At 33.5% G+C, this 57,671-nt stretch carries 61 protein-coding genes (2 of these 61 running past the window's edge); 44 read left to right on the forward strand and 17 right to left on the reverse strand.

Annotated elements, in window-relative coordinates; genetic code table 11:
- The 11 genes from DM447_RS09195 to DM447_RS09245 all read left to right on the forward strand — a co-directional run.
- On the forward strand, window positions 1–425 hold the 3' portion of the coding sequence (locus tag DM447_RS09195; protein WP_112180940.1) for a squalene/phytoene synthase family protein. The gene continues 394 nt to the left of window position 1, outside the view; 425 of the gene's 819 nt are visible here — the last part of the coding sequence; its start codon lies off the left edge, out of view; its stop codon occupies window positions 423–425.
- Between the two features lie 111 nt (window positions 426–536).
- Window positions 537–1,097 (forward strand): NADPH-dependent FMN reductase, encoded by a 561-nt coding sequence (locus tag DM447_RS09200; protein ID WP_112180941.1) that lies wholly within the window; start codon window positions 537–539, stop codon window positions 1,095–1,097.
- 142 nt (window positions 1,098–1,239) lie between these two features.
- The gene (gene coaA, locus DM447_RS09205) at window positions 1,240–2,184 is read left to right on the forward strand and encodes a type I pantothenate kinase (RefSeq protein ID WP_112180942.1); all 945 of its coding nucleotides are present in this window, start codon (window positions 1,240–1,242) and stop codon (window positions 2,182–2,184) included.
- 285 nt (window positions 2,185–2,469) lie between these two features.
- Window positions 2,470–4,083 carry a DUF6583 family protein gene (locus DM447_RS09210; protein WP_162632616.1) on the forward strand — a complete coding sequence of 538 codons (1,614 nt, stop codon included), beginning with the start codon at window positions 2,470–2,472 and terminating at the stop codon, window positions 4,081–4,083.
- Window positions 4,084–4,101: 18 nt separating this feature from the next.
- On the forward strand, window positions 4,102–5,325 hold the full coding sequence (locus tag DM447_RS09215; protein WP_112180944.1) for an ABC transporter permease: 1,224 nt from the start codon (window positions 4,102–4,104) through the stop codon (window positions 5,323–5,325).
- The gene (locus tag DM447_RS09220; RefSeq protein ID WP_112180945.1) at window positions 5,322–6,458 is read left to right on the forward strand and encodes an ABC transporter permease; all 1,137 of its coding nucleotides are present in this window, start codon (window positions 5,322–5,324) and stop codon (window positions 6,456–6,458) included. Before DM447_RS09215 ends, DM447_RS09220 begins: the two co-directional genes overlap by 4 nt.
- Window positions 6,451–7,122 (forward strand): ABC transporter ATP-binding protein, encoded by a 672-nt coding sequence (locus DM447_RS09225; RefSeq protein WP_112180946.1) that lies wholly within the window; start codon window positions 6,451–6,453, stop codon window positions 7,120–7,122. The genes DM447_RS09220 and DM447_RS09225 overlap by 8 nt, the downstream gene beginning before the upstream one ends.
- Before the next feature lie 80 nt (window positions 7,123–7,202).
- Complete coding sequence (locus DM447_RS09230; RefSeq protein WP_112180947.1) at window positions 7,203–7,406, forward strand: hypothetical protein; 204 nt, start codon at window positions 7,203–7,205, stop codon at window positions 7,404–7,406.
- Between the two features lie 99 nt (window positions 7,407–7,505).
- Complete coding sequence (locus tag DM447_RS09235) at window positions 7,506–7,850, forward strand: cupin domain-containing protein (RefSeq protein WP_112180948.1); 345 nt, start codon at window positions 7,506–7,508, stop codon at window positions 7,848–7,850.
- A 121-nt stretch (window positions 7,851–7,971) separates the two neighbouring features.
- A complete protein-coding gene (locus tag DM447_RS09240; protein WP_112180949.1) occupies window positions 7,972–8,622 on the forward strand; it encodes a M50 family metallopeptidase in 651 nt (216 codons plus the stop codon).
- Between the two features lie 94 nt (window positions 8,623–8,716).
- Complete coding sequence (locus DM447_RS09245) at window positions 8,717–9,439, forward strand: 3-ketoacyl-ACP reductase (RefSeq protein WP_112180950.1); 723 nt, start codon at window positions 8,717–8,719, stop codon at window positions 9,437–9,439.
- A gap of 114 nt (window positions 9,440–9,553) precedes the next feature.
- On the opposite strand, the gene DM447_RS09250 is transcribed toward DM447_RS09245, so the two are convergent.
- The gene (locus DM447_RS09250; protein WP_112180951.1) at window positions 9,554–10,684 is read right to left on the reverse strand and encodes a CAP domain-containing protein; all 1,131 of its coding nucleotides are present in this window, start codon (window positions 10,682–10,684) and stop codon (window positions 9,554–9,556) included.
- A 274-nt stretch (window positions 10,685–10,958) separates the two neighbouring features.
- Here DM447_RS09250 and DM447_RS09255 point away from each other — a divergent pair, with 274 nt between their 5' ends.
- Entirely contained in the window at window positions 10,959–11,198 is a 240-nt protein-coding gene (locus tag DM447_RS09255; protein WP_112180952.1) for a YozQ family protein, read from the forward strand.
- An 80-nt stretch (window positions 11,199–11,278) separates the two neighbouring features.
- Here DM447_RS09255 and DM447_RS09260 read toward each other — a convergent pair whose 3' ends face one another.
- Both DM447_RS09260 and DM447_RS09265 read right to left on the reverse strand, forming a co-directional pair.
- A complete protein-coding gene (locus DM447_RS09260) occupies window positions 11,279–12,274 on the reverse strand; it encodes a methyl-accepting chemotaxis protein (protein ID WP_112180953.1) in 996 nt (331 codons plus the stop codon).
- Between the two features lie 277 nt (window positions 12,275–12,551).
- Entirely contained in the window at window positions 12,552–13,505 is a 954-nt protein-coding gene (locus DM447_RS09265) for an alpha/beta hydrolase (RefSeq protein ID WP_112180954.1), read from the reverse strand.
- A 173-nt stretch (window positions 13,506–13,678) separates the two neighbouring features.
- Between DM447_RS09265 and DM447_RS09270 the strand changes: the two genes are divergently transcribed.
- Window positions 13,679–14,311: a ribonuclease H1 domain-containing protein gene (locus tag DM447_RS09270; RefSeq protein WP_112180955.1), complete on the forward strand. Its 633-nt coding sequence runs from the start codon at window positions 13,679–13,681 to the stop codon at window positions 14,309–14,311.
- Between the two features lie 45 nt (window positions 14,312–14,356).
- Here DM447_RS09270 and DM447_RS09275 read toward each other — a convergent pair whose 3' ends face one another.
- A complete protein-coding gene (locus DM447_RS09275; protein WP_241964579.1) occupies window positions 14,357–15,127 on the reverse strand; it encodes a DUF2161 domain-containing phosphodiesterase in 771 nt (256 codons plus the stop codon).
- 115 nt (window positions 15,128–15,242) lie between these two features.
- On the reverse strand, window positions 15,243–17,054 hold the full coding sequence (locus tag DM447_RS09280) for a DUF2207 domain-containing protein (RefSeq protein WP_157967307.1): 1,812 nt from the start codon (window positions 17,052–17,054) through the stop codon (window positions 15,243–15,245).
- A 188-nt stretch (window positions 17,055–17,242) separates the two neighbouring features.
- On the opposite strand from DM447_RS09280, the gene DM447_RS09285 reads away from it, so the two are divergent.
- Complete coding sequence (locus DM447_RS09285) at window positions 17,243–17,404, forward strand: YfhD family protein (RefSeq protein WP_112180958.1); 162 nt, start codon at window positions 17,243–17,245, stop codon at window positions 17,402–17,404.
- A gap of 43 nt (window positions 17,405–17,447) precedes the next feature.
- Here DM447_RS09285 and DM447_RS09290 read toward each other — a convergent pair whose 3' ends face one another.
- On the reverse strand, window positions 17,448–18,110 hold the full coding sequence (locus DM447_RS09290; protein WP_112180959.1) for a peptidylprolyl isomerase: 663 nt from the start codon (window positions 18,108–18,110) through the stop codon (window positions 17,448–17,450).
- Between the two features lie 229 nt (window positions 18,111–18,339).
- Between DM447_RS09290 and DM447_RS09295 the strand changes: the two genes are divergently transcribed.
- Window positions 18,340–18,810 carry a hypothetical protein gene (locus DM447_RS09295; RefSeq protein WP_112180960.1) on the forward strand — a complete coding sequence of 157 codons (471 nt, stop codon included), beginning with the start codon at window positions 18,340–18,342 and terminating at the stop codon, window positions 18,808–18,810.
- Window positions 18,811–18,876: 66 nt separating this feature from the next.
- On the opposite strand, the gene DM447_RS09300 is transcribed toward DM447_RS09295, so the two are convergent.
- Complete coding sequence (locus DM447_RS09300; protein ID WP_232824027.1) at window positions 18,877–19,788, reverse strand: DMT family transporter; 912 nt, start codon at window positions 19,786–19,788, stop codon at window positions 18,877–18,879.
- 219 nt (window positions 19,789–20,007) lie between these two features.
- Here DM447_RS09300 and DM447_RS09305 point away from each other — a divergent pair, with 219 nt between their 5' ends.
- Entirely contained in the window at window positions 20,008–20,790 is a 783-nt protein-coding gene (locus DM447_RS09305) for a SurA N-terminal domain-containing protein (protein WP_112180961.1), read from the forward strand.
- A gap of 84 nt (window positions 20,791–20,874) precedes the next feature.
- Here DM447_RS09305 and DM447_RS09310 read toward each other — a convergent pair whose 3' ends face one another.
- From DM447_RS09310 to DM447_RS09320, 3 genes are all read right to left on the reverse strand, one after another.
- Entirely contained in the window at window positions 20,875–21,327 is a 453-nt protein-coding gene (locus DM447_RS09310) for a GNAT family N-acetyltransferase (protein WP_232824029.1), read from the reverse strand.
- Between the two features lie 93 nt (window positions 21,328–21,420).
- A complete protein-coding gene (locus tag DM447_RS09315) occupies window positions 21,421–21,663 on the reverse strand; it encodes a YppG family protein (protein WP_112180962.1) in 243 nt (80 codons plus the stop codon).
- Between the two features lie 179 nt (window positions 21,664–21,842).
- The gene (locus DM447_RS09320; RefSeq protein ID WP_112180963.1) at window positions 21,843–22,700 is read right to left on the reverse strand and encodes a MurR/RpiR family transcriptional regulator; all 858 of its coding nucleotides are present in this window, start codon (window positions 22,698–22,700) and stop codon (window positions 21,843–21,845) included.
- 176 nt (window positions 22,701–22,876) lie between these two features.
- Here DM447_RS09320 and gnd point away from each other — a divergent pair, with 176 nt between their 5' ends.
- The 14 genes from gnd (at window position 22,877) to DM447_RS09390 (ending at window position 41,085) form a co-directional block, all read left to right on the forward strand.
- On the forward strand, window positions 22,877–23,773 hold the full coding sequence (gene gnd, locus DM447_RS09325) for a phosphogluconate dehydrogenase (NAD(+)-dependent, decarboxylating) (protein ID WP_112180964.1): 897 nt from the start codon (window positions 22,877–22,879) through the stop codon (window positions 23,771–23,773).
- Between the two features lie 27 nt (window positions 23,774–23,800).
- Window positions 23,801–25,144 carry a GntP family permease gene (locus tag DM447_RS09330; RefSeq protein WP_112180965.1) on the forward strand — a complete coding sequence of 448 codons (1,344 nt, stop codon included), beginning with the start codon at window positions 23,801–23,803 and terminating at the stop codon, window positions 25,142–25,144.
- A gap of 83 nt (window positions 25,145–25,227) precedes the next feature.
- Window positions 25,228–26,775 (forward strand): gluconokinase, encoded by a 1,548-nt coding sequence (gntK, locus tag DM447_RS09335; protein ID WP_198663109.1) that lies wholly within the window; start codon window positions 25,228–25,230, stop codon window positions 26,773–26,775.
- Window positions 26,776–26,953: 178 nt separating this feature from the next.
- A complete protein-coding gene (locus DM447_RS09340) occupies window positions 26,954–27,949 on the forward strand; it encodes a substrate-binding domain-containing protein (RefSeq protein ID WP_112180967.1) in 996 nt (331 codons plus the stop codon).
- Between the two features lie 24 nt (window positions 27,950–27,973).
- Entirely contained in the window at window positions 27,974–29,797 is a 1,824-nt protein-coding gene (locus DM447_RS09345) for a sensor histidine kinase (protein ID WP_112180968.1), read from the forward strand.
- Window positions 29,790–30,983, forward strand: a complete 1,194-nt coding sequence (locus tag DM447_RS09350) for a response regulator transcription factor (protein WP_112180969.1) — start codon at window positions 29,790–29,792, stop codon at window positions 30,981–30,983. Before DM447_RS09345 ends, DM447_RS09350 begins: the two co-directional genes overlap by 8 nt.
- A gap of 186 nt (window positions 30,984–31,169) precedes the next feature.
- Window positions 31,170–32,276 carry a multiple monosaccharide ABC transporter substrate-binding protein gene (gene chvE / locus DM447_RS09355; protein WP_112180970.1) on the forward strand — a complete coding sequence of 369 codons (1,107 nt, stop codon included), beginning with the start codon at window positions 31,170–31,172 and terminating at the stop codon, window positions 32,274–32,276.
- 74 nt (window positions 32,277–32,350) lie between these two features.
- Window positions 32,351–33,901: a multiple monosaccharide ABC transporter ATP-binding protein gene (gene mmsA / locus DM447_RS09360; protein ID WP_112180971.1), complete on the forward strand. Its 1,551-nt coding sequence runs from the start codon at window positions 32,351–32,353 to the stop codon at window positions 33,899–33,901.
- Complete coding sequence (mmsB, locus tag DM447_RS09365) at window positions 33,885–35,051, forward strand: multiple monosaccharide ABC transporter permease (protein WP_112180972.1); 1,167 nt, start codon at window positions 33,885–33,887, stop codon at window positions 35,049–35,051. The genes mmsA and mmsB overlap by 17 nt, the downstream gene beginning before the upstream one ends.
- A 161-nt stretch (window positions 35,052–35,212) precedes the next feature.
- Window positions 35,213–35,959: a PRC-barrel domain-containing protein gene (locus tag DM447_RS09370; RefSeq protein ID WP_162632618.1), complete on the forward strand. Its 747-nt coding sequence runs from the start codon at window positions 35,213–35,215 to the stop codon at window positions 35,957–35,959.
- Window positions 35,960–36,131: 172 nt separating this feature from the next.
- Window positions 36,132–37,124, forward strand: coding sequence for a glycosyltransferase family 2 protein (locus DM447_RS09375; protein WP_112180974.1), 993 nt, complete (start codon window positions 36,132–36,134; stop codon window positions 37,122–37,124).
- Complete coding sequence (locus DM447_RS09380) at window positions 37,072–37,446, forward strand: GtrA family protein (protein WP_112180975.1); 375 nt, start codon at window positions 37,072–37,074, stop codon at window positions 37,444–37,446. Before DM447_RS09375 ends, DM447_RS09380 begins: the two co-directional genes overlap by 53 nt.
- A 12-nt stretch (window positions 37,447–37,458) precedes the next feature.
- Window positions 37,459–40,032, forward strand: a complete 2,574-nt coding sequence (locus DM447_RS09385) for a YfhO family protein (protein WP_112180976.1) — start codon at window positions 37,459–37,461, stop codon at window positions 40,030–40,032.
- Between the two features lie 243 nt (window positions 40,033–40,275).
- Window positions 40,276–41,085, forward strand: a complete 810-nt coding sequence (locus DM447_RS09390) for an N-acetylmuramoyl-L-alanine amidase (RefSeq protein WP_112180977.1) — start codon at window positions 40,276–40,278, stop codon at window positions 41,083–41,085.
- 41 nt (window positions 41,086–41,126) lie between these two features.
- Here the strand turns inward: DM447_RS09390 and lexA are convergent, their stop codons facing one another.
- The gene (lexA, locus tag DM447_RS09395; protein ID WP_112180978.1) at window positions 41,127–41,759 is read right to left on the reverse strand and encodes a transcriptional repressor LexA; all 633 of its coding nucleotides are present in this window, start codon (window positions 41,757–41,759) and stop codon (window positions 41,127–41,129) included.
- A 292-nt stretch (window positions 41,760–42,051) separates the two neighbouring features.
- Here lexA and DM447_RS09400 point away from each other — a divergent pair, with 292 nt between their 5' ends.
- From DM447_RS09400 to DM447_RS09430, 7 genes are all read left to right on the forward strand, one after another.
- A complete protein-coding gene (locus DM447_RS09400; protein ID WP_112180979.1) occupies window positions 42,052–42,717 on the forward strand; it encodes a YneB family resolvase-like protein in 666 nt (221 codons plus the stop codon).
- Window positions 42,718–42,794: 77 nt separating this feature from the next.
- Complete coding sequence (locus tag DM447_RS09405) at window positions 42,795–43,019, forward strand: DUF896 domain-containing protein (protein WP_112180980.1); 225 nt, start codon at window positions 42,795–42,797, stop codon at window positions 43,017–43,019.
- Window positions 43,020–43,126: 107 nt separating this feature from the next.
- Window positions 43,127–45,133, forward strand: a complete 2,007-nt coding sequence (gene tkt, locus DM447_RS09410) for a transketolase (protein ID WP_112180981.1) — start codon at window positions 43,127–43,129, stop codon at window positions 45,131–45,133.
- A 142-nt stretch (window positions 45,134–45,275) separates the two neighbouring features.
- Complete coding sequence (sirA, locus tag DM447_RS09415) at window positions 45,276–45,704, forward strand: sporulation inhibitor of replication protein SirA (protein ID WP_112180982.1); 429 nt, start codon at window positions 45,276–45,278, stop codon at window positions 45,702–45,704.
- Between the two features lie 71 nt (window positions 45,705–45,775).
- On the forward strand, window positions 45,776–46,000 hold the full coding sequence (locus DM447_RS09420) for a YneF family protein (protein ID WP_112180983.1): 225 nt from the start codon (window positions 45,776–45,778) through the stop codon (window positions 45,998–46,000).
- 137 nt (window positions 46,001–46,137) lie between these two features.
- Window positions 46,138–46,605: a CcdC family protein gene (locus DM447_RS09425; RefSeq protein WP_112180984.1), complete on the forward strand. Its 468-nt coding sequence runs from the start codon at window positions 46,138–46,140 to the stop codon at window positions 46,603–46,605.
- A 186-nt stretch (window positions 46,606–46,791) separates the two neighbouring features.
- Window positions 46,792–47,916, forward strand: coding sequence for an ATP-binding protein (locus tag DM447_RS09430; protein ID WP_112180985.1), 1,125 nt, complete (start codon window positions 46,792–46,794; stop codon window positions 47,914–47,916).
- A gap of 52 nt (window positions 47,917–47,968) precedes the next feature.
- Here DM447_RS09430 and DM447_RS09435 read toward each other — a convergent pair whose 3' ends face one another.
- Window positions 47,969–48,079, reverse strand: coding sequence for a small acid-soluble spore protein P (locus DM447_RS09435; protein WP_112180986.1), 111 nt, complete (start codon window positions 48,077–48,079; stop codon window positions 47,969–47,971).
- Between the two features lie 217 nt (window positions 48,080–48,296).
- Between DM447_RS09435 and acnA the strand changes: the two genes are divergently transcribed.
- The 4 genes from acnA (at window position 48,297) to tlp (ending at window position 51,711) form a co-directional block, all read left to right on the forward strand.
- The gene (gene acnA, locus DM447_RS09440; RefSeq protein WP_112180987.1) at window positions 48,297–51,005 is read left to right on the forward strand and encodes an aconitate hydratase AcnA; all 2,709 of its coding nucleotides are present in this window, start codon (window positions 48,297–48,299) and stop codon (window positions 51,003–51,005) included.
- Window positions 51,006–51,118: 113 nt separating this feature from the next.
- Window positions 51,119–51,265 (forward strand): FbpB family small basic protein, encoded by a 147-nt coding sequence (locus tag DM447_RS09445; protein WP_112180988.1) that lies wholly within the window; start codon window positions 51,119–51,121, stop codon window positions 51,263–51,265.
- Window positions 51,266–51,330: 65 nt separating this feature from the next.
- Window positions 51,331–51,474 carry an acid-soluble spore protein N gene (locus DM447_RS09450; protein WP_112180989.1) on the forward strand — a complete coding sequence of 48 codons (144 nt, stop codon included), beginning with the start codon at window positions 51,331–51,333 and terminating at the stop codon, window positions 51,472–51,474.
- A gap of 12 nt (window positions 51,475–51,486) precedes the next feature.
- The gene (gene tlp, locus DM447_RS09455) at window positions 51,487–51,711 is read left to right on the forward strand and encodes a small acid-soluble spore protein Tlp (RefSeq protein ID WP_112180990.1); all 225 of its coding nucleotides are present in this window, start codon (window positions 51,487–51,489) and stop codon (window positions 51,709–51,711) included.
- 71 nt (window positions 51,712–51,782) lie between these two features.
- Here tlp and DM447_RS09460 read toward each other — a convergent pair whose 3' ends face one another.
- Both DM447_RS09460 and DM447_RS09465 read right to left on the reverse strand, forming a co-directional pair.
- Window positions 51,783–52,283 carry a GNAT family N-acetyltransferase gene (locus DM447_RS09460; protein ID WP_112180991.1) on the reverse strand — a complete coding sequence of 167 codons (501 nt, stop codon included), beginning with the start codon at window positions 52,281–52,283 and terminating at the stop codon, window positions 51,783–51,785.
- A gap of 38 nt (window positions 52,284–52,321) precedes the next feature.
- On the reverse strand, window positions 52,322–52,885 hold the full coding sequence (locus tag DM447_RS09465) for an MSMEG_1061 family FMN-dependent PPOX-type flavoprotein (protein WP_112182710.1): 564 nt from the start codon (window positions 52,883–52,885) through the stop codon (window positions 52,322–52,324).
- A 245-nt stretch (window positions 52,886–53,130) separates the two neighbouring features.
- On the opposite strand from DM447_RS09465, the gene DM447_RS09470 reads away from it, so the two are divergent.
- The 3 genes from DM447_RS09470 to DM447_RS09480 are packed head-to-tail and all read left to right on the forward strand — an operon-like array spanning window position 53,131 to window position 56,138.
- On the forward strand, window positions 53,131–55,410 hold the full coding sequence (locus DM447_RS09470) for an AAA family ATPase (RefSeq protein WP_112180992.1): 2,280 nt from the start codon (window positions 53,131–53,133) through the stop codon (window positions 55,408–55,410).
- A gap of 6 nt (window positions 55,411–55,416) precedes the next feature.
- Entirely contained in the window at window positions 55,417–55,836 is a 420-nt protein-coding gene (locus DM447_RS09475; RefSeq protein WP_112180993.1) for an acyl-CoA thioesterase, read from the forward strand.
- A gap of 2 nt (window positions 55,837–55,838) precedes the next feature.
- A complete protein-coding gene (locus tag DM447_RS09480) occupies window positions 55,839–56,138 on the forward strand; it encodes a hypothetical protein (RefSeq protein WP_112180994.1) in 300 nt (99 codons plus the stop codon).
- Window positions 56,139–56,257: 119 nt separating this feature from the next.
- Here DM447_RS09480 and yidD read toward each other — a convergent pair whose 3' ends face one another.
- The 3 genes from yidD to plsY form a co-directional block, all read right to left on the reverse strand.
- Window positions 56,258–56,494 carry a membrane protein insertion efficiency factor YidD gene (gene yidD / locus DM447_RS09485; protein WP_112180995.1) on the reverse strand — a complete coding sequence of 79 codons (237 nt, stop codon included), beginning with the start codon at window positions 56,492–56,494 and terminating at the stop codon, window positions 56,258–56,260.
- A gap of 12 nt (window positions 56,495–56,506) precedes the next feature.
- Window positions 56,507–57,436, reverse strand: coding sequence for a GTP cyclohydrolase FolE2 (gene folE2 / locus DM447_RS09490; RefSeq protein ID WP_112180996.1), 930 nt, complete (start codon window positions 57,434–57,436; stop codon window positions 56,507–56,509).
- Between the two features lie 138 nt (window positions 57,437–57,574).
- Window positions 57,575–57,671, reverse strand: partial view of a glycerol-3-phosphate 1-O-acyltransferase PlsY gene (gene plsY, locus DM447_RS09495; protein ID WP_112180997.1) — the 3' end only. The gene runs 488 nt beyond the window's last position; 97 of the gene's 585 nt are visible here — the last part of the coding sequence; its start codon lies off the right edge, out of view; the stop codon is at window positions 57,575–57,577.

A 57,671-nucleotide genomic window follows, 5' to 3' on the forward strand; every position in this document is an offset into this window, starting at 1 on the left:
ATTGGCAAATCACTAGTAAGGAAGAACTTGACGATTATACGTATTATGTAGCCGGACTAGTTGGTGTGATGTTATCAGATATTTGGAAATGGTATGACAACACGGAAACAGATAAAGAATTAGCGATTGCTTTTGGTAGAGGTTTGCAATCTGTTAATATATTACGGAACCAAGAGGAAGATAGTGAACGCGGGGTTAGTTTTATGCCGGATAATTGGAATCGTGACGACATGTTTCATTATGCAACAACGAATCTTAATTTAGGTCAGGAATACATAAAAGATATTAGTAATCGTAATATTCTGATTTTTTGTAAAATCCCTTTGGCTCTCGCAAATAAAACATTAAAAGCGTTAAAAAGCGGAAGAGAAAAGATCACCAGAAATGAAGTAGAATCTATCGTGGATCAGGTAACTACTGAGTAGAGATATTTTCCTTTTAACCTAAAACATAAAATTAGACTTCTTGCTAGTAAAAGCTTAGAATTAAATTATCTTGTTTTCGAGATGATTTACTTTAAATGAGGGGGATATGAAATGTTAAAAATAGGTATTATTTTAGGAAGTGTCCGTCAAGGACGTAATGGAGAAGCGGTAGCTAACTGGACGTATGATTTTGCAACAAATCGTAACGATGAGGCTTCATATGAGATTGTTGACTTAGTGGATTATAACTTACCATTTTTAGGGGCGGCAGTACCCGAAGCTGGTAAACAAGAGGCGGAAGCGGCTATCAAGGCATGGTCAGAAAAGATTGCCTCGTTTGATGGGTATATTTTTGTTGCACCAGAATATAACCATTCAATAGGTGGTGCTTTGAAAAATGCACTAGACTACTTGAATCCAGAAATAAATAATAAAGCTGCAGGCTTTGTTGGTTATGGTGGAATGGGTGGTGCGAGAGCATATGAAAACTTACGTTTAATCTTAGGTGAATTACAAGTCGCTGATGTGCGAACTGCTATTGGATTTTCATTAATGACTGATTTTGAAAACTTTAGTGTATTCAAACCGGCAGATTACCATGCAGCTAATGCCAATGAGATGCTTGATCAACTCATTTCATGGAGTGGAGCATTAAAAACGATTAGAAAATAAAAAGACAAGAAAACTTTCGTGCTACATGTGCATGGAAGTTTTTTTGTTGATATTGTAAATGATATAATAGAAAATAAATATGGTTTTTATGTTAAAGTTATATATAGCTAGATAATGTAGTTCATAGTTTAGGAGCTTGGATATGGAAAAAAGTAAATACTCAAGATTCATGTCGTTTACAAGAGATGAATGGGCTAAGTTTCGCTCAAATACGCCGCTAACTATCTCACAATCTGAAATTAAATTCCTACACGGAATAAATGAACAGATATCTTTAGAAGAAATAATCGATATATATTTACCACTAATTCGATATTTGTCCTATAGAATGGAAGCAGTTAAAAAAACAGATAAAGTTAATGAAGCATTTTTTCAACAGGATATTAAGAAAGGTCCTTTTATTATTGGTGTAGCAGGAAGTGTTGCAGTAGGAAAAAGTACGACGTCAAGAATTTTAGAATCTTTACTGTTAAATTCACCTAATCAACCAAAAGTTGCTCTCATTACAACAGACGGCTTTTTATTTCCAAACGATGTTCTTGAGGCTAAAGGAATTATGAATAAAAAGGGTTTTCCTGAGAGTTATGATATAAAAGCTTTGATTACTTTTATGAAACAAGTTAAGTTAGGCGAAAAAAAGCTTCAAGCACCAATATATTCACATGAAAAATATGATATCATACCAGATCAATACATAGACATTAATGAACCAGATATTGTAATCATTGAAGGAATAAATGTTTTACAGACATCAAAATCCATAGGTGAACGTACACCAAATATTTTTGTTTCAGACTTTTTTGATATTTCGATTTATGTGGATGCAGATGAACCTGATATTAGGAAATGGTATATTGAACGTTTTAAAATACTGAAAAATACCGCTTTTGCTAAAAAGAATTCTTATTTCAATAAATATGCGGAGCTTTCTGATCAAGAAACGGAAGTTATTGCAAGAGATATTTGGAATAAAATAAATAAAAAGAACCTTAAACAGAATATAAGACCAACGAAAAAGCGTGCTGATATTATATTAAAGAAAGGAGAAGATCATCGGGTATCTTCTGTTAAAATACGTAAAAGATAGTGCTGAGATAAATACCACTATTTTCGTTTAAGTCTCTAAGAGAATGAATAATTACTCATTTGACATCTTTAAAGAATTAGACGCAAAGTTATTACAAAGACATAATCGTCTACATGTACCAAATGATATTTATCGACTGAGCTTTCTCGTATGTTCACTCTATTGACTTTGTTGAAATATGATGTGATAATTTTAAAGGATCGCTAGTAATCTGGTAATCCATAATATAGTTTTATTGGTGAAAATTTTTAGTTAATCTTAATTATTTCTGGCATGATTTAAGTCATGCACTATTTTTTTACAACAATAGAACAAACAAAAGAAAGAGGGATATTATTGGAAGGAAAAAGTAAACGATTTTCAAAAAAAACAATTTGGCTTACTGTTATTATAGCTGTCATAATAGTTGGAGGAACGATCACAGCTACAACATTTCTCACCAAAACGTCAAAACAAGCCTACTTTTTGGCCGAACTGAATGCAGCTAATTTCATGACAGAAGTGGTAGAGGACCGTTATAGTGATGAATTAGATTGGGCAGAAAAAATAAAAGAAACGCCAAGTGAATCCAATTTAGAGCTTTCAGCTGAATTTAATGATCCATCTGGTTATGATTCAACAGGAATGCAAGAACTTATTAATAATTCTACTATATCTGTAATGAGCGGTTTAGATCCAGAGAATAAAGAAATGAAATTTAAAGGTTCGATCAACGTAGGTGAAATTTCAATCGAGGATATTGAATTTTATCTTACATCTGATAGAATGCTGGCTTCGTTATCATTTCTTGATCAATATGTACAAGTAAAAGAAAGCGAAATTGGTACCTTACTATATGAAATAGATCCAATGAGTTATACAGGAGAAGAAGAAATTGAGTTTGATCCTTTCTTTGATCAAACTGTGCTAAGTGAGGAAGATAAAGAACATTTCCAAGATACATATATCAAAATGGTTTATGAAGAACTACCTGATGATGCCTTTACTTCAGAAGATGAAACAATAGAAGTTAATGGGGATTCAATTGCGACGTCAAAGGTTACACTTCAATTATCTGAAGAAAAGATAAAAGATATTATGAATAAAGTACTCACTGAAGCTGAACAGGATGAGACGTTAAAAGAAATTATTCAAAATCAAGCTACCTTTGATACTATTTCTACTAATTCTGATGAACTTGCCCAAATTACCGAAGACTTTGAAGCGGAAATCTCTAAGGCAAAAGAAGCAATAAATGATTTTAGTATTCCTGGTGGATTGACTTCTACGTTGTGGATAAAAGATGACCTTATAGTTCAACGTGATTTTTCTATGGAAATGGGACCTTCTGAATCGGAGTTAATGGTGTTTAGTTTAATGGGTACACAATTAATGAATGAACAAAACCAAACGTTTGATTATGAGTTAGCAGTAACAGATGAATTTGGAACAAATACAATTAATTTAAATGGTGATTTATCTTGGCAAGATAATGTTGCAGATGACCATATTACCCTTTCAGCAAATGCTTTTGAATTATCCTATACAGGAACGGAAGAATTAAATGATGGAACGAGAAATTTTGATCGTAGATTAACTTTTCAAGATGAATCTTCTTCTCCGATGGAAGTAATCTGGAACGGAACATCTACTTATAATAATGATCAAACAAATACGGAACAGTACCTATCTCTTACTGGTGAAGGTATAAGTGAGAATGACTTTAAGTTACATATTAATTCCAATTCAAAATTAGTAAAAAGCTTAGATATCGATACAGAATCAATGGATGTCGTGAATTTAGGTACGATGAGTTCAGATGAAATCGACACATTTATGATGGATGAAGTAACACCTCAGTTTCAGCAATGGCTGGCAGAGTTTTATGGATCAATGTTTGATGCTGGTGCTGGTTTTTAATGAACGGAAGTGTTTATAATGTCTAGTTTAAAGAGAATTTTATTTTTTATAAAACATTATCAGAAACAGCTACAAAAGAAGTGGAAGTCTATTCCTCTTCTTTTGTTGTTTCCAATTCTAATTGTTGGTTTGTGTTTTACTATTGTTGTCACTCTGCTATTACCGAGCGAAAATAAGCCTATAGAAGTAGGTTTGATCGATTTAGACCAATCTGAGGAAACTACAATGTTAGTCAATGTGATTGATGATTCCTCTTTATTGGGTTCTTACATACATATTAGCAAATACACGGAAGAAGAGGCAGATCATGCAATAGAGCAAGGTACCATTAGTACGTACATTATGTTTCCAGAAAACTTCACAGATGATTTATATAATGGAAACTCTGTAGGTGTTTCCATCATTGGTAATCCTGATATGCCAATAGATAGTTACATGATTAAAGAACTCATTGATAGTATGACTAGATATATTGCATCGGCACAAGCAAATATATTAACGATAGATAAATATGCAAAGCAATTACCAATAGACAATCAAAAAAGACAAGAAATACTAATGGAACAGTTTAATCAATTTTTACTATTTACCGTATCAAACGATAAAGTGGTTTATGAAAAAGAAATAACGAACTTAACAACCACTTCACCAATCGAATTCTTTTCACTTTCCGGTTGGTTTGTGATATTTACAATATGGATTATTGCAATTTATATTGTATTAGGAAAAGATGAGAGCTTGTCTTTGTGGAACCGAATGCGTTTATATGGTGTAACTATGTTACAACGGCTTATTTCTCGATTAATTTTATCACTATTTTACGGGTTTATATTAGCAATAGGTGGATTTTATCTCTTTATACAAGTAATGGATATAGAATTTTATCTTATTGACTATGCAAGAATTGGAATGTTAGTTAGTTTTTTCTGTACATTGTTTTTAGTCGGTTTATCATTTATTGACTTATTAATAAAATCAAAGAAATTAGCACTAATAATACAGCTCTTTTATACTAGTAGTGTATTATTTATGAGTGGATCGATTTTACCAACTTTGTATTTTCCAGAAGATGTGAAATATTATCTACCATACTTATTTTCAGCAGAGACATTTTATTGGTTAACTGAGATAGCGATTAAGGGACGAATGTATGTTGATTACACATTACTTTTCCTACTTGTTGTCATTAGTGTAGCAACTTTAATTGCACTAGCTATGTGGAAGGAGCGTCGACATAGATGAAAGCAATTTTATATACGCGCATAATACATTGGAGTAAACACCCTGTTAGTATGATATGTTGGCTTCTGTTACCAATTATTGCAACATGTACATTTTTTTCAGTAACAGATCTATGGCAAAGTGAAACACAAATTCCAGTTGGGCTAGTAAATGAGGATGAGTCTATTATGGCTGAGAACTTATCTCAATCAATAGGTGATATACCTCTTCTTGCTGTTAAAGAAATGAATAAGGATCAAGCATTGGTTCAACTCGAACAACATGAATTAGACAGCGTTTTTATTATTAAAGATGGTTATCAAGATAGTATCCAGAGCAATAGTCGTAATCAAGTAATAACGGCTTATATATCTGATATGTCCATAGCATATATTCCGGTAAAAGAAGCAATTACCTCCTTTGTTCAGCAAGACGCTGGTAACTCAAAAGCTGCACATGTTGTTGACCAGTTAGTAACACAATATGGAGGAAATATAAGCTGGGAGTGGGAAGAAATTGTCGTAACGAGTAATGAGATTCGGGAGGAAGAGGCGTTATTACATTCAACTTTTTCTTTTTATAATCAAAAGGATCCAAAGCAACAAGACAGTAGTATTTCCTTATGGAATGTTTGGGGGATTTGGTCCTTTTTTGCTTTATTAACAACTTTTTATATTTACGACTGGGTTATTAAAGAAAGGCGATCTACTGTTAAAGTTAGATTGTCTCTTTTAAAGATCTCTTTTAGATCATATATGATTGGAAATGCCTTTATTTATCTAGCTTTATTAAGTCTATTTGATGTAATAAATGCTGCGCTTCTCGTTATTTATTTTGAGCAAACAATAAACTTTGTACAAATAATGACGTTAGTGAGTTTTCGTTTAACGATTAGTATAGCAGCTTTCTTGTTTGCACTATATTTCCAAACAACCTTTATATATTATGTTTCTTCTATGCTTGTAACTATATTTTTTTCTATCATCGGAGGATCTCTCATATCAATAGAAGGAGTAACAAATCGTTGGCCGTGGCTAACCTATGGAAGTCCAATTTATGCCTTTTTAGAAGGTTGGATTATCAATCCTTGGCTTATTGTTCTACTTGTCCTGCTCTTTATTTGGTACTGGAGAAAGGAGAAAATCAATGCTTAAAGTAAATGATCTATCAAAACATTTCGGTTCTAAACAAGTACTGACAAATGTCTCCTTTCAAATAAACAAGGGAGAAGTAGTAGGTTTAGTTGGCGAAAATGGTGCGGGGAAATCAACATTGTTAAGCACGCTAGCAACACTGCTTTCTCTTGAAAAAGGCGCGATAATTTATAATGATCTTGATTTTGCTTCGGATAAACAGAAATTTAGGAAAAAAATCGGTTATATCCCACAAGAAATTGCTATATGGGAGGAATTTACTGTCGAAGAAAACATGGTTTTTTTTGAACAGTTATCATGGGAGAAAAAATCCAAGAAGCAGCTCAGACAAATTTGCCTAGATATGAAACTGACGCATTGGAAAGAAAAAGCAAAGACTCTATCTGGTGGAATGAAGCGTAAATTAAATATTGCGATTAGTCTTATCCATGATCCAGAAATTTTACTATTAGATGAGCCAACCGTTGGAATAGATTTGCGCTCAAGAAAAGAAATTGGCAGCTATCTTTATAATTTAGCTAAAGAAAAAGATAAAATTATTATTTATACCTCGCATGACATGGAAGAAATAATTTCTTTTTGTGATTACATCTTTTGTATTGGGGAGGATCCCTTTTACAAGGAGATATTAGAAGATAAAGGTAAACCTGTTTTCGTGTTATAAAATGTAGTTTATTGAGGGTGGAAAGGGAAATGCTGACCTTGCAATTATTATAGTATAAATCAAAGAAGGGAGTGTTTAATTTGAATAATGAAAAGATTGAAAAGTTGAGACGATTAAAAAATATCCTGTTTTCTATAATGATAATCTGTGTTGTTTCCTTACTAATATTTCGGTATTTTGATTTAGATACTTTAGCAGACTATGCATATGCAGTGGCTCCTATCGCTGGAATTTGTGTGATTGTACTTAATAGAGTATTAAGAAAAGAATTAAATAAGAAATAAACAGTGTTAGTATTTAAGTGTTTTAAATCACAGCAGTGATAATAATTATCATATATAATTGGAATAGATAAATTATTAAATTATAGGAGCTGCTAACTAGTGAAAAAAAATAATATAAATGACTTTGTAGAATTTAAAACAGATAGTTTAACAAAACGTGTAGTAATCAAGGATGGTAAGATGACAGTATTCATTCTAAACTTTAAACCTGGCCAATCATTACCAGCGCATAAGCACCCAGGATCGAATGTGCAATTATTAGTTTTAGAAGGTAATGGGGAATTTAATATTGATGGAGTAACTGTTGGGGTAGAAAAGAATGACACGATTTTTATTGGCGGGGACGAGGAGCTTGCTTTTTTAAATAATGGATCTGAGAATGTAAGTCTTTATGTAGTACTAAATAATATTCCGGATGATAGATATGCTGAAAATTTTAGATAATATGTGGAATTAATCGTAAATGTTAGGTAACAAATGGACAATTGTCTTTTTGTCGCCTAACATTTTTTTAGTTATCATTTCATATAGGTAATTGTTATACTGTGAACAAAGGGGGAATTCCATGAAAAAAAAGTTGGTTTTATTTTTAATTTTGGCATTGTTTTTAACACAAATGCCACTTGTTGGTACATACTTTTCAATTGTTAATACGTTACTACATGAAACAGGTCATGCATTGATGTCAATTATTACTGGTGGTAATGTACAATCAATATCCTTATTTTCAAATACGGAAGGCGTTACACTTGCTAGTCATCGCTATTGGTTTGGTGGTTTTTTAACTAGTGCAGCTGGGTATGTATTTGCATCTTTTATGGCCTTTTTATTTATGACATTGATTTATAAAAGAAAAAGCAACTATGTATTAGTAATTATATTAGGAATACTACTTATTAGTTTACTGTTTTGGATCCGTAACGCATACGGTCTATTCTGGATTATTACAATCATAATTGTATTTTCATGGGTTTTGGTTAAAGGTTCTAAATCAATTATAGATTATTCTGCACTATTCATAACCTCGTTATTATTAGTAGAGTCTGTAACTTCATCATTTGAAATTATGTACATTAGCTTAGTCTCACCTAGTAGAGCAGGAGATGCAACGAACTTAGCTAATATGACAGTACTTATTCCAACAATGGTATGGGGCGTTATTTTCTTTTTACAATCTCTCTTTTTCGCTAGATTAGGATTAAAAAGATACTTTTAAGTTTTATGTTAGGAGAATTCCAAACGCTTTTCTGGTAACTACAGTTTCTAAGCTTTACACTTATATAAGATAAGTATAGAAAGGATGAATGAAAATGGCACAAGAGATAAAAGGAAAAATTGCTTATATAACAGGAGCAAGCAGTGGGATTGGAAAGTCAACTGCACTTCAATTGGCTAAAGAAGGTGTAAATGTTGGACTCATTGCGCGCACAGAAACAAAATTACTTGAAGTAAAGAAAGAGGTTGAAACATTTGGGGTAAAATCTCATATAGTAATTGCTGATATTGCAAATATGGTAGAAGTAGATCAGGCAATTACAACACTTGAAAACAAACTGGGTCCAGCGGATATATTGATTAATAATGCTGGCATTGGATTGAGAGGATCATTTTTAGAGACTGAACCAGCAGATTGGAAACATACGTTTGAAGTAAATGTATTTGGTACGTATCATGTTACGCGTGCTGTGTTACCACAAATGATTAAAAAAGATCAAGGCGATATCATCACTATTTCATCTAGTAGTGGCTTAAAAGGTACAGCAGGTTCTACATCCTATAGTGCTTCTAAATTTGCGATTCAAGGAATGACAGAAGCTTTAATGCAGGAAGTGAGACGTAATAATATCCGCGTATTTACACTCAATCCAAGTTTAGTTGCAACTGAACTCGCTTTTGGTGATAACTTAGATGAAAAGAATGACGATAAGTTTATGCAACCAGAGGATCTTGCAGAATATATGGTTGCACAATTGAAATTAAATCCACGTATCTTTATCAAGCAATCCTTACAGTGGGCGACAAATCCATTTTAAATAAAAATGCTCATGTGTGTAAACTTTCTATAAGAACCAGTATATTTTGCTAAAACAATTAGCTAATAAAATGCGACTAACTATTAATTTTGTATAGTTAGCCGCATTTATATTCTATTTAGTTATAAAGTTTTCTGTGTAATAGGGCTGTGAATCTTCATTAAATGCGACGCCAACAGCAAGCGATTCAAATTCGGTTTTTAATATATTTTCTCGATGACCGAGTGAATTCATTAAACCCTCATGTGAAAAAATACTACTTGGTTGGCCAGCAGCAAGGTTTTCTCCTGCCATCGTGTAACTGATATTATCCTCAGTCATTCGGTCAAAAGGAGATTGACCCTCTAGATTTGTATGACTAAAGTAATTGTTTTCAGCCATATCTAAACTATGATCGCGGGCAGTCGTCCTGACTGATTCTTCCCATGATAAAACGGAAAGTCCGTGCTCCACTCGTGCCGCATTAGTAAGATCAAACAATTGATATTCAAAACCTTCTTTTAGCGCATCACTTGCTTCTCCGAAATACTTTTCTCTTTTTTGTTCCATTTCATCACTGATGATTTGAATAGCTGTTACCGTGCTATCTTCATGTTTGTCATAAAATATCGTTACATAATTATCGTTGATAAGAAATATATCATATTCTTGATTTTGCTGCACTTGATAGCTTATTAACCCCTTTTTTATGCTTTCCAGTGGATCATTTAATACATTAAGCACGGAATCCCTTGTACTTTCAAAGGAGATGTCTTTTGTGGAAGTTAATAAATTCTGATTGGTATATAATCCTATTACTTTGTTTTCCTCATTATAGGCTGCCATAAAAAAATTATGATAATCTTCATGGTAAGCAACCCAATTGACCTTATATTCATTCATGGAAGATCGTTTCGGTTCTCCAACTTGTGCTTCTACTTTTGAACGATCATCACCAATTTCAACATTATGAATTGAAAATGGTTGTTCAGTAGGTTCATCTAATGCAGGATCATCTGGAACGGATTCTTCAACATTTTCACTATCTTCGCTATCTCCTTTAACGCTATTAATCAACTGCTGCAATTCTGTATTAAAAGATTCAACAGTACTAATTACCCTTGGATTCTCTTTTATTGCATTTACATCTGATTGTATTTCATTATATACACCTGGAAAACCAGACTGGTTAAATGTATCTCCATAAAAATGCCAAAAAGCAGCTACAAGAAGTAATATAAAGATAATATTTCGTATTTTTGGCATAAATCAACGCTCCTACTGTTACTTGCTTTCTAAATAATTATTGTAGCAAGTTTTACTATTATAAACAACTTAGATGTCTATTAAACGAGGGTTAATATTAGACAACTCAGTAGTTGTATATAATTACTTTTAAGGTTAATCCAGTGTTGGGACATTTAAGTCTTCATATTTGTTTAAGTAGTGGGAGAGGGGTATAAAATTATTTGCAAATAAAGGAATAAATATTTTTTTGTTTTTTTCACATGCTAGTTATTATATATGAGGAGGATGAATTATGAAAAATAATAATAATGAATCAATTGAAAACGCAAAAAAAGTTGCGGGAAAAGTGTATGACGTTTCTGATTATAAAAGTAATGATCCCACCGACAAGGGGATAGCAATAACTCATGAACAGGTATCAGATGATTATATGGAAGGTACAATTGATGCAAAAATAGATAAGGTAAATAACGATGGTGAGTTAAAAAGTCATAAAGGAAAAGAAATACCAAGAAGAGGTTATTTTAAATAAAAAAGATAAATAATAAACGAGTTTTATCCATTATAATGGAATAAAACTCGTTTTAAAATAGAAATTATTTTTGTTTGTAATCAGATTGACTCGGTAACAATGACAGACCAACCTTTACCTTTATAGGCATTATAACCTTCCGTTAAGCAGTAAGCATAAATTTGGTTATTTTCAATGGTGTACCCTCTTTGGTCTTTACCGGAAAGAACATTTTTTACTGCTTTTAAATCATTTAAATTTTTTTCTAGAATACCTTTACGGTCTTGCGAAGCGATAATATAGCCTTTCGAGTTGATCGCATAAAGTTTACTTTTTTCATGAAGCTTAGCACGATCAATAATGTCATAAATAAATTCCCAGTTAAATCTAGTAGTGAAGACACCAATAATTTCTCCTTGGTCATTATGAATAGGGGAGGAATAGCCCATTGTATATCCACCAACTGCTTCAGAATAGTACATATCCGTTACATGGACAGCGTTTGTTCTAATTGTCTCATTAAACCATTCTCTATCTGACATATTAGCTCCAACTTGACTTTGATTTTGAGCTGCGACTGTTATTTCGCCTGATATGTCAACCACAAATAAATCAAAGTAGACTTCATATATATCATAAATATTCTTCATAAATGATTTAGCGCTTTTTTTCATTTCAGGAGTTGGATTGGTTAGACAATCTTTTATTGCATCAAATGTAGCCCATGCTTGTACATCACAGTTTCTTTCGAAAAGGTTACGGTCAATCTTATCAATCGTATCAAAAGCGATATCAACAGTGCGCAAGGCAATTATTTCGTTTGCTTTATTTTGAATTCTATTTATTAAAACTTCACTCTCTTTACTTGAATCTAAACACTCCTCAGCAAACTTCTTGATTTCTTTTGCAACGACAGAAAATGCTCTACCAGCTTCCCCAGCACGAGCTGCTTCAATTCCTGAATTTAGTGCTAGAATATTTGATTTCATGGAAATATCTTTTATTTTATGCATAACATCTTCCATATTTCTATTATCTAGCTTAAGCTCATTCATTAGTATCGACACATTTAGATTTTTTTCAATCGTGCTTTCCATAACAGTAATCCCCCCAAAGAGTCATTATCTCTATAATTAATTATACCTATATTATTTCTATAATATGTAAAAACTGCTAGCTCAATAATACACAACAGTAATTATTATGTCAATATAATTAAAAGATAATTTAAAATATTTAGAATATAATCATTGGAGTTTTTGAAGAGAATGAATATAAGTTAAAATTATTGTAATTATTTTAACTCACTATTTTCTAGATAAAAAAGCACCTTTAATCTCAACACATTTGAGAAAAGGTACTTCCTTTTTAAATTTACATATAGTTATCAACAAAACCCCATACTGTTTTCCAATAAAGTTCTGGATCTACATTTTCAGCTTGACCATGTTCTGCACCTGGAATCACTAATCTTTCTTTATCTACCTTTGCAGCACGATAGACCTCATCTAACATTTCAAACGGGACAAAACTATCGGCTTCTCCATGAATAAATAGCATAGGGGTAGTGCTTTTGGAAACCTGATCAATAGCTGATGCATCATTTAAATCGTATCCAGCTCGTATTTTTGTAATAGTGTTTGCTGCATTCATTACAGGGAAGGGTGGTAAATTAAATAAATCATCTAATTGATACGTAAACACATCCATTACAGAGGTATATCCACAATCCTCCACAATAACTTTTACATTATCAGGTAATGTTTCACCTGAAGTCATCATAACAGTAGCGCCACCCATCGAGATACCGAATAAAGCAATTTCAGCGTCTGGATCTTTTTCTATAATAGTATCAATCCATTGCAACATATCTTTCCGATCATCCCATCCCATGCCAATGTAATCTCCTTCACTTTCACCGTGTCCACGTAAGTCAGGTGCTAACACACTATAACCTTTATCGTAGAAATTACGAATCCATCTGGTCATTTGTGTGCTATTTGATGTATAGCCATGTGCAACTATAGCCCATTTATGATCTGCATTGTTATTTTCATATACATTGGCGTTCAGTGTTAGATTATCCTCAGAAACAATATTTTCTTGGCTTGGTATGTTTGTATCTGAAAAAGTGATATCTAATAATTCATTTTCTTCAGCTACTAATGCTGACACTGCTTCAGATTCACCTAAATTGGGGTTATCTTGTAGAAACTCTTTCTCTTCTTTAGGATTTAAAGCAAAGTTATAAAAATAGTTACCTACAAACCCGTAGGAAATAATGAGGATTCCAATAACTGATGTAGCAATTATGTAACGTTTTTTCATACTAAATCTCCTCGCGTCTAATACTGTGAATTTTTATTTCAAATTATAATATAGCATATAGAAGGATAAAAAGGTTAGGATAAAGATTATTATTTGAGGAATAGTGTGATAGAATCATGTTCAGAGAAATAGTTCAAACTAAGATAAATTATTTGTTATGAAGGAGCATAATTTTGACTAAAAAAAAGTACTATGTTGTTTGGTCAGGTAAAAATACTGGGATTTTTGATACATGGGATGCATGTAAGAAACAAGTTATTGGAATAAACGGAGCAAAATATAAGTCTTTTCCTTCAAAAGCTGAAGCTGAAACTGCTTTTAAAAATGGACCTAAAATGCAGACGAATTCTAAGCAAAAAGTCTCGACAAAGGGACAGGCATCTTCAAAAATAGAAACAACGTTTATTGAAGATAGTATAAGTGTTGATGCCGCATGTAGTGGAAATCCAGGAGTAATGGAATATAAAGGAGTTTACACAAAAAACAATGAAGAGTTGTTCCATTTTGGTCCTGTATCAAATGGAACAAACAATATCGGTGAATTTTTGGCAATCGTACATGCATTAGCTTTATTAAAAGAGAAGAGCAGTAGTTTACCAGTTTATTCGGATTCTAAAACGGCAATCAGTTGGGTTAGAAAAAAACATGCGAACACGACGATACCAAGAGACTCTTCAACTGAACACTTATGGGAATTAATTGATCGCGCAACGAACTGGCTAAATCAAAATAGCTATAAAACGGAGATTATTAAATGGGAAACGAAGCTTTGGGGTGAAAGCAAAGCAGATTTTGGTAGGAAATAAATTAGAAAATACAATAGGAGTGAAGTTCTCTACTAGGAAAGTGCTTCACTCTTTTTTGTAAAACTTACAAACTTCAGGATATTGTTTCATTTCTTTATGACCTTTCTCACTAAGAGCATAAATCCCTCGTTTAACTCTTTCAAACCACCCATAGTAATTCTTTGTTAGTATAGAGGGAGTTTTCTTACCAGCTCCCATTTCAATTAATGCTTTTGGGGATAGTGAACCAGCATATTCAAGGTAACAGGCAATTTGAATACAATTCTCTCTATAAGCAGTCATAATTTGTGTTCTATTTGATCCACCAATATTAAAATCCGCACTTCGTCCATTAATTTCTTTCAGTACTTCTTGTCGCTTTCGCTTATTTTTCCCAATCAGTTTTTTACGATTAAATGGTGTAGGGTGAAAAATAATTTCTGTCTTTTTCGTGTTTCCTGAAAAAGTAACTAGAATTAGTCCTAAATCTAATCGTCTTACTAAATGGCATATATCTGTCCACCGTTTAGATCTACGGTTATACTTCGGTTTTGGAATTGCTATGTATACAAATTCGGATAAGCGTTGTCTTTTCGCTGCTTGTATAAGCAACTCGACAGTTAAATTCAGCTTTAATTCAATGATGATTAGTTCATCATCTTTTATGACTGCGATATCACAGTCTTTTACTTCTCCGTAAACTTGATAACCCTCTCTAACAAAGTGGCTTTGAATAGGCTTGTATAAATCAGATTCTAGTATTTTATTTGTCTCTTTCATATTGCACCGTCCAATTTCAAAAATCATTTCTACTAATATTTTATCATAAATGAGCATGATTAAGCTTGAAATAAGATACTTTGTATACCTATTCTTACGATAATATCAATGTGTATATAAGATCTTTAGAAATAAAGAGAGAAAGGAGCTTCTCTTCATTTCCTTTAAATGATTATTTTGCAACTGGTTGACTAATTGTCTGTAGGCTGTGATCAAAGACAGCAGCAGTGTGTTTTGAATTATGAAGCAAGGGATAATTGCCAGTTACTAAAAGACTGGGTGGAATTGGTTTGCATGCTTGTGCAAAATTACTTTCTTGGTTTAGAATTATCGCATACTGCATTTGATTCTGAATGTGTTTTGGCGTAATTCCGATAGGATATTTATTTTGTTTAAATAGTTTTTTCGCTAATTTAATTGCTCGTCGTAATTCATTCATGTCGCTTCTCCAACATGCAGTTGGAATCAAAAAGGTTAGGGATCCAGCAATTATAATGAATGCTAAATAAAGAAATGTAGCAGTTGTGAAAGTGAAAAAAAGACTTTGTAAAAAAATTGCACACAATAAAAGGTTTAGAAGTAATTTGCGGCAATTGTAGACTAAAACAATGGCCCCATATAAAGTAAAACTAAGAATGACTGTGTATTGTTGGTTACTTCCCCAAACATCATTTAAAACTAGATAAGTAAACATCCCAAGGGTAAAGAAAACAAGTGAGAAACTAAATAGTTGAAAGGGAATGTAGTTTGTTTTTATCTTGTTAAAGGAATCATACTTTTTAAGTAGTGGACACCATTTATCGAAGTTAGACATATCCGAATTTGTCGTACGTTTCTTCTTTGAACGACATTTGTTTTGTTCAAAGATCATCATTGATTCAAGTAGGAAATAGGGACCTTGTTCATCATGCTTTGTAAATAGCCAATTCTTCAAATGAAGTTCAGGTTCATCTAGTTTTTGATGTACTCTTTTCCAGGTGAAACGAAATGTTGTACCTTGATTTAAAGCAGATGGGACCTCTGATAGTGTAATTATGTTGCGTTTGTGTAAGGAGAAAAGTCCGGCTATAATAGCTTCTTTTGTTAGTTTTGCATGTTTATTTACGTAATGAACAATTAACGGATCTGTCTTTTCCATTAATGCTAATAGTGCCTTTTTATTCTTTTTTTCATGGTTTATGGTGTTTGGATGTCTTAAAATAAGATATGCTCCAATAACTATACTACTTATTATAGCAATAAGCAGAATGGAAACCTTACTGTTAAAATTATCTTCAACATTCTTATAACGGGATTGCAATGCACTTTCTGAAATTAGAAGTTCATTTTTAAAATTTTTTGCTTCATCAATTGGTCGATTAGTTAATTCGATAGCAGGGAAAATAAATCTGAAATCAATAGACTCTGATTGAGAAAGGAAATCATATGTGTAGTAGGTCTCATCATCAACGGTATGAATAATTGGTTGGTTACTAGAATGAAAAAAGATAAAAGTATCCTGATTTTTCTGTTTCTTAGGAGTGCTTAGTTTAAGCATTACATCATCAATACCACCATCTTTTATTTCATCAAAAAAGATGTACTGTAAATCGGCAATATCGTTATATTTTGTAATAGCATCTTTAATATCATAGCTAAAAACGATTTGTTTTAATTCATTTTCGGAGGAAGAGCTAATTTGATAGTCATTTTTCATTTTTTTAACAGTTAAAGGTTCTAGATTGAGCGTTTCAAGATCTTTCTCTGCAAGTTGATTTGGTGCATGATAGGCTTCGAAGTTTTCAATATTGTCATCCATAGATCTAGTAGTTTTATTGAATGAATTGTGATAAGTGTATAACTCTGTTATATGTACTGTTCCGTCACTGTCTATATTAGCTTGAATATTTGCAGATTCAATTGTTAGAGCATGGTTGTTATCTCCGCAGCTAACTAACAATAATAAAAGTGGAAACAGACAAAATAATCGGTGCTTTATTTTCAATTTAATCATCCTTTTTAGTTACATAAAATACATCAAACTTGTCCAAATATCTGATAGTTAAATCTATGATGAAAAGCTACTGAACATGTATAGAACGATGAATAATATAATCCTTATAAAAAATACGGATAATTTAGAAGCATAATTACCATGCTAAGTGTCAAAATCACTAGAAAGGAGTGGGCACAATGGGAAGAGACGAACATCAACATGGCAAACATAATAAAGCGAAATTGCCACAAACACCCAAAAACCAAAAGGATTCGGATGGTGTTGATATTGAAATGTCCAACAATCCAGAAGTTCAATTTGGTGTTAATGAAGCAGAAGAAAAAGATAATAGAAAATAAAAGAGTAGCATCCATTCATTCAATGGATGCTACTCTATCAAGATTACTCAACATTCGGCTCTGGATAATCATAACCAAATGTATTAACAACAACAGTTTTCATACGTTGATCGTTAAGGGGTTTGTCAGTTGCATTTGGATCTAGTTCAGATGCTACAATTGTATCTACAACTTCCATACCTTCGATAACCTTTCCAAAACTAGCATATTCACCATCTAGACTAGGTGAATCAGCTACCATAATGAAAAACTGTGATCCTGCTGAATCAGGTTCGTTTGTTCGTGCCATTGATAGTACCCCTCGTTCATGTAATAAGTTATTTTCGAACCCATTAGAACTAAATTCACCTGGAATCGAGTAACCTGGACCACCACCTCCAGTACCATCAGGATCTCCTCCTTGAATCATAAATCCAGGAATGACACGGTGAAAGATAAGCCCGTCATAAAAACCTTCTTCAATTAAGCTGATAAAATTCGCAACTGTATTTGGAGCGATTTTTGGATATAGCTCTAAGATTATTTCTGTTCCATTTTCCATTGTAATAGTAACAACTGGATTTTCCTCGACATCCGACAAGTCTAATTGTTCACTCAATTGCTCTTCAACATCATCTGTTTCTGTTACAGAACCACAACTTGCGATTAGTAATAGTAGTAAAAGGCTACTAATCAAAGTTAGGATTGGTTTTATTTTTATTGTCATAATTGCTATTCCTCCTGTTAAATTATCTCATCTTAAACGTTTCAATATAGTATTATATCACGTGCTTGTTACAAATTAGTAGCGGTACTTTTCGTTATTTGCAACGATATAATTTTTCGGAACCCTTCTTGTAGAATGGTTTAGAAGGAAAAAATTCCACTATTATGGATATAAAATTTGGATTTGGGAAACGTAAACATAATACGGTAGAAATGGAGATGATCATTTAATGCGTAAACTTTTGTTTGTTTTATCAATAATAGCTTTCTTTACATTAACAGGTTTTAGTTCTAATACAACTGATATAAATGTGGATGACATCATAGTTAATAAAGAAGAGGTACAAGTGAATTCCAATATCTTTATGCAAGATAGGATAAATAATAGTAGTGATACCACAATTATGGAAGGAGTAAATACTGTTTTAGCGACCATTGAGGCGTTAAAATATACTGCAGTTCATTCCCCTAACGATAGTGCTAAAATAATAAAAATTGGTAAGAAGTTGAAAGAAGATTGGGAGCTTATTGAAGAAAAAGTAGAAGCTGCTTACCCTGAGGATTATACGAATATTGAAGAGAGTTTTTATCCATTAATTGAGGAGACACAACACGATAAACCAGATACAGATGTGTTAATGAAACTGACAGCAGAAGTAAATGATAAATTATTTAAATTCAAAGAAAAAATATCTGCTTAAATAAAATTGTATAGATAAATAATAAAAAGACATTAGATGGTTTTGATCTAATGTCTTTCTATTACGTTAATTCATCTTATTTACTGTTGATCTCTTTATTCGAAAAGAAAAAACAGTTAAAAATAAAGATAAAAATACAAGTATAAAGCCAAATACCTGCCAACTGCTCAACATTTCATCTAATAGGAGGAGACCTATTAAAACGGCTACAACTAACTCAAAAGAAGAAAGGATAGAAGCTTTGCTTGATTCGACATAAGAAAGCCCGATAGTGAATAAAATATAAGCGAAGATTGTAGAGATGATTGAAATCCCTAAGATGTTCAACCAAACTTCTTTCATGATAAAAGCTTCTTTTTGCGTCCAAATTCTACTTGTAGGAATCATAAAAATACTGCCGCAGATCATCGAATATACTGTAATTGTAAGTGGATGGTAGATTCTACTAGCAGATTTCCCAATAATACTGTAAGACGAACAACATAGGCCAGATAATAATCCTAAAACAATCGTAGTCGTTGTTAAAGAAAAGTGTCCAATAGGTAAAAATTGAATGACAAGTCCACATCCTAAAATAGTTAATAAAACAGCGATTATTTTCTGAAGTGGTAATTTTTCTTTAAATAAGAATCTGGCTATTATGGCCGTGAAAGCAGGTGATGTATAAATGAATATAACAGCGACAGAAAGGGTTGATCTTTCTATTACTTCAAAATAACACCAATTAAACAGGGCCATGCTTACTACACCAAGTGCAATAAAGTAAGGTAAATCTTTCATTCTTATCTTTAGATAACTTCTTGCGATACTCGCTAGAATGATAAATAATATCAAACTGGATATACTTAAGCGAACCGTTACTACTTGCCATGGTGTGAAACTAAACGTGTACAAATTCTCGACAAATAAACCTGTTAACCCCCAAAAGGATGCTCCCAGAATTACAAGTCCGTAAGCAAAATAATGATTCATTTGCATGGTTATACCCTCCCATTTCTCTCTATCTACTAGGTTCAGGATAACTATTATAATGTTGTGAAAAATTTTCACTTATATTAAGTAAGTTTAACGTATATGTAGCTCTAAAGCAATATTTGTATTTTTATGAATGATTCAATTAATTTTGCGGATGATGTTTTAATAATTAGTTAGACTATGTTACAATATCCAAATAATTAGGATGGAAGGAGAACTACAATGACAATCAATAAAAAATGGTTATTAAGTTTATTTCTCGTATTATTTGTGCTTGTACTTGCGGCATGTAATAGTGACGATGAAACAACGGAAGATACGAACGATGAGACAGCGACAGAAGAGGAAGAAAGTGAAACAGCAACTACCGAAGAAGCAGCAATGCCTGAGGCGGATTTGGAAGGCATACCTGAAGTTGTTGCTGAAGTAAATGGAGAAGAAATAACACGTGAAAAATTTGAGACAACTTATCAAGGGCAACTCCAACAAGTGGCTTTACAAGCACAAATGTCTGGGTCAACAGAAGAGATAGATCAAGATCAATTAAAGACACAAGTTGCAGAAGGTATGGTTGGACAAGAACTCTTAATACAAGAAGCAAATAATCGTGATTATGATGCTTCAGATGAAGCTGTAGATGAAGTTTTAAACGGATTAGTTGAACAAAATGGACTTGAATCGCAAGAAGAGTTCCTCGCAGCTATAGAAGAACAAGGAACAGAGCAAGAAGAAGTAATGTCCCAAATTGAGTTGCAAGTAAAGGTTGATCAACTTATTGCAAATGAATCAGCAGACATCGAGCCAACAGACGAAGAAATGCAAACCTATTATGATCAATTAGTGGAACAACAAGAGCAAACGGGTGAAGAAGGAGTAGAAATCCCTTCTTTTGAAGAGGCAAAACCACAGATTGAAGAACAGTTAAAGAGTCAAAAAGAAGCAGAAGTAACGCAAACTCTTATTAATACGTTACGTGAAGACGCAGACGTAACGATTAATATATAGTGTAATAAACAAGGTCCAATATAATTGGACCTTGTTTACATATTTTTACAGCCCCAAAACCTATAATGGTTATTTAAAAGTCTTTTATTCATTTGATAAATTTCTTTCCATTAAGGTAGAAACTTCACGGAAACCAAGACTTTGATATAAATATTTAGCATGATTTCCAGAAAAGACATTCAACTGGATGTCATGATACCCTTGAGCTTTTAACCGTTTGAATACCTCTTTACACAATTGCTTTGCGATTCCTTTTCTTCGATAGGGAGGAAGCACATACACTTCAGAAATATGGCCAATCAATTTGTTAGAATAATAATCAAAACTTTCTCCTACACCAATCCAACCATTAATATAACCGTCCTTACTATATACCATATAATAACCACCGCTCGCTAAAAAGTTGGATACTATTCGATGTGCTTTTTCTTGACTTGGTTTACCATATCCCATAGTTGCTTCTTTTAGCACAACAGGTGCATGGTTTACTATTGTTTGTATCTCACTATACGTAGCTTTGTTAATATTAATAGTCATGATGTTAAAACTCCTTATGGCAATGTTGCTGATTTAAGAGAAAAATAACAACTTTTAATGCATAGAAAGGCTAATTGCATTAAAGAATAATGCTTATTTTTTAATATATTTTGTGATCAATGGACTCACTTGTTTGATCATTGGGCTTACCTGCGTGTAAATACCTTGCACTTGTTGAGCAGTTGCTGTTATTTTATCAAAATCAAAATTTCCATCAGCTGTTTTAAATTGTGTTAACAAACTTTGCTTCTTTTGAACTGGAGGCATTTGATATGGTCTTCGATTTGGTATTAACGGATAAGGTTGATTTGGACGTACTGGCCTTTCTGGAAACATTTCTTCACCTCCTATAAATTATAGTTGGTATATATTATTCAAGTTGGGGAGTTATGGAAAGGTATTTGTCCATATATTTTCTGTGTTAAAGTTTTTTCTTTCTTCACCAACTTAACGGACAATAAAAAACCAAGTCAAAATCAATTTGAACTTGGTTTACTTCATTTTGTTAACTTCACTTAAATACGTCTAGATGATATAGCTCTTCTCACTCTTCTCATGGATTCTTTACCAGCCTCTTTTTGAGCAATTAGAACATTTACATAAATCGCATCAATTAAACTGAGCTGGGCAATACGGGAAGATAAGGCCTCCGAGCGATAGTCTGTTTCTTCAGACAACGTGTGTAATGGGATATCTACCTTTTGACTGAGCGGTGATTTAGCTAAACTAGTAATTCCAATTGTTTTAACTCCGTTCTCTTGTACGATTTCCAGTATGTCTAAAATGTCTTTCGTTGTACCAGTATGGGAAATAAGTACAGCTACATCATCACTAGTCATTTGTGAGGCTGACATGAGCTGCATATGTGTATCAACTTGAGCAAAGACAGGAATACCTGTTCGAATAAATTTATGGTAAGCATCTTGGGCAATAACGCTGGACCCGCCATTGCCAAAAAATTCGACTCTTTTTCCTTGAAGAATTAATTTTATAGCAGATTTAAGGGCATGCTCATCCATTACTTTTAATGTGTCCTCAAGTGTTTTTATGTTGGAGTGAAAAATTTTTTCTGCTACAGTTTTTTCTGTGTCTTCTGGTAGAATTTTTTCGTGAATGTCATTTACAGGTTCTGTAATTTCAGAAGCTAATACTATTTTCATAGATTGATAACCTTTAAAACCAATTCGCTTGCAGAAACGGAAAACTGTTGAGTTTGCAATGCCGATATCATCTGCAACCTGGTTAATTGTACCGTAAACAACTTTATGAGGCTTTTCTAATATATAATCAGCAATTCTTTTTTCTTTATGACTAAATGTTGCGTAGTGTGATCTGATTCGTACCAGGCAATGTTGCATTTCAGTGGTTGGCATTAAATACCCTCCTTATTTATATCTATTACTATTATTATATAGGGAAATACGAATAAAGGAAATATTTTTTTATAACGCTTTCAAAAAAAGAAATATTTTTTCAGAAAACGCTTGCAAAAGAATAATATTTTTTTGTATAATGAATTTAAGAAAAAAATTTCCGGGAGTTGAAATATATGAAAATAGCAATGATTGGTTTAGGGAAGATGGGTATGAACTTAACACTTAATTTATTAGATCATGGTCACCAAGTTGTGGCCTACGATGTTTATTCAGATTCTGTTAAACGAGCAGCAGACCAGGGGGCTGAAGCAGCTGAATCACTTGAGGATCTCGTAGGAAAGGTAGAATCACCTAGAGTCATATGGATGATGGTGCCAGCTGGGGATGTTACAGAAACAGTAGTGTCTGAGATTAATAGATTGTTAGATAAAGATGACATATTGATTGATGGTGGAAATTCAAACTATAAAGATACCGTTCGTCGTGCAGCAGAATTAGCAGAACAAAGTGTTTATTATTTAGATGTTGGAACAAGTGGTGGAACAGATGGTGCAAGAGAAGGTGCCTGTACAATGATAGGTGGAGATGAAACAGCTTTTAATCAAGTAGAAAAATTATTTTCTGACACATGCGTTGAAAGCGGTTACCTTTATACAGGTAAATCAGGAAGCGGTCACTTTTTAAAAATGGTTCATAATGGAATTGAGTATGGCATGATGCAAGCAATTGGAGAAGGTTTTGATATATTAGATAAAAGTGAATTTAATTATGACTACGAAAAGGTAGCACGTGTTTGGAATAATGGTTCTGTCATTCGTTCCTGGTTAATGGAACTTATGGAAGACGCTTTCTCTGATGATAGTAATTTAGATGATATAAAAGGTATTGTTCATTCATCAGGAGAGGGTAAATGGACGGTGGAAACAGCATTAGACTTGCAAGTTTCTGCACCAGTAATCGCTCTATCTTTAATGATGCGGAATCGCTCATTAGAATCAGATACGTTTAGTGGTAAGGTAGTTGCAGCACTCAGAAATCAATTTGGTGGTCATGCAGTAGAAAAGAACTAATACATAATACATTAGGAGGAATGCATCATGTCAGGAACAATATTAATTTTAGTAGCAGTAGCTGCAATTTTTACATTATTATATTTAGTAATTCGAATAAAGCTTCATGCATTTGTAGCATTAATGGTTGTAAGTTTACTAGTAGGTATTGCTGCAGGAATGCCATTAGATCATGTTATTGAATCTGTCGAAAATGGAATGGGTGGTACATTAGGCTTTGTAGCAATTGTTGTTGGTCTAGGTGCCATGTTTGGAAAGATGTTAGAAGTTTCAGGAGGGGTAGAACGCCTTGCACAAACGTTATTAAATAAATTTGGAGAAGATCGCTCACAGTGGGCATTAGGTATTACCGGATTTTTGGTAGCGATTCCAGTATTTTTTGATGTTGGTTTTATCATTTTAGTACCATTAGTATATGGTTTAGCGAAGAAAACAGGTAAATCATTATTATACTATGGTATTCCTTTGTTAGCAGGTTTAGCTGTTACACATAGTTATATTCCACCAACTCCAGGCCCAATTGCTGTAGCAGATTTAATTGGTGCAGATCTTGGTTGGGTAATATTATTCGGTATTATCGCAGGTATACCGTCAATGATTATTGCTGGTCCTCTATTTGGTAAGTACATTTCAAAGAAGATACACATTACAGTACCTGATTATATGAATTTTGAAGAAAAAGAGTATGATAAAGATCTACCAGGCTTTGGGATGATTACATCTATTATCATGGTTCCATTAGTTCTGATTTTAATTAATACACTATCAGCAGTAATGCTTCCAGAAGGAAATACATTCCGAGCGTTCACTACTTTCGTCGGTAACCCGATTGTTGCATTAACGATCGCAACATTATTGACATTTACATTTTTGGGTACAAAAAGAGGATATTCAAGGCAAGATATACAAGATATAGCAACAAAAGCATTAGAACCAGCAGGTATTATTATTTTAGTAACAGGTGCAGGTGGGGTATTTAAAACAGTTTTAATTGACTCAGGTGTTGGTGATGTTTTAGGTAATATTATGGCAGGTTCGGCTTTACCACCAATTCTTTTAGCGTTTTTGATTGCTGCGGTTGTACGTGTTGCACAAGGTTCAGCAACAGTGTCGATGGTAACAGCTGCCGGTTTAATTGCACCTGTGATTGGCATTATGGGTCTAGAAGGTCCTGTTTTAGGATTAATCGTTATCTCAATTGCCGCAGGTGCAACCGTCCTTTCACATGTTAATGATTCTGGATTCTGGTTAGTTAGTAGATATTTCGGTCTTGATGTGAAAGACACATTAAAAACATGGACAGTGATGGAAACATTAATAGGTGTTGTTGGTTTAATTACTGCACTTACACTTGGTCTATTTATTTCATAGGATGGAAGGAGCGCCTAAAAAAGCGCTCCTTGTGTTTTAATTGAAAAGATAGGAAAATGTACATAAATGTTATTGGAGGTATAATGATGCAAAAAAAATATTTGTTGGGTGTAGATATCGGTACGACTAGCACAAAGGCAGTATTATTTAATCGATCTGGAAAAATACAAAGCCAGCATGCAGTTGAATATCCATTGCATACGCCTGTTCCTGGGGCCGCTGAACAAGATGTGGAAGAAATTCTGCAAGCTGTTAAAATATCAATTCGAGAAGCAATCAAAAAAAGTTCGATCAACCAAGATGAACTATTATTCATTTCATTCAGTGCTGCGATGCATAGTTTGATTGCAGTGGATGTTGATGGTAAACCATTAACACAGAGTATTACATGGGCTGATCAACGTAGTGAACCGTGGGCTAAAAAGTTAAAAGCAGAGAATGGACATCAAATCTATTTACGAACGGGTACGCCGATCCATCCGATGTCTCCACTAGCAAAGATTATTTGGTTAAAAAATGAACAACCAGAACTATTTAAAAAAACAGCTAAGTTTATATCGATTAAAGAATATATTTTTAAACAATTTTTCGATACTTATATCATTGACTTTTCCATCGCATCAGCAACAGGGTTATTTAATTTAGAGAATCTTACATGGGATCAAGGTGCATTAGATGCTGCGGGAATCAGTAATGATCAATTATCAACTATTGTTCCAACTACACATAAGATACATGGTTTACAGCAAGAATTGGCTGATGAACTTGGAATAGATGCTAATTTACCATTTATAGTTGGTGCTAATGATGGTGTGCTATCAAATCTTGGTGTTAATGCAATTGAACCAGGTGTTGTAGCACTAACTATAGGAACTAGTGGAGCAATACGAACGGTGACAGACCGTCCAGTGACAGATCCTAAAGGCAGAATTTTCTGTTATGCATTAACAGAAAATCATTGGGTTATTGGTGGACCTGTTAATAATGGTGGAATGGTTATGCGTTGGCTTCGAGATGAAGTCTGTCATGAAGAAGTATTACAAGCAAAAGAGCAGGGAATTGATCCTTATGATCTAATGACAGAAAAAATAAGCAACGTACAAGCTGGTGCAGAAGGATTGATTTTCCACCCTTATTTAGCAGGAGAACGTGCTCCTTTATGGAATGCAAATGCGAGAGGTTCGTTCTTCGGTTTAGGCATGCATCACAAAAAGGAACATATGATGCGTGCAGTACTAGAAGGGATTAATTTGAATATTTATACAGTCCTGCTAGCACTAGAAGAGATTATCGGAATTCCTGAGAAAATTCATGCGACCGGTGGTTTCGCCAAATCACCAGTATGGAGACAAATGCTTTCCGATGTTTTTAATCAAGAGGTTCAAATTCCAGAAAGTGTTGAAAGCTCTTGCTTAGGTGCAGTTGTGCTTGGGTTATATGCGTTGGGTGAAGTAGATGATCTAAACGTCGTATCAGAAATGATTGGTACAACTGAAAGTAATCGTCCTAACCAAGATCAGGTGGATATTTACACAGAGTTAATACCAATTTTTATCCGTCTTAGTCGCCTTTTTGAGGAAGACTATGATGCAATTGTTGCATTTCAACAAAAGCACGTAAAAACTGAATAATTGATATAATCAAACGGTATTAGTAATCCTACTAATGCCGTTTTTTTGTGTTGTCATTTAAAATAGCAGCATATTAATAATATAAAGCTATTTCTATTCAATGTTTTATTCTAACTATGCTATAATAAATTCATTTAATTGGAAGCGTTTCCAAAATATAAAATAAGGAGGTTCTTACTTGAAGAATCTACTTTTCGTTTACTTATTATTGATTAGTTTATTTGTATTGTATGTTTATCATTATCAAGCAAATGAGTTAACGACTCAGGAATGGTCAAAGAATGAACTACAAGGAAATATGGATGAAACATATGTGATGGTAACCTTTCAGGTTGGAATTGATTATTGGAAACGTGCACTGAAGGGTTTTGAAGATGCTGCAGGAGCATTAAATGTTTCTGTAGAATATCGTGGGGCGAGAGAATATGATGTCAATGAAGAGATTACCGTCCTAGAACAAGTAATTGCAAAAAATCCTGCAGGCATAGCGATATCAACAATGGATCCTGAGGCGTTAAGTTCCGTAATCGATAAAGCAGTAGAAGCTGATATTCCGTTAGTTATGTTTGATTCTGATGCACCTGAGAGTAAAGCATATACATTTTTAGGAACGAATAATTATCACGCGGGAGAAGAAGCAGCACATAAGATGGCTGCATTAGTTAATGAAAAAGGAAAAATTGGGGTTATTACACAACCGCATCAATTAAATCATCAAGAAAGAACGCAGGGTTTTCAAGATACTATTTTCATGGAATATCCTGAAATGGAGGTTGTTTCTATTAAGGATGGAAGAGGAGATCAGTCGGAATCTAAATTAGTTGCACATGATATGATAACTGAGTTTCCAGATTTAGTTGGTGTATTTGCTACTGAAGCAAATGGCGGAGTTGGAGTAGGTCTAGCAAGCTTAACTAATAATTTAGAGGATTCATTAAAAATCATTAGTTTTGATACGGATAAAGGAACGCTGGATATGATTCAAGACGGGGTTATCTCTGCAACCTTGGCACAAGGAACATGGGAGATGGGTTATTGGTCATTACAATTTTTATTTCATTTACAGCATAAGATTGTAGAAGAGGAAGATGCAGAAACACCATTACCACGTTATGTTGATACGGGTATTACGATCGTTACACAAAAAAATGTAGATTCGTATTATCCGCAATAAAACTTCTAGAATGGACTGATAGTAGTGAAACGTTGGATAAAAATTAATAATTTACCCATTCGATTTAAGTTAATCTCACACTTTCTGTTTGTTAGTATCATTCCTATTATCTGTCTTGGCTTTTTAATCAATTGGACGGTAGAGCGTGTTTTAGAAGAACAAGTTAATAATAATACATTCCAACTTATAAATAAAGTTAATGAAACCCTAGAATTTCACCTCAATAACATGCAAAGCATCACATATTTCATTGCAGCTAATAAAGATATACAACAATTTCTAGATCAAAATCAGGAAGAAGAAGTTATTAATAAAGTTAATGAATATGACATGACAGACTACCTTCGAAAAATTACGACTTTATCACCTGAAGTAGCAGGATTATTAGTAATAAATAGTGAAGGAGACTACATAAGCAATGAACTGTATGCACCGTCAGAGAAAAATTTGACGGATGAGTATTGGTACCAAGAAGCAGTTGATAATAAAGGAATTTTTAAAATTATTGGAAAACCTAAGGGACGTAGCATAACATCATTAGTGAATTATAAAAATGATGAAGTGATATCAGTTGTTCGTGCAATAGTAGACCCCTATACACAAAAGGTTCAAGGTGTTATTTTAATAGATTTAAAAGTTCGAGTTATTGCTGAAACAGTAAGAGACATCCGCTTGGGAAAAACTGGTTATCTAATGGTTATAGATGATCAAAATAATACTATCTATCAACCGAATGATCCCTTAATTGAATCAATACCAGATCAGTGGCTAGAAGAAAAAAACACTGGTACTTTCTCTAAATTAATAAAGGGACAGAAACTGCAATTTATTTTCAACAAGTCACCCTTTGCTAATTGGACGACGATTGGTGTTTTTCCTGCCGAAGAGACAATATTTGAAATCCGTGAAATACGATTTTATTTAGTTTTTTTTGTTTTTATACTCATGTTATTCGGAATTCCTGTCTCCTATTTTTTATCCAATTCGATATCGAAACCAATTTCAGAATTAATGCGTTTCATGCAAAAAGCTGAAGGAGGAAATCTAGCAGTTCGTTATCATGAAAACCGGCATGACGAAATAGGATTACTTGGACGAAGTTTCAATAAAATGTTGGTGCAAATGAATCATTTAATGTTTTTAACAAAGCGACACGAAAGACAAAAACGAGAAGCTGAATTTAGAAGTCTACAAGCAAATATTAATCCGCATTTTCTCTATAATACGTTAGATACAATTCAATGGATGGCTAGAAAGCAAAAAGCAGATGATGTTGCTGAGGTAGTTGAGTCATTGGCTAAATTATTTCGAATAGGGTTAAGTAAAGGAAGAGATAAGATTACCCTTTCTGAGGAAATAGAACATATAGAGAGCTACTTAATCATTCAACAAATAAGATATCGAGAGAAATTAAACTATCAAATTCAAATTGGTGAAAATTATCGTTCTTTGTATGTTTTAAAATTCATTTTGCAGCCCATTGTAGAAAATGCTATTTATCATGGCATTAAGGAAAGACGTGGTTTGGGTCATATTACTGTAACCGCAAACGCAAAAGAAGAAAAGCTATCTATTATCATTCAGGATGACGGAGTCGGGATGTCAGAATTGCAGTTAGAAGAGATGCGACTGGCTTTAAGTGAGGCGATTATACGTACAGAAAATCGAGAAGAAAATAGAGAGAAAAAAGGTTACGGTATGTTAAATGTTCAAGCTCGGATTCTTTTAACGTTTGGAGAGGAATACGGAATTTATATAGATAGTGAGAAAGGTGTTGGAACAAGGGTTGAAATCACATTACCAATTTTAGGTGATTATATACTAAAAGGGGATAGGCCTAATGCTTAAATGGAAAGTGTTAATTGCAGATGATGAAATGATGATACGGGAGGGAATTCGGTCCTGCATCAATTGGGAAAAGTATGAAATGGAAGTAGTAGGGGAAGCGGAAGATGGAGAAGAAGTAGTGCAGTTGGCAATTAAGAATCAAATTGATTTATTATTAATAGATTTAAATATGCCTATAATGGATGGTATTACAGCTATGAAACAAGTAAAGGAACAACTACCACAATGCAAAATGGTTGTAATATCTGGATATGATACGTTTCACTATGCGCAAGATGCCATTAGATTGCAAGTAGTAGATTATATTCTAAAACCTGTAAATTCAGAAAAACTAGGAAATATATTAATGACATTAAACCAAACGCTTATAACAGAGGTAAATCAAGAAATATATTTAAAACAAGCTGAAAAACAACTATTAAAAAATCATGAACAACTTAAAGATCGATTTTTAAAAGATTGGATAGCAGCTAAATTAACAGATGATGAGATAATAGATCAATTACATTTTTTAGGATTACCAATAGTGATGCCTCAACAATATTTGGTAGTGATGTGGCCTGGTTATCAACAAAGCAATACAATTATTACAGAGAATGAAAGAGCGATTTTCATATTCGCAATTGATAATATAGTTGAGGAAATACTGGATTCATCAGCTATTTTTCAGTTTAGAGAAGGTTCTGAGTTACTTCATGTTTGTATATGGAAGACTGTCACAAAGGAACAGATAACCGAACTAGTACTGGAAATAAAAAAATGTTTGAAAATTAATGTTTATGTACAAATGGAAGATATTCATATTACGGAATTAACGGATTTGTACAAAATTCATGACTTATGTAAGGTAAAAGTCGCTAAGCAAGCACGAGTTTCTCCTATTGTTAAACAAGCGCAAACATACGTCCAACAACATTATCAAGATTCGTCCATTACACTTGAAAAAGTTGCAGAGAATACGCATGTTTCAACAGTTTATGTAAGTCGAATGATCAAACAAGAGTTAGGTATCTCTTATATTGCTTTATTAACACAATTACGCATAAATAAAGCAGCAGATTTATTAAAAACAACAAATATGACAATTAGAGAGATAGCAGAAATTGTAGGTTATGAGACACAGCATTATTTCAGTACTGCTTTTAAGAAAACAACAGGTATTTCTCCAAATCAATTCAGAAAGTAAAAATTAATAACATCGCTACATATTAGCTAGAAGCTTATATGTAGCGATGTTATTTTAATTTAAAAAGTTGTCATATTTCAATTTGATTAAATTTTTATAAAAACACTTTAAAATAATGTAAAGGCTTTCATTTATTTAAATGCTATTGTAGTTACGAGGAAGTTAAATTGAAAGGGGTTACAAAAGATGAAGAAATTAGTCTTACTTGCACTATTATTTAGTTTTATGGTTGTACTTGCTGCATGTGGAGGGGATGACAGTACTTCTAGTAGTTCTGATGATGGGGGCGAAACTGTATCAAATGATGCATCAATCGGTATAGCAATGCCAACGAAATCATCAGCTAGATGGGTGGATGATGGTGACAACATGGTGGAACAATTAGAAGCCCTTGGTTTTGAAACGGATGTACAATATGCGGAAGATGATGTAGATAAACAGATCGAACAAATTGAAAACATGATTGTCAAAGGTGCGGATGTTTTAGTAGTTGCATCAATTGATGGTACAGCATTATCTAATGTATTAGCAAAGGCAGCTGACCAGGATATTGAAGTTATTGCCTATGACCGATTAATTATGGAAACACCTGATGTTAGCTACTATGCAACATTCGATAATTTTCAAGTAGGTGTATTACAAGCAACATACATTGAAGAGGCATTAAATCTTGCAGAAGCAGAGGGACCATTTAATATTGAATTATTTGGTGGATCACCTGATGATAATAATGCCTATTTCTTCTGGGATGGTGCAATGTCAATCTTACAACCACATATTGATAGTGGAAAAGTTGTCATACAAAGTGCACAGACAGAATTTGAACAAGCGGCAACTATGCGTTGGGATGGAAATAACGCAAAATCTCGGATGGAAAACATTCTTAGTAAAGCATATTCTGGTGGAGAAACTGTTGATGCAGTGCTATCTCCATATGATGGGATTAGTCGTGGGGTAATTCAAGCATTAAAAGGTGTCGGTTATGGTTCGGGTGATTTACCAATGCCCGTTATAACAGGTCAAGATGCTGAATTAGCTTCCATTAAATCAATTGTTGCACAAGAGCAAACACAAACTGTATTTAAAGATACACGAGATTTAGCTGCTGTTGTAGTTACAATGATTGACGCAATCCTTACAGGCGAAGAAGCAGAAGTTAATGATACAGAAACGTATGACAATGGTATAGAAGTTATCCCGTCTTATTTAGTAGAACCAGTGTCCGTAGATATAGATAATTATCAAGAAATTGTAATGGACAGTGGTTACTATTCAGAAGATGAACTAGAGTAGTATAGCGTGAAATTAGTGGTGGGAGGCCACCACTAATTTAAATTATTTCTTTAAGTGGGGAAGGTGGCGAGTGTATGTCGGACTATATTTTAGAGATGCGTAACATAACGAAAACATTCCCTGGTGTTAAGGCACTAGATAATGTAAATTTAAAGGTTGAAAAAGGAGAAATTCATGCGTTAGTTGGTGAAAATGGTGCAGGTAAATCAACTTTAATGAAGGTTTTAAGTGGTGTCTATCCAAACGGGTCCTATGAGGGTGGCATCTACTTTGATGAAAAAGAGTGCCATTTTAAAGATATAAAGCAAAGCGAAAATGTTGGTATTGTTATTATTCATCAAGAATTAGCGTTAAGTCCATTTCTTTCAATTGCAGAAAATATCTTTTTAGGTAATGAAAGACACGTTCGTCAGATCATGGATTGGAAAGATACTTTTTCGAAATCCAAGGAATTATTAGAACAAGTAGGATTAAAGGATTCTCCAGAGACAGCAGTTATGAACATTGGTGTTGGTAAACAACAGTTAGTTGAAATTGCAAAGGCATTATCAAAAAATGTCAAGTTGCTGATTCTTGATGAACCAACAGCAGCCTTAAATGAAACAGATAGTGCAAATCTGTTGAAATTATTAAATGACCTAAAAAAACAAGGGATTACATCTATCCTTATTTCTCATAAGTTAAATGAAGTTTCTTCTATATCGGATTCCATTACAATTTTACGTGATGGTCAAACAATCGAAACAATAAAAAGTAATGATGGTAATGTTTCTGAAGATCGTATTATTAAAGGCATGGTTGGTCGTGAATTAACTAGTCGTTTCCCAGTAAGAACTGCAGAAATCGGTGAAACCATTTTTGAAGTTAAAGATTGGAATGTTTATCATCCACAGCAACGTGATCGCAAAGTTCTTGATAATGTGAATATTCATATTCGTCGTGGAGAAGTTGTTGGGTTAGCGGGTTTAATGGGAGCAGGAAGAACAGAGTTAGCGATGAGTATTTTTGGTAAGACATATGGTAAAAAAATAACAGGTTCGTTATATAAGAATGAGCAAGAAATAAATGCTAATACAGTTAGTGAAGCAATTGCAAATGGGATAGCGTATGTTTCGGAAGATCGAAAAACATACGGATTAAACCTCATTGATGATATCAAACGAAATATTACATTATCTAACTTAAAACGTGTTTCGCATCATTCTATTATTGATGAGAATATGGAAATAAAACAAGCACAATTATTACGTGAGAAATTAAACATAAAAACACCTTCGCTTGAGCAGGTCACTGGTAATCTTAGTGGTGGGAATCAACAAAAAGTTGTATTAAGTAAATGGATATTCACAGAACCAGATATTTTAATCTTAGATGAGCCTACACGTGGTATTGATGTTGGAGCTAAGTATGAAATATATTCTCAAATTAATGAATTAGCAGCAGAAGGAATGGGTGTATTAATGATTTCATCTGAGCTTCCAGAGGTACTTGGTCTCTCAGATCGGATTTATGTAATGAATGAAGGCCGTATAAGTGCGGAGCTTGATCGTACGGATGCGGACCAAGAAAATATTATGCGTCATATGACTGGATTTGGAGGTGCTAATCGTGCAGACATTAATTAATTTATTTCGTAATAATATTCGTCAATATGGAATGATTATTGCACTTGTATTTATTACGGCATTATTTTGGGTACTGACAGAAGGAATTACTTTTAATCCTTTAAATTTAACGAACTTGATTCTGCAAAATGGCTTTATTCTAGTATTAGCAGTCGGTATGGTTTTGGTTATTATTACAGGAAACATTGATTTATCAGTCGGTTCTGTCGTTGCTTTTGTAGGTGCTATTGCAGGTGTACTGATGATAAACAATAATGTACCAGTTTGGCTAGCAATAATTCTATCTATAATTGTAGGTGCTTTAATTGGTGTTTGGCAGGGGTTTTGGATTGCCTATATCGGAATACCCTCTTTCATCGTTACGTTAGCTGGGATGTTGATTTTTCGAGGACTAACCTTATATCTATTAGATGGACAGTCGCTTGCACCATTTCCGGATTCATTTGGTTTTCTCAGTGGTGGTTTTCTACCAGATATGTTTGGTTCAGGTGGTTTGCATACTCTGACGATCATTTTGTCCGTAATACTATCAATCATTCTAGTATATTTAGAAATTAAAAATCGAAAAACACAGTTACAATATAGTTTTGAAGTTGTTCCGATGTGGATTAGTATTACAAAACTTGTGTTATTGCTATCTGTTATTAACTGGTTTGCTTATCAACTGGCATTGAACAAAGGTATCCCAATGGTATTAATTATTGTAATTATACTGATTGTAGTTTATACCTTTATTATGAATAATACAGTAATGGGAAGAAGGATTTATGCAACAGGAGGAAATAAAAAAGCTGCTGATTTATCCGGTATAAAAACAAAAGGTGTTGTATTTTGGGTATTTGTTAACAACGGGGTTATTGCAGCATTAGCTGGATTAATGTTTGCATCTCGGTTAGATTCTGCAACACCTGCAGCAGGTAATATGTTAGAACTAGATGCAATAGCTGCAGTATTTATTGGTGGTGCTTCTATGTCGGGTGGGGTCGGTACGATTATTGGCGCAATAGTTGGTGGTCTTGTTATGGGTGTAATGAATAACGGGATGTCATTAATCGGTATTGGTATTGATTGGCAACAAGCGATAAAAGGGATGGTACTATTACTTGCAGTCGGATTTGATGTATATAATAAAAATAGAGCTGGAAAATAAGTAGTCAGAAGAAACATCACGTGATTTTATTTCGTGATGTTTCTTCTAATAACACCCACTACTCTATTAAAATGTTTAAAGAATAGATGAAAAGGCTAAATACATGTATTAGTGAATGAATTTAGTTGAGGAGGCTAACTATTTATTACTTAGCAACAACATTGAAACATTTTAATATTCGAGCAACGGATGATGTATTAGGAAAGATAAAAGATATCTATTTTGACGATAAGTTCTGGACAGTACGTTATTTAGTAGCTGATACGGGTAAATGGCTCCCAAGTGAAAAAGTATTGTTATCACCTTTGTCAGTTAATAAAGTAGATTCTGAAAACGCGACAGTAGATGTGTTAGCATCGAAAGAAAAGGTTAGAAATGCACCAAATAAAAAAGCGGATGAACCAATCTCAAAACAAGATGAAATAGACTTGACTGGATATTATGGATGGCCAAATTATTGGAGTCAAATTGGACCATGGGGAGGCTTTAGTACCCCAGCTGCTCTTGCTGTTGCTGATAAACAACGAGAAATTCAAGAAAAAGCTAAAGCTGACCAAAAAGAAAGTCATCAATTAAGAAGTGTTAATGAAATAAAAGGTGAATTAACTGGGTACAAAGTAGAAGGTATTGGTGGGAAAATAGGTCATGTTTCTGATGTTATTATAGATGAAGAGAATTGGAAAATCACCTACTTAGTAATAGAAACAAGTAAATTCTTAGCAGCGAATTTTATTTTAATAGCTACGGATTGGATAAGTGATATACACTGGTATGATAAGAAGATCTATGTTGAAGTAGATAACGAAAAGGTGAAAAATGTAACGGATTTTGATATACATGCACCACTAACGAAAGAATATGAGGAGAAACTCTATTCTGACTTAGGGAAACAAAAGAAATCCGAATAAACAGATGTAAATCTAGAGACTGTCATGAAAGTTTACTTTCAGATAGTCTCTATTTTATTACCCTACGCTCATCTATAAAACTCTTCTAATAATTATGACATTATTGTTTATACTATCCGTATAAATAGTGAATATTTATCACTGTTATCAATTAATAGAAGTAGGTGTATCTATGAAAAACCGCCTTATCTCTATCATTATTCCTTCTTATAATGAGTCAAATAATATTGAAATAATATATGATGCGATAACCAATGAATGTTTAGACATTGATTATAACTTTGAAATTTTATTCATTAATGATGGTAGTACGGATAATACGCTTAACCTAATTAAAAAGTTGGAATCAACTAATGCCAACGTAAAGTACATTTCTTTCACACGGAATTTTGGAAAAGAAGTTGCACTATTAGCTGGTTTTCAACATGTTAGTGGAGAAGCTGTTATTGTAATGGACGCTGATTTACAACACCCATGTAATTTGATAAAACCATTTATACATGGCTATGAGGAAGGATATCATCAAGTGATAGCACAACGTAATCGAAAAGGTGAAAATCGACTCCGTGCCTGTTTTTCATCGATTTATTATGGCCTAGTAAACAAAATAGTTGATGTAGAAATAAAAAATGGGGTAGGGGATTTTAGATTATTAAGCCGGAAAGCTGTTGAGGCCCTTCTATTATTGAATGAAGGGAATCGCTTTTCAAAAGGCCTTTTTTCTTGGATAGGTCTAAGCCAAAAAACTATTTACTATGATAATATTTCACGTAAAAATGGTAAATCCAAATGGTCCATTTCTATGTTATTTAATTATGGAATTGATGGGATTATCTCTTTTAATAATAGGCCACTCAGAATTTGCTTTTATTCAGGTGCGTTCATATTATTTTTATCTCTTTTGTATATATTTATTAACTTGTTCTTTATTATAACTAATGGAATCACAGAGCCAGGATATTTTACTATAATGTCAGCAGTTCTTTTTTTAGGTGGTATTCAGTTACTTTGTCTTGGTGTTATTGGAGAGTATATTGGTAGGATTTATTATGAAACGAAACATCGTCCACACTACTTAATACAAGAAACAAACATTTCAACAGGAGAAAATTATGAGCATACGCAGCCAAGAATTTATAAAATTCATCATCGTGGGCATCATTAATACGTGCAATTACTATGCTGTTTATTTATTCATACATGCATATTGGGAAATTAACTATCTGGTTTCACATATCACAGGATTTATTTTAAGTTTAATTATATCCTTTTTTTTAAGCTCTTATTTCACGTTTCAAGTAAAGCCAACAGTAATGAAATTTATTCAATTTTCGGTTACGCAAGTTATTAACATTATTGTTTCCTCTATATTCATTTATGTCTTTATCGAATATTTGGTACTCGGTAGCACGATAGCACCGATTGTTTCCATGATTTTTACTGTTCCTCTTACATTTTTTGTAGCAGGAAAAATTTTAAGAAAATAACGGGGAATACATATGCTGATCAAACGAAAAATCCTCTATCTTATAATAAGTAGTCTAGTCGTTGCTGTATTAGGTCATTTGTTTTTTTTGAGAGAATGGCTATTAGATAGATATATGGTCGGACCAAATGATGGTTTGCAACAGATGGTTACCTTTAAAAAAATTTTGTATGAACAATATAAAAGTGGAAATTACTTTTATTCCTATCAATTTGGTCTTGGAGGTGGAACGTACAGCCAATTAGCATTTTATTTCTCCACATCATTTCTATTCATTTTGTCAGCAATTTTTATTTTTGTATTACAAGCCTTAGATGTTATTGGACCTGCTGATACACTGTTTTGGGCAAATGCTTCAATATTTATAAGTATTGTTCGATTAACTTCAATCATTGTTATAACAAGTATTGTATTTCATTATATGAAAAGTGATTGGTTGCCTGCATTTACAGGGGCCTGTTTCTATGGATTAGCTACTATTTATTTCCGACATGTGACGTATTGGGAGTTCTTTGCCGATGCAATGATCTGGATTCCACTACTCGTATTTGGAGTTGAAAAAGTTTTCCGAGAGAAAAGACCAAATTGGCTCATTTTTGCGATAGCTGTAACGCTTATTAATAATTTTTACTTTGCATATGTTAATTTAATTTTTATTATTCTATATATTATCTTTCGTTGGTTTATTCCGTTGGCAGAGAATGAATCAGATAAAGGCAAGTACGCTAAGCTTTTTATTTGTTCAGGTTTTTTAGGATTTGGAATTAGTGCAGTAGCTTTTATACCAGCTGTTTATGGATATTTACATAACTTTCGACCAGCATATCAGAAATCCGTATCTTTTTTTAGCTGGGATAATATTTTATTTGATAGTCGTTATATTATTCTACCTACCGTATTTTTACTACTTTTATTCAGTCTTTCTCTTTTCAAAGTGCAGACATTTAGACTGTATTCTGTTTTAAGTAGTTTTTTTATCTTCTTTCATTTTAGTCCACTTGTTGCAAGTGCATTCAATGGCTTCTCAGCACCTCAATATCGTTGGGAATACTTGATTTCTTTTTCTATTGCAGGAGCTATTTCATTTGGTTTAGAACACATTCAACGTGTAACGAAAAGAAGAATGATCTTATCAAGTGTAATTGTACTAATTCTTTATCTTGGTACAATTATATTTATTGATGATTTACATGTTTTTTCACTGCTTTCTTTGGCAATTTTATTAATGGTATCTATTACTATCTTATTACTTTTTTATGCTGTATTTAAAAAAGAAAAAAGTGCTTTTTATATTATGTATGTAGGACTTTTGTTACTCGTAATCATTTTTGCGAATAGTTTTCAATATGGTCTTTCTCAAGCAGGGGAAGTTAGTAAATCCTCTAAAAATTATTTGTTGAGCGATAAATATAACGGAAAAGAACAAAGAGAGCTTTTGCAACAAATTAAAAACAAAGACCCCGATTCGCTATACCGGATTGACTGGAAAGTAGACAGACTTAATAATACACCAATTGTGCAAGATTTTAACGGAATAAGTGTGTACGGTAGTATACTAAACGAACACTTGATCGATCTTTATTTGAACGATCTAAATATTGACACAGGGAGGGAAAGTGTTAGTAGATATGCAACATTTGGTAATCGGGCGCACTTATATAGTTTATTTCAAGGAAAGTACATGATAAGGGAGAAGGAAAGCGAAGAGGGCGTACCATATGGATTTTCAAAAATACTTGAATCAAAGAACTATATCGTTTTAGAAAACAATAATGTATTGCCTTTTATTCGAACAACTAAAAATTTCTTTTCAGAAAAAGATGTCGAACAGGTTTCTGATTTAAGTAAAGAGTATGCGATGCTCGAAGGTGTAATTATATCCAACACGAAACAAACAAACGCAGAAATAGCACAAGACGCTAATCTTATCGACCAAACGAAAATCATGATGGTTGGTGCTTCTTATACGAATAACGTATTAACTGTTACTGAGGAAAATGGTGGTTTAGATATAGAAACAGATTCATTAACGTCTGCAGCAAAGGATCTGTACGTACACTTTCATTTAGAGAACACTGCAGTCGATCAAGGGTTTACATTAAAAGTAAACGATTATAAAACTGCACGAAAATCTAATCAATCTATTTATAAAACATATGATGATGAGCTAACAATCCGCGTAGATAATTCGAATAAAATTCGAATTAGACTACCTAAAGGAAAGTACATCTTAAGAGATTTAGAACTATATCAAACAGACTATGCCCGTTTGGAATATCAAAAAAACAAGGTATCAAATAATAGTACGTTAAAGTGGAAAGATAATCGAATATCCATAACTTTTAACAACGATAGAAATGATTATTTCATGATGCTACCTATTCCATTTGAAAAAGGGTGGCAAGTTAAAGTTAATAATAAAAAGCAAAAAATTGAGAAGGTTAACTATGCTTTTATTGGATTTCCCATAGACAAAGATGAAAACGAGATAGAATTACTCTATTATCCACCTTATTTTATACTATCGATTGTTTTATCGAGTTTTAGCCTACTCTTATCTATATTAATTTGCAGAAGAAACCAATAAGAGAAAAAGTCATATTTTGCGGTTGCCCGGGTAATATTTTCGGAAAGTCTTATATAAATCAGTTGTTTTCTTATGGAATTTGTTATTAGAGGAATTCTAAGCACCAGTTTTAATGAGGATATAGGAATTAGTTGTTAGAATATTTAAGAAAAGAATATCTAAATTTAAGCCTCCGTTATGGAAGATCAGTCCACACGTAAAACCTTTTTATTTCATATAAAGGTAGTGAAGGAGGTTTGACAAATGCCGAAAATTTTTATTGATCCTGGACATGGGGGAAATGATTCAGGTGCAAGTAGTAACGGGTTAGTAGAAAAGGATATAACATTAAATATTGCTCTAAAATTACAACAGATATTGAACGATTCTTATCAAAATGTCACCACACGTCTATCAAGAACAACAGATCAGTCAGTTTCCCTGACCAATCGAACAAACGCTGCGAATGATTGGAATGCCGATTACTATCTTTCCATTCACATTAACGCAGGTGGCGGTGTTGGTTTTGAAAGCTATATATGGAATGGTAATTTTGCTTCGAAATCTGAAACAGAACGATTGCGATCTACTATTCACGACGAAATTGTTGAAACGATTGGATGGCGTGATCGAGGTAAAAAAGAAGCGAATTTTCATGTGTTAAGAGAAACGACGATGCCAGCAATATTGACAGAAAATGGTTTTATAGATAATGATGCTGAAGCTGAAGAAATGAAAACGCCACAATGGATTGAACAAGTAGCACGTGCACATGCATCTGGTATCGCACAAGCATTTGAATTAGAAGAAGACTCGAATGCAGAAGAACCTGATACGTCATCTTTTTACCGAGTTGTTACAGGTTCGTTTCAATCCGAGAAAAATGCGAAGCAACGTAGATATGTTCTAAATAGGCATGGTTATAGTAGTTTTATAACGGAATTTAATGACCAAGGGCAAGTTTACTTCCGAGTGATTGTTGGGTCATTTCAAAACAGGTCCAATGCTGAAGGCCGTGTAGATGAATTAAATGAAATAGGGTTTGATTCATTTATTAGTACGTTCAACGGATAAAAGAAATCTCCACTATGTTTAAGTGGAGATTTCTTTTATTGTTAATGGATATTTCTATATAAGCCTATTACTCTACCTAAAATGGAAACATTATCATATATGAGTGGTTCCATTGTTGCGTTTTCGGGTTGTAGACGAATATGGTCTTTTTCTTTGAAAAAGCGCTTAACTGTAGCCTCATTCTCATCTGTCATGGCGACTACAATTTCTCCATTTTGAGCGGTTTGCTGTTGTTTTACAATTACCATGTCACCATCTAATATACCTGCTTCGATCATACTTTCGCCTTCAATTACAAGTACAAAAATTGACTGATCGGTAGCATCTCCATGTGTAAGAGTTAAAGGTAGTGGGATGTATTCTTCAATGTTTTCAACAGCAGTAATGGGGATACCAGCAGTAACTTTCCCTATAACAGGTGCAAACGTTACTTCTCCTTTAGGAATACTAGAGTCATCAGCGGCATGTAATACTTCTATTGCTCTAGGTTTCGTTGGATCTCTACGTATGTATCCTTTTTTCTCTAGTCGAGCAAGGTGCCCATGTACGGTGGAACTTGATGCTAGACCAACAGCCCCGCCAATTTCTCTTACTGAAGGTGGATATCCTTTTGCTGCTACTTCATCTTTAATATAATCTAAGATTGCTTGTTGACGTTTTGAAATTTTCGTCATAATGATGCACCTCCGTACATATTTTATTAGTGAAAGTATAGCATGTTTATCACAAATACACAAACATAAGTTCTAAAAAAGACTTGACAGGAACAATCGTTCGGTTATAATAAAATACAGATGCGAACAATCGTTCTTAATATCAAAGGAGGAAACAAAATGTTTAATAAAATAACTAATATTACTATGGTGGATTTATTCTATTTCATTTCGTTCATTCTTACGTTAGGATTTATGTATATGGGTTTAGTTTCTAGTTAAAAAATATGTTTAAAATAGAAAGGTAGTTATCATGCGAGCGATTATATACTGTCGGGTAAGCACGGAAAAAGAAGAGCAGTCTTCTTCCTTACATAGACAAAAACAAGAATTGATAGAGTTAGCAGAAAAAGAACAAATGGAAGTCATCAGTATTATAGAAGAAAGGCAAAGTGGATATGAAATTGAACGAGATGGTATTTTATCCATATTAGAAAAATGTGCAACTGAAGCAGTGGATTGTCTATTAGTTCAAGATGAGACAAGACTAGGAAGAGGTAATACTAAAATTGCCTTATTCCATCAATTTTCTAAGTTAGGTGTGAAAATATATGCTTTATCCAATCAAGGAGAATTACAATTATCTGAATCTGATGCAATGGTTTTACAGATTGTAGGTGTTGTTGAAGAGTACCAACGTAAAATTCATAACATTAAAATAAAACGAGGGATGCAAAAAGCTATTAAAAATGGCTACGATCCAGCTAAAAACCTTCGTAACCGTGATCACGCGAATGGTCGCAATCGAATTGAATTTCCAATTGAAGAGGTAAAACGTTTGCGAGACAATCAATTAACTTTTGGTGAAATAGCGACTACGCTTCGTGGATTGGGTTTTCAAGTGTCCAAAGCAACAGTTCACCGAAGATACCAAGAATATGTATCGCTTGAATCTGAGCATACCTTTCATATAGAATGAATAGACAAGGAATCCATATTAAAGGATACTTGTCTTTTCTGTTTTCGAGAAAACTTTATACGTAAAGGAGAAGAACGATGTTAGCTAAAGATAAATTAGATCGTATTAATATGCTGGCTAAAAAGGCCAAACAAGAAGGGTTAACAAGTGAAGAAAAAGAAGAACAGCAAAAACTAAGACAAGAATATTTAAAAAATGTACGACAATCTTTTAAAAATGAATTCAAAGGGATGAAGATCATTGATCCTAATGGAGATGATGTCACTCCAGAAAAAGTGAAGAATTTGAGAAAAGAAAATTAAAAATAATTGAATATTCTTGAAGATAGTACTTGTTTATTATCCGTTTTCATTATAGGATATTAATTGTACGTACATATTTTCATAATTTTCGAAAGGGGATACAAAGTATGTCAAAACAAACTGAACAACGCTCTATTAACACGATTCGCACGCTATCTATTGATGCAATTGAAAATGCTAACTCTGGGCACCCAGGATTACCAATGGGGGCAGCACCAATGGCATATACATTATGGACTGACTTTATGGACCATAATCCGAAAAACTCTAGTTGGTTTAACCGAGATAGATTTGTATTATCAGCAGGACACGGATCTATGCTATTGTACTCGTTACTACATTTATCAGGTTACAACGTATCAATTGAAGATTTAAAAGGATTTCGTCAGTGGGGATCTATCACTCCAGGTCATCCTGAAGTAACACACACGGACGGAATTGAAGCAACTACTGGGCCATTAGGACAAGGTGTTGCGATGTCTGTTGGTATGGCAATGGCTGAAGAGCACTTAGCTGCTAAATACAATAGAGATAATTTTAATGTAGTTGATCACTTTACTTATGCGCTTGTTAGTGATGGCGATCTAATGGAAGGTGTTTCACATGAGACAGCATCTTTAGCTGGACATTTAGGCTTAGGTAAACTTATTGCACTATATGATTCTAATGACATTTCATTAGATGGTGAATTAGACCAGGCTTTTTCTGAAAATGTAGAAGATCGTTTTAAAGCATATGGCTGGGAAGTAATTCGAGTAGAAGATGGCAATGATATTATCGCTATTCGTGAAGCGATCAAAAAAGCGAAAACAAATCTAGATCAACCTACTTTAATTGAAGTGAAGACTGTTATTGGATATGGTTCACCAAATAAATCAGCTTCTTCTGCTTCACATGGTGCGCCATTAGGTGCAGATGAAATTAAATTAACAAAAGAATTTTATGACTGGAGTCATGAAGATTTCTTCGTGCCTGAAGAAGTTTATCAAGATTTTGAAGAGAAAATTGTAACACGTGGTAAAAAGACTGAAGCAGAGTGGAATGATGTATTTTCAGCATATAAAAAAGCACATCCAGAGCTTGCTAAGGAACTGGAAGATGCAATCAAAGGTGAACTACCATCAGATTGGGCAAAAGACCTTCCAGTATATGAAGCTGGCGAACATACACTTGCTACAAGAGCATCATCAGGTGAAGTTTTAAATGCAGTAGCGGAAGCAGTACCATATTTCTTTGGTGGAAGTGCTGACTTAGCTGGTTCAAATAAAACAAAAATTAATGGTGCAGAAGATTTCTCTAAAAATAATTATTCTGGTCGAAATATTTGGTTTGGTGTACGTGAATTTGCGATGGCTGCAGCCTTAAATGGTATGGCATTACATGGCGGATTAAAAGTTTTTGGTGGCACATTCTTTGTATTCAGTGACTATTTACGTCCTGCTGTACGTTTATCTGCCATTCAAGAATTACCTGTCACATATGTTTTGACACACGATTCTATTGCTGTTGGGGAAGATGGTCCAACACATGAGCCGGTTGAGCAGCTTGCTGCATTTAGAGCAATGCCAAATCTATCAGTTATTCGTCCAGGTGATGGTAATGAAGTACAAGCAGCATGGCGTCTAGCTTTAGAGTCTGAAAAGGTACCAACTATGCTTGTTTTAACAAGACAGAACCTACCAACATTACCAGATACGAAAGATAATGCATATGAAGGTGTTAAAAAAGGTGCTTATGTAGTAAGTGCTGCAACAAAAGCAACACCTGATGCACTATTACTTGCTTCTGGATCTGAAGTTCAGTTAGCAGTAAAAGCACAAGCCGAATTAAAAGAAAAAGGTTATGATGTAAGTGTTGTGAGTATGCCATCTTGGGATCGTTTTAATAAACAAGATAAAGCATACAAAGAACAAGTCATACCATCTACTGTTAAGAAGCGTTTAGCAATTGAAATGGCATCACCATTTGGTTGGGAACGTTATACAGGTGATGAAGGTGACATATTAGCAATTGATACATTTGGTGCATCTGCTAATGGTGATAAGATCATGCAAGAATATGGTTTCACTGTTGATAATGTAGTTAAAAGATTTGAAGCGATGATTAAAGCGTAATTTAACCAATTCCTCACTTTATTTCACAATAAAGTGAGGTTTTTTTTGGATTTGACAAAAGCTTATTATTTTTTTACTTCATTATGACAAGATATGCATCTTTTTTTTTGTATACTGTTTGTCAAAAGAGGGGGACAAGCTTATGCAAAAATATTATGTGTTTTTTTTAAATAGTGAAGTTTGTTATTCTTATTTCTATAAACCAGAGTTACTAAATCGGTTTTTTCAATCTTATTTTGATCAGCAAAACAGAAAAGATTTAGCTGCACAATTTCTATACATAACTAGGACGATATCTGCTGATCAATTGCTGCATTATGTAAATGAAAATGCAAAAAAAAATCGTTATGTCCAGAATAAACGTATTGTCTATTATTTTAACCAGAATGCTACTAATACATTTACTGTGCATGAAAGATGGCTTGAAGTAGATTGTGAATCACTAGAGGTAGCCAATACCATGTTATTTGAATGGCTAGAGAAGTATGATCACTGTTGTTATATTATGGAGAAGAGTGGCATGAATTACGGCTGGCTCTCTCCAATCAAAAAACAAGTCTTGCTTTCCTAGCTCTACTATTGTAATCTTTGTTATTGTCTACTATACTATATGAGAGAGAATTTGAAGGAGGAAGGCTAGACATGGGCACGATTTGGATTGTAGTTATTGCTATAGTAGCTTTAATTGCTGGTGTTGCGCTTGGGTTTTTCATCGCTAGAAGATACATGATGAATTATTTGAAAAAGAACCCACCAATTAATGAACAAATGTTACGAACACTAATGATGCAGATGGGTCAAAAACCATCACAGAAAAAGATTAATCAAATGATGCGTGCAATGAATAATCAAAATCAAACGAAATAATATATTCAATGATTCAATGATTCGATACGTATAGGCATTGCAACTTATAAATCCCTTGCCACCAATTGGTGCAAGGGATTTATAAGTTTTAACGCAAATATTATCATCTAAAATAAAATGTAAAGGAAGTATAAATGATGTTTTGGGCTATAGCTAGTACAGTTGTGGGATTAATAATGGCAACAACGATGATTATTGTTCGTGCACGCGCATCAAAAAGGCCGACAAACGCGGCACGGATCTTACTACCACCTCTTTTTATGAGTACAGGTGCTTTTATGTTTGTAGTGCCTATATTTCGCGTCTCTTTCTCACAAGTTGCAGAAGCATTAATTGTGGGAATGGTCTTCTCAATATTTCTTATTAAATCAACTTCGTTTACCTTCGAAAAAGGGAATATTTATTTAACGCCTTCAAAATATTTTGTTGTTATTTTGGTAGGTCTATTAATTGTTCGAATTATATTAAAGTTAGCTATCAGTTCCTCTATATCTATTGGTGAAACGAGTGGTATGTTTTTTTTGTTAGCTTTTGGTATGATTGCGACATGGAGATTAGTAATGTTCACGAAATATTTAAAAATAAAAAGTGATAATTTCGAATAATCTAATAGTTCGTACGACTCATTATGTTATCATATACTTTATACCTACTTAAGTTTTATTAAAAAAGATTAATTTATCACTATTTTCGCTAATATTTACTACAAATTGCTAATATACATGAAATAACTGTGTTATCATTGTTAAGTAATGGTAGGGTGGGTTTGGTTCCTTGAAAGGGGGTATTTTATGTCAGGTTATGAAATTGATGAAAATACAGACAATGCTATTTTAGCAACATTCTCAATTGCAAAGAAACCCAAACAATTTAAACTAGCCAGTTTACCGGAAGAAGTATTAAATTGGATTGATAAACAAGGGTTTGATTTTATTACAATTTGTAATGATAAAAGTGAAGTAATTTACGTTTCTAATTCTATAGAGAAGGTTTTAGGTTTTGAAAAAGATGAACTAATTGCAAGTAATGCTATTAGTTATTTTTCACCAATGGACCAAGAAAGAATTCCAGAAAAAATTAACAAAAACGAAAAAAAAGTTCAAAAATTCACTGCTAACATTCGAGATGCATTTGGAAGATATAGGAGCATTGATTCTGTAATTGCTTCATTGTTTTCAAGAGATACACAAGAAAAATTATATATCTGCTTGTCTAAAGATATCACAGACAAAAAAGAAGCAGAACAAATGTTAATTCGTTCTGAAAAAATGTCGATAGCAGGTCAATTAGCAGCCGGTGTCGCGCATGAAATTAGAAACCCGCTTACATCCTTGAAAGGGTTTGTTCAACTGCTTCAGGCTGGTATAGATCGTAAAGAAGAATATTATAAAATTATGATTGATGAAATTGAAAAAATAGATGCTATATCATCGGAACTTTTATTTATTGCTAAACCAATGACAGATGAACGAAAAAATGAGAGTGTATCTGATATGGTTCAAGATGTTATTACATTACTGAACACACAGGCTAAAGTATATAATATTAATCTTATTTCGCAAATTGAAGTAGATCAGACGGTCTATTGTGATCGTACACAAATAAAACAAGTCCTTATAAATTTAATTAAAAATGCAATTGAAGAAATGCCTAATGGTGGTACGATACAGATTCATGTAACAGATGATCAAACATATTGTTCTATTTCTGTTATTGACGAAGGTCCAGGGATACCAGAGAGTTTATTACATAAGTTAAAAGAACCTTTCTTTACAACAAAAAAAGAAGGTACTGGATTGGGTTTAATGATTTCAAATAAGATTATAGAAAACCATAATGGTGTATTAGATATCCTACAAAATCAAGATAAAGGAAGTACCTTTTGTGTTTCCTTACCACTAATTAATAATAGCTGATTATACGTAAAAACAGCCGAGATTAACATGGCTGTTTTTACGTGTAATCAAACTATAAATCATGACTTGCATTTTTCTTTTGTCGACTATGATTTCTATTTTTAACTTTTTTTGATCCACTTAAAGGTTTGTTAGGTTTTTCTGTTTGTTTTTTATCTGCCATTTGTTGTCACCACCTCAATAATTAATGTGTGTTTCTATATGGTTTTTATTCTTTAAATTATCGATTTGATTAACACAATGACTGACAAATGTAGACGAATTATTTTACTTATCTGTCGATTTCAATTAAAATGAAATATACGTAGATGTTTGGAATCCTACTATTGATAGGATACGGGGAGTATTATGAGTTTTATTTAATATGGGGGGTATCATGTATGACAGAAATAAATCATACTATTAACGCGCAAAAAAAGTTCGATTTAAATGGTAAAACGTATAATTATTATCAACTAAAAGCCTTAGAAAAGGCAGGAATTGGAGAAATATCTAGGTTACCTTTCTCTATTCGAGTACTATTGGAATCTTTACTTAGACAATATGATGGAAGAGTTATTAAAGACGAGCACATAGCAGGCTTAGCAAAATGGGGTCAAGTAGCTAAAACAGACGTACCATTCAAGCCTTCACGTGTTATCTTACAGGACTTTACTGGTGTTCCTGCTGTAGTTGATCTTGCATCCCTTCGAAAAGCGATGGTTGATCTTGGTGGTTCACCTGATAAAATCAATCCCGAAGTACCGGTAGATTTGGTTATTGATCACTCTGTACAGGTTGATGAATATGGTTCAAATAAAGCTCTATTAGCTAATATGAGTTTTGAATTTGAACGTAATGCAGAACGCTATGAGTTTTTGAATTGGGCTCAAAAGGCATTTGAAAATTATCGTGTAGTACCACCAGCAACAGGTATTGTTCACCAAGTTAATTTAGAGTACATTGCAAATGTAGTACATGCAACTGAAAATAAAGAAGGTGAATTTGATGCTTACCCTGATACATTGGTTGGAACTGATTCACATACAACAATGATTAATGGTTTGGGTGTATTAGGTTGGGGTGTTGGCGGTATTGAAGCTGAAGCAGGCATGTTAGGTCAACCTTCCTATTTACCGGCTCCAGAAGTAATAGGAGTGAAATTCACTGGAAGTTATCCTGATGGAACAACTGCTACAGACTTAGCATTAAAAGTAACACAAGTGTTACGTGAGAAAAAAGTGGTAGGTAAATTTGTTGAATATTTTGGACCTGGCTTACAAGACATGCCACTTGCTGATCGTGCTACCATTTCAAATATGGCTCCTGAATATGGAGCAACTTGTGGATTCTTCCCAGTTGATCAAGAATCGTTAGATTATTTACGTTTAACAGGCCGAAGCGAGGATCATATTGCTTTAGTCGAGAAATACTGTAAAGAAAATAGTCTTTGGTATTCACCAGATCAAGCAGATCCAGAATTTACAGATTTAGTTGAAATAAACTTATCTGATTTAGAACCGAATCTATCTGGTCCGAAGCGTCCACAAGACTTAATTGCTCTATCTGACATGAAAAAGCTTTTTCATGAAACTATTTCTAATCCTGCCGGAAATCAAGGGTTCGGTTTAGAGAAATCTGAATTTGAAAAAGAAGCCTTAATTGAACATCCTGACGGTAGTACATCTAAGATGAAGACTGGCTCATTAGCAATTGCTGCGATTACATCTTGTACAAATACATCAAACCCGTATGTAATGTTAGGAGCAGGTTTACTTGCTAAGAAGGCTGTAGAGAAAGGGCTAGATGTACCAAGTTATGTAAAAACATCTTTAGCACCAGGTTCAAAAGTGGTGACAAGATATCTTGAAGATGCTGGTCTAATGACTTATTTAAATAAATTAGGTTTTAATTTGGTTGGATATGGTTGTACAACTTGTATCGGTAATTCTGGTCCGTTATTGCCTGAAATTGAACAAGCTATTGCAAATGCAGACTTAACAGTATCATCTGTTCTATCTGGTAACAGAAACTTTGAAGGACGTATCCATCCACTTGTTAAAGCAAATTATCTAGCTTCTCCACCACTTGTTGTAGCTTATGCTTTAGCTGGAACGGTTGATATAGATATTAAAGATGAACCACTTGGTATGGACAAAGATGGAGAACCTGTTTATTTTGCTGATTTATGGCCAACAATGGAGGAAATTCGTTCAGAGGTTGCTAAAGTTGTTACGCCAGATATTTTCAAGAAAGAGTATGAGAATATTTTCAAATCAAATGAACAGTGGAATGCAATTGAAACAACTGATGAGCCTATATATGAGTGGGATGATGATTCTACCTATATTCAAAACCCTCCATTTTTTGAAGGTTTAGCTAAGGAAGCTGATCAAGTTAAAGCACTATCTGGTTTACGCGTAATTGGAAAATTTGCTGATTCTGTTACAACAGACCATATTTCACCAGCAGGTGCAATTGCAAAAGATATGCCAGCAGGGCAATACTTGCAAGAAAATGGTGTAACACCAAGAAACTTTAATTCATATGGTTCGCGACGTGGAAATCACCAAGTGATGATGCGTGGAACGTTTGCTAATATTCGTATTAAGAACAAACTTGCACCTGGTACGGAGGGTGGATATACAACATATTGGCCAACGGATGAAGTGATGCCAATTTATGATGCAGCAATGAAATACCAAGAAGATAATACAGGTTTACTTGTTATTGCAGGAAAAGATTACGGCATGGGAAGTTCGCGTGACTGGGCTGCAAAAGGTACCAAGCTATTAGGTATTAAAACAGTGATTGCAGAAAGTTATGAACGTATTCACCGTAGTAATTTAGTTATGATGGGCGTTTTACCATTGCAATTTAATGAAGGCGAATCAGCTGAATCATTAGGTTTAACTGGAACAGAAACATTTGAAATAAATATTGATGAAACAGTTCAACCCAATCAACTTGTAAATGCAAAAGCAACAAGAGTAGATGGAAGTGAAGTAAGTTTTCAAGTTGTAGCTCGCTTTGATAGTGAAGTGGAGATTGATTACTACCGTCACGGTGGAATTCTGCAAATGGTCTTACGTAATAAACTGAAAGACTAATAATAAATGAGAAGAGGTTTCGCAATTGCGGAACCTCTTTTTTCGATTTTTAAAAGTATAAATTATCAGAATAATGGGAAAGATCTATTTAATCAAGAAAAGGAGTGGTAGGAATGGTTCGAGCTAAGAAATTGTCGTTTCAAACACTAGTGGCAGAAAATAGAAAAGAAATTATGCAGGATGAAAAAACGATAGAAAAAATTACAGATCGAATAGAAGACAAGATTCATGCAACGATAAAGACAAATATTTCTTCATGAAAAGATCTTGTATAAATACAATACCCTAAGCCAAACTAATTGTGAACAACGAAGGGGGCTTTTTGATGAGTAATCCTAAACGAGATAGTGAGCAATTTCAACCTGATCATTATGGCACACAGCCGAGAAAAGCTGAAAGCAACAAAGGAAAACAAATGGGTATGAAAAGTAATGAACAACCCGACCTCATACAACAAAAAGGCAAATAGGAGGTATAAATAATGAGTGAAAACAAACCAAATCCAGATAATCGTGCCGATAATGTAGAAAAATTACAAGAGATGGTTCATAATACAATTGAAAATATTGAGCAATCACATGATGCGTTGCAACATGCAACCGATCAAGAGAAAGAAAATATCGAAGCTAAAAATGAAAGAAGAGAAGAGTCCTTAGAAGCAATACGTGTAGAGATCAAAGATGAATATAAAAATCAACAAAAGTAATTTTTATGCTATATTGGATAAAGAAGCGCTGTTAATGGCTTCTTTATCTACGTTATTAAGAGAACGTTTGGTTAGATCTGCCTGTTATAGCGTAGTGTAACCTGTTCTTCTCCAGTTTCCGTTTGAGCTATTTTTTTTTTTTTTTTCTGAAAGGTAAATCCACGTGCTTCATAAAATGGGATACCTCGTTGGTTTCCATCCTGTACAGATACCCATTGCTCTTTTACATTTATTTTAAGTTGATATTCTGTAAATCTTTCAAGAAGTTGTTTTCCGACGCCTTTATATCTGTATTCTTCATCTACATAAAAAACAAAAATTTCTCCTATATTTGGCTCTTTTAATCCTCCACCAATTACACCAACGACTTTATCGTCTATAAGGGCTACATATGTATAAATTCCTTTCTCAATATCCTGTTTAACACGTTCCTTTTGATACCAAAAAGCAACAGTTTTCACTTGATGTTTGTCACTTAATTTATTTTCAACCGTTTGTTTCCAGCCATTTGTACAGATTGTAGCAATTTCACTTGTATGATTTTCACTTGGTTTAACAATCGTTAGTTCCATTATTCCCACCTCATTAGTACTATTATTGAAATAAATTTTTATATTTTAAGATTGGGTAGTTTTGTGTGTTCTGATACTATTTTTGCAGCTTTAGGCAGGGTATCTTGCTTACTCCAAGAATTTTGTTCCCATATACCAGAACGTTGAAATGCTTTGGCACAATGAATGAAACATTCTTCTACTTCTATAGCAATTCCCAAAAGGGGTTTTTCCCCTTTGACTATCATTTCGTCAAGTAATTGCTTATCTTTAACTAAGCAAGCTTTTCCGTTAATTCTTAATGTTTCTCCGAGACCAGGTATAAACAAGAGAATACCGACGTTGGGGTTGGACAAGATATTTCGTAACGAATCGCTACGTTTATTCCCAGATCTTTCAGGGATGAATAATTGTTTTTCATTTATTACTTTAACCAAACCATTACGATCTCCTCGGGGTGATACATCACAATTTCCGGAGTTATCTGAAGTGGCCAATGTTAAAAATGGAGATTTCGAAATGAAATCTATACAATTTTGATCTAAATAGTTTATCACTTTATTTTCTACCAGTTCACTTGGTTGACCAACTAGCGTACGAAGGTCTTCAGGTGTGTTGATCATATCTTTAAAAACAAATATATTATTCAAAAAAACAACTCCTATATTTAGTTATTTCAAATACCATAATAAACGTATCTTTATTTTATCATAAAAAATCAGAAAACTCTGTAAAATAAAATTAAATATAGGGCCCGATTAAGATGCTATCATAAAAAAACTCATACCTAGTGTTTAAAATCTTTCGAGTCAACATAAACAGATAGTTATGATAAAATGTAGTTGTAAGTGAAGGGAGCGGTTATTTTTTGAGAAACACAATTACGGAAGCAGAGATTATAAAGTGGGATACGTTAGAAACAGAAGTTCCACTTACTGAAGTTGACACATTACGTATGTTAGATCAATTGGAGTCAAATGAAAGAGATTATTCAAAGCAGGCGATCGCTGTTCTCTATAGTATGTTGGCTTTTCATCGATTAAAACGTCTTGAAAACTCAGACTATTTAATTGATTTATTACTAGATAAAGCAGCGTCATATGATGATACAGTAACTGTATATCAATCATTGCGTGATATAAAAACGTATTTTCATTTTTATAATGAATTAGAAAAACTTGAAGTAGCTACATGGTCGATTAGAGAGACAGATTTCGATCCAGTTAATTTAAAAAAATTAAATGAATGGCTGATACAATTACAACAATTGAAAAAAAATGCGATTACAAAAAGGGAACCAAATGAAACACAACCTGAAATCGTTTCGATTTATAAACGTATAGAGAAGACGATAAGTGATTTTATAGAGATAGTAGAAGATAGCATTGCTTCATTAGAGAATAAACGATCAGGTATTCCAGTACAGCGCCTAAATGATTACATCAAAGAATTAGTCGGTCTGAAAAAGGACTTTTATCGTGCATTTCCTGATGTATTACGTGCATCTAATGAAAAAAGTCCATTAGAAAAATTGGATGAAATGGTTGGTTTAGACGATGTAAAAAAATATATTTCGCAATATTATCATTACCTTAAATATCAAAAAGAACGTAAACATATGGGCTTTCACATGATTGATGAACCTGGTTTACATATGGTAATGACAGGTAACCCTGGGACTGGTAAAACGACAATTGCTCGTCTCTTAGCAGAAATCTATCATGAGTTAGGTTTATTAGATACCAAAGAAGTAACAGAAGTAAATCGATCGCATTTAGTTGGCTCATATGTTGGTCAAAGTGAAGAAAATACAATGTCATATATTAAACAATCCCTTGGTGGAATCCTTTTTATTGATGAAGCTTATAGTTTAAAACGTCCCGAACAAAGCGGTAGTGATTATGGACAAGCTGTTATTGATACACTTGTTTCCGCTATGACTGGTAAAGAATACGCGAATAAGTTTGCCGTTATTTTAGCTGGTTATCCAGAAGAAATGCGTCAGTTTTTATGGTCGAATACTGGACTACGTAGCCGTTTTCCTGAACAAAACGTTGTTTCATTACCTGATTTTAAAATGGTTGAGTTAGTACAAATAGCTCAAAATACTGCATTAAGTAATGATTACTTTTTTACGGAAGAAGCCTTAAATCGCTTCGAAAGTGTCATTGATCGAGCGAAAGTGGATGATACTTTTGGTAATGCACGAACGGTAAGGGACCTTGTATTAAAAGCTATCTTTAAAAAAGGTGCTACTAAAACAATTAATTCGTCAGATAATTGGTTAGAACACATGCGTATCGATGTTAGTGATTTAGATATTATGGAAGATAATGAAAGATTAAAAAATGAACCGATGAAGCAATTAGATAATTTAATTGGATTAACAAATATCAAAGAAGAAGTAAAAAAACTTTCATCATTTGTTACTGCACAACAAAAACGAAAGAAACTAGGATATCCAGCTGTGCCAATTCAATTGCATGCAGTCTTTTCTGGTAATCCAGGGACGGGTAAGACAACAGTTGCAAAGATTTATTCACAATTACTGAAAGAATGTGGTTTATTAAAAAGAGGACATTTCGTATTAGCATCTAGAAGTGATCTTGTGGCTGGATATGTTGGTCAAACTGCAATCAAGACAAAACAAAAGATAAGAGAAGCGCTTGGCGGCGTGTTGTTTATTGATGAAGCCTATGCTTTATTTCGTGGAGAAAACGATTTTGGTAAAGAAGCTATTGATACGTTAGTAGATGAAATGACAAAACACAATGAAAATTTGGTTGTTATTTTAGCTGGATATGAGAATGAAATGAAACAATTTATTAATAGTAATCCAGGATTATCATCTCGATTTAAAAAATATTTTAAGTTTCTTGATTATAATGGGAAAGAACTGGTTGAAATCACAGACTATCATGTAGCTCGCTATCAATATCAACTTGATAAATACGCTAAAACCTATATTCAAAAACAATATCAAGCACATTCAATTAAAGGTAACGCACGTTTTGTCGTTAATTTAGTTGATGAGGCAATTCAATTTCAATCATTACGTATTGCAGACGAAAAATACTCAACGGATACACTATTATTGCTAAAACAAGAGGATTTTGAAAAAGCATGGCAAACGGTCAAGGGGGTTTAATTATATATGAAGGTGAGAACACCAATTAAAGTACGCTATCAAGAAACAGATCAAATGGGGGTTGTGTATCATGCGAATTACCTCATTTGGTTTGAAATAGGTAGGACAGCATTTATAGAAGAATTAGGTTTTCGTTACTTTGATATGGAAGAGAACGGCATTGTTTCTCCAGTCGTAGATGCGCATATATATTTCAAACAACCAATTCGCTACGGTCAACCTGCCTATGTAGAAACATGGGTAGAAGCTTATGATGGTTTACGGACAACATATGGCTATAACGTTGTAAATCAGGAAGGTAACATTGCCGTTACAGGTTCGACAAAGCACGTAATAGTAAAAAAAGAAAACTTTCGTCCCGTTTCCTTGCGTAAGAAATTTCCAGAATGGCATCTTGCTTACCAAAAAGCGATGGGTGATGAATAAGGATGGCTTTTGGAATTAAACGGAAAGAATTGATGGAATGGAAAACGAATGTCGAGCAAGGAAATATTGCATTTTTAACACATTATTGGTTAGATGATAGATTTCCTGGTTGTAATACCGTAACAAAAGTTGGGTGTAATAACATAGAAAGTTTAATCAAGTGGGGCAAAAAGTACGGTTTAGAGGCAAGCTGGATTCATAATGACCCTATACATCCACATTTTGATTTATTTGGGATGAAACAAAAAGAAATACTAACAAAAGAAGAACAGTGGAAACAAATAGAACATTTTAACTTATAATTTTTTTGCAAACTAAGACTGGTGTCCACAGAAAGCAAGTACATTTTATTTAATCGGAGTCTATAGTAATTTAGTTGGAAATAACAACCTTTTAGAAAACAGATTAAAAAACGCGAATCTCATCTAGATTCGCGTTTTTGGCGTTTTTCGGGAACTGGGTCAAAACCACCTGAATGAAATGGCTGACATTTTATTATCCGTTTAACCGTTAAATATCCACCTTTTAATGCACCAAATCTTCTAATTGCTTCCATACCATATTGTGAACAGGTAGGATAGAAGCGGCAACTTGGTGGTTTGATAGGACTTATAATTTTTTGATAAATACGAATGATTCCTAGAAAAAGGTACTTCATCTTAGCCCTTCTTTATTGTTCGGCATATTTATCATAAGTAACAGAAGCAATTGCATCGTGTAAATGAATTGATTCTTCATTTCGACAACCAACGTAAAATGCTTGAACAAATGCATATTCATACAGATCAGCAGCTACTAAACGAACCATATCTTCAACAAATCGTGGATTTTCATAAGCTTGCTCGGTTACCATCTTTTCATCTGGCCGTTTTAAAACGGGGTGGATACGAGCGCTTGCATTACTTTCAGCTGCTTCTAATAAAGCGTATTTCCAATCTACTTCCTCTTCATCAAAATCTTCCGTTAATTCAACTTCCATCGTGATTTTTCCACGTTGATTATGAGCACTGTATTCACTGATTTCTTTGGAACAAGGGCATAAAGTTGTAATGGTACCAGTCAATCCTACCGTTATATCATAACCTAATTCAGTGTCGTACTGTATACGGATCGTAGCATCTGCATGGTTAAGTCCCGAAAAATCGGAAGAAGGTCCTTTTCTTTCAAAAAACCAAGGGAAAGTTACTTCTATAAATGCATCCCGTTGTTTTAATCGTGTAGCTAATTCTTCGGCAAATTTTTTCAAATTAGTAAGCGACAAGGTGAATGAGCCATCTGCATGATATTCTTGTAATTGTTGTGTAAAACGACTCATGTTTGTACCTTTACTATCTTTTGTGATACTAGAAGAAAAAGTGAAGGTTCCAATAGTTGTTTGTAAAGCAGGCTCCATTTTACTAGTTATTTGGATCGGATGTTTTACATTAGCGATCCCTACAGCATCTAAATCAAACAGAAAATCACTTTGTGTATTTTGAAGATCAGACATCAGATCTTTATCTATCGGTTTAGTTTTGGCTCCAGGTTTAACGGATCCAAATAATGTATGTCTTTCTAACTTATTTGGTAAAACTTTTTTATGGTGTTTTTGTGCATCCATAATGATGCCCCCTTTCATACTCTTATTTAGATATTTCAAAGTATACTGAACAACATATTAAAGTTCAATTTTTTTGACTTGAACGTACATAATTTGACAAAATGGTCTATATTTCAACTGAAATATAGACCATTTTGTTTACATCCAACTAATTTTAGGCTCTGTTTTATTAAGAATTCGCTTGATATTTGCTCGATGTCGATAAAATATAAAAACAGTTAAAATACTTGTTACG

This window comes from Paraliobacillus zengyii (assembly GCF_003268595.1).
Classification (GTDB): Bacteria; Bacillota; Bacilli; order Bacillales; family Amphibacillaceae; genus Paraliobacillus_A; species Paraliobacillus_A zengyii.

What these genes read in the sequence shown, in the direction of transcription:
- gnd (WP_112180964.1), top strand. Translation starts at nt 22,877, where the DNA reads ATGAAAATAGCAATGATTGGTTTAGGGAAGATGGGTATGAACTTAACA.
- DM447_RS09255 (WP_112180952.1), top strand. Translation starts at nt 10,959, where the DNA reads ATGAAAAATAATAATAATGAATCAATTGAAAACGCAAAAAAAGTTGCG.
- DM447_RS09220 (WP_112180945.1), top strand. Translation starts at nt 5,322, where the DNA reads ATGAAAGCAATTTTATATACGCGCATAATACATTGGAGTAAACACCCT.
- DM447_RS09285 (WP_112180958.1), top strand. Translation starts at nt 17,243, where the DNA reads ATGGGAAGAGACGAACATCAACATGGCAAACATAATAAAGCGAAATTG.
- acnA (WP_112180987.1), top strand. Translation starts at nt 48,297, where the DNA reads ATGACAGAAATAAATCATACTATTAACGCGCAAAAAAAGTTCGATTTA.
- DM447_RS09310 (WP_232824029.1), bottom strand. Translation starts at nt 21,327, where the DNA reads ATGACTATTAATATTAACAAAGCTACGTATAGTGAGATACAAACAATA.
- DM447_RS09305 (WP_112180961.1), top strand. Translation starts at nt 20,008, where the DNA reads ATGACAATCAATAAAAAATGGTTATTAAGTTTATTTCTCGTATTATTT.
- DM447_RS09350 (WP_112180969.1), top strand. Translation starts at nt 29,790, where the DNA reads ATGCTTAAATGGAAAGTGTTAATTGCAGATGATGAAATGATGATACGG.
- tlp (WP_112180990.1), top strand. Translation starts at nt 51,487, where the DNA reads ATGAGTGAAAACAAACCAAATCCAGATAATCGTGCCGATAATGTAGAA.
- DM447_RS09465 (WP_112182710.1), bottom strand. Translation starts at nt 52,885, where the DNA reads ATGATCAACACACCTGAAGACCTTCGTACGCTAGTTGGTCAACCAAGT.
- DM447_RS09390 (WP_112180977.1), top strand. Translation starts at nt 40,276, where the DNA reads ATGCCGAAAATTTTTATTGATCCTGGACATGGGGGAAATGATTCAGGT.
- tkt (WP_112180981.1), top strand. Translation starts at nt 43,127, where the DNA reads ATGTCAAAACAAACTGAACAACGCTCTATTAACACGATTCGCACGCTA.
- yidD (WP_112180995.1), bottom strand. Translation starts at nt 56,494, where the DNA reads ATGAAGTACCTTTTTCTAGGAATCATTCGTATTTATCAAAAAATTATA.
- DM447_RS09330 (WP_112180965.1), top strand. Translation starts at nt 23,801, where the DNA reads ATGTCAGGAACAATATTAATTTTAGTAGCAGTAGCTGCAATTTTTACA.
- DM447_RS09225 (WP_112180946.1), top strand. Translation starts at nt 6,451, where the DNA reads ATGCTTAAAGTAAATGATCTATCAAAACATTTCGGTTCTAAACAAGTA.
- DM447_RS09475 (WP_112180993.1), top strand. Translation starts at nt 55,417, where the DNA reads ATGAAGGTGAGAACACCAATTAAAGTACGCTATCAAGAAACAGATCAA.
- DM447_RS09380 (WP_112180975.1), top strand. Translation starts at nt 37,072, where the DNA reads ATGAGCATACGCAGCCAAGAATTTATAAAATTCATCATCGTGGGCATC.
- DM447_RS09425 (WP_112180984.1), top strand. Translation starts at nt 46,138, where the DNA reads ATGTTTTGGGCTATAGCTAGTACAGTTGTGGGATTAATAATGGCAACA.
- DM447_RS09400 (WP_112180979.1), top strand. Translation starts at nt 42,052, where the DNA reads ATGCGAGCGATTATATACTGTCGGGTAAGCACGGAAAAAGAAGAGCAG.
- DM447_RS09250 (WP_112180951.1), bottom strand. Translation starts at nt 10,684, where the DNA reads ATGCCAAAAATACGAAATATTATCTTTATATTACTTCTTGTAGCTGCT.
- DM447_RS09295 (WP_112180960.1), top strand. Translation starts at nt 18,340, where the DNA reads ATGCGTAAACTTTTGTTTGTTTTATCAATAATAGCTTTCTTTACATTA.
- DM447_RS09320 (WP_112180963.1), bottom strand. Translation starts at nt 22,700, where the DNA reads ATGCCAACCACTGAAATGCAACATTGCCTGGTACGAATCAGATCACAC.
- gntK (WP_198663109.1), top strand. Translation starts at nt 25,228, where the DNA reads ATGATGCAAAAAAAATATTTGTTGGGTGTAGATATCGGTACGACTAGC.
- DM447_RS09435 (WP_112180986.1), bottom strand. Translation starts at nt 48,079, where the DNA reads ATGGCAGATAAAAAACAAACAGAAAAACCTAACAAACCTTTAAGTGGA.
- DM447_RS09290 (WP_112180959.1), bottom strand. Translation starts at nt 18,110, where the DNA reads ATGACAATAAAAATAAAACCAATCCTAACTTTGATTAGTAGCCTTTTA.
- DM447_RS09405 (WP_112180980.1), top strand. Translation starts at nt 42,795, where the DNA reads ATGTTAGCTAAAGATAAATTAGATCGTATTAATATGCTGGCTAAAAAG.
- DM447_RS09460 (WP_112180991.1), bottom strand. Translation starts at nt 52,283, where the DNA reads ATGGAACTAACGATTGTTAAACCAAGTGAAAATCATACAAGTGAAATT.
- DM447_RS09385 (WP_112180976.1), top strand. Translation starts at nt 37,459, where the DNA reads ATGCTGATCAAACGAAAAATCCTCTATCTTATAATAAGTAGTCTAGTC.
- DM447_RS09450 (WP_112180989.1), top strand. Translation starts at nt 51,331, where the DNA reads ATGAGTAATCCTAAACGAGATAGTGAGCAATTTCAACCTGATCATTAT.
- DM447_RS09430 (WP_112180985.1), top strand. Translation starts at nt 46,792, where the DNA reads ATGTCAGGTTATGAAATTGATGAAAATACAGACAATGCTATTTTAGCA.
- DM447_RS09215 (WP_112180944.1), top strand. Translation starts at nt 4,102, where the DNA reads ATGTCTAGTTTAAAGAGAATTTTATTTTTTATAAAACATTATCAGAAA.
- DM447_RS09275 (WP_241964579.1), bottom strand. Translation starts at nt 15,127, where the DNA reads ATGCTCATTTATGATAAAATATTAGTAGAAATGATTTTTGAAATTGGA.
- DM447_RS09480 (WP_112180994.1), top strand. Translation starts at nt 55,839, where the DNA reads ATGGCTTTTGGAATTAAACGGAAAGAATTGATGGAATGGAAAACGAAT.
- DM447_RS09200 (WP_112180941.1), top strand. Translation starts at nt 537, where the DNA reads ATGTTAAAAATAGGTATTATTTTAGGAAGTGTCCGTCAAGGACGTAAT.
- DM447_RS09265 (WP_112180954.1), bottom strand. Translation starts at nt 13,505, where the DNA reads ATGAAAAAACGTTACATAATTGCTACATCAGTTATTGGAATCCTCATT.
- DM447_RS09315 (WP_112180962.1), bottom strand. Translation starts at nt 21,663, where the DNA reads ATGTTTCCAGAAAGGCCAGTACGTCCAAATCAACCTTATCCGTTAATA.
- folE2 (WP_112180996.1), bottom strand. Translation starts at nt 57,436, where the DNA reads ATGGATGCACAAAAACACCATAAAAAAGTTTTACCAAATAAGTTAGAA.
- DM447_RS09245 (WP_112180950.1), top strand. Translation starts at nt 8,717, where the DNA reads ATGGCACAAGAGATAAAAGGAAAAATTGCTTATATAACAGGAGCAAGC.
- chvE (WP_112180970.1), top strand. Translation starts at nt 31,170, where the DNA reads ATGAAGAAATTAGTCTTACTTGCACTATTATTTAGTTTTATGGTTGTA.
- mmsA (WP_112180971.1), top strand. Translation starts at nt 32,351, where the DNA reads ATGTCGGACTATATTTTAGAGATGCGTAACATAACGAAAACATTCCCT.
- sirA (WP_112180982.1), top strand. Translation starts at nt 45,276, where the DNA reads ATGCAAAAATATTATGTGTTTTTTTTAAATAGTGAAGTTTGTTATTCT.
- coaA (WP_112180942.1), top strand. Translation starts at nt 1,240, where the DNA reads ATGGAAAAAAGTAAATACTCAAGATTCATGTCGTTTACAAGAGATGAA.
- DM447_RS09445 (WP_112180988.1), top strand. Translation starts at nt 51,119, where the DNA reads ATGGTTCGAGCTAAGAAATTGTCGTTTCAAACACTAGTGGCAGAAAAT.
- DM447_RS09300 (WP_232824027.1), bottom strand. Translation starts at nt 19,788, where the DNA reads ATGCAAATGAATCATTATTTTGCTTACGGACTTGTAATTCTGGGAGCA.
- DM447_RS09260 (WP_112180953.1), bottom strand. Translation starts at nt 12,274, where the DNA reads ATGGAAAGCACGATTGAAAAAAATCTAAATGTGTCGATACTAATGAAT.
- DM447_RS09240 (WP_112180949.1), top strand. Translation starts at nt 7,972, where the DNA reads ATGAAAAAAAAGTTGGTTTTATTTTTAATTTTGGCATTGTTTTTAACA.
- DM447_RS09420 (WP_112180983.1), top strand. Translation starts at nt 45,776, where the DNA reads ATGGGCACGATTTGGATTGTAGTTATTGCTATAGTAGCTTTAATTGCT.
- DM447_RS09210 (WP_162632616.1), top strand. Translation starts at nt 2,470, where the DNA reads ATGCACTATTTTTTTACAACAATAGAACAAACAAAAGAAAGAGGGATA.
- lexA (WP_112180978.1), bottom strand. Translation starts at nt 41,759, where the DNA reads ATGACGAAAATTTCAAAACGTCAACAAGCAATCTTAGATTATATTAAA.
- DM447_RS09375 (WP_112180974.1), top strand. Translation starts at nt 36,132, where the DNA reads ATGAAAAACCGCCTTATCTCTATCATTATTCCTTCTTATAATGAGTCA.